The following is a 56,515-nucleotide window of genomic DNA, read 5'->3' on the forward strand; positions in this document are numbered from 1 at the left end:
GAGTGCGGGAGGGTGGCGGACTTCGGTGGTGCCGGGTGGCTGGGAGTGCGGGAGGGTGGCGGACTTCGGTGGTGCCGGGTGGCTGGGAGTGCGGCAGGGTGGCGGACTTCGGTGGTGCCGGGTGGCTGGGAGTGCGGCAGGGTGGCGGACTTCGGTGGTGCCGGGTGGCTGGGAGTGCGGCAGGGTGGCGCACTTCGGGTGGTGCCGGGCGACCGGTCAGGGTGGGGGAAAGGCGTTCTCGGCTGGTGCTGGGTGGTGCGTCGGTGTCATCTCGCAATCGGGCCGGAAAGTCCCCGGGTCCTGTGATGTCGGCACCGAGCATGCCGTCATGGGCCGATCAGCTGTTGGGGTGGTGTTCTCCCGGCTGGGTGCTGGGGGAGTGCGGTGAGTGAGACGCTGCCCTACTGAATGGTGGGGAGCACGGGATGGGCGGTGCGACGGTCCGTGTCGGCCTCACGAATTTTGCGCAGGTGCACTGAATTCTCACGTACACGGGTAACTCGCCGGGGACGGGCTGACGCCACCATGAACGAAAAGGCTTGCCGCGTTCCGGGTCTCCTCGGCCTGAGTCCGGCCCCAAGACGCGGAGTGGCGGAACAGCTACCGTGCTTGTATGACTGGACCGGCGGATCTTGACCTTGCTTCGATTCGACGCGCACCGAAGGCTTTGCTGCACGATCACCTCGATGGTGGTCTGCGGCCGGCGACGGTGCTAGAGCTTGCCGCGGACTGCGGATATGACCAGTTGCCGGCTCACGATGCCGAGAGTTTGGGGGTGTGGTTTCGGGACGCGGCCAACAGTGGGTCGTTGGAGCGGTATCTGGAAACGTTCGCGCACACGGTGGCGGTCATGCAGACGCCGGAGGGGTTGCGGCGGGTGGCGCGTGAGTGCGCCATCGACCTGGCCGCGGACGGGGTGGTGTACGCGGAGGTGCGGTTCGCGCCGGAGCAGCACCTCGAACGGGGGCTCACCCTCGACGAGGTGGTGGAGCACACGCTGGCGGGGTTCCGGGAGGGGGAGGCGATCGCGGCCGAGCAGGGCGATGTCATCCGGGTGACGTGTCTGCTCACGGCGATGCGGCATGCGGCGAGGTCGCGCGAGATCGCCGAGCTCACCGTGCGGTTCCGCGACAGCGGCGTCGGCGGGTTCGACATCGCCGGTGCCGAGGCGGGATTCCCGCCCACCCGGCATCTGGATGCCTTCGAGTACCTGCGAATCAATCACGCGCACTTCACGATTCACGCGGGCGAGGCGTTCGGGTTGCCATCGATCCACGAGGCGCTGGCCTTCTGCGGCTGTGACCGGCTCGGCCACGGTGTGCGTATCACCGACGACATCAGCGTGCCCGGTGCCATCGAGGACGCCCAGCTGGGGATGGTCGCCAACTATGTGCGGGATATGCGGGTGCCGTTGGAGCTGTGTCCGTCGTCGAACGTGCAGACCGGTGCGGTGCCTTCGCTGGACAAGCACCCCTTCGACCTGCTGGCGCGATTGCGCTTCCGGGTCACGGTGAACACCGACAACCGGCTGATGAGTGACACCTCGATGAGCGAGGAGATGCTGAAACTGGTCGACACCTTCGACTACGGCTGGAGTGACCTGGAACGCTTCACCATCAACGCCATGAAGTCGGCGTTCATCCCGTTCCCGGACCGGCTGAAAATCATCGACGAGGTGATCAAGCCCGGTTACGCGGTTCTGCTCGGGTGAGCCGAAACCAGGGGTGGCACCGAATCGGTGCCACCCCTGATCGTCACTCGCTGACGAGTCTGGCTTCGAACACCCGCTGCATCTCGCGGAACTGCTGTGCCTCGGTGGCATACGGCGGGTTGGGCGCCATCCGGTTCGGGTCCGGGTTGAGCAGGTAGGACACGTACCAGCCGAGCGGGTTCGACGCGGCCAGCGCCTGATCCACGCTGTCGTCGTCGGCGTAGTCGGCGGCATCGCTGAACAGTTCGACGGCCAGGTCGAGCTGTTCGACGTCGACGGCTTCGGGGCCTTCGGCCAGGTCGTCGGCCAGGCCGGTGAGCACGTAGACGTTCTCGTCGGTCACCTCGACCTCGAGTGAACCGTCGACCGCGGCGGTCTGCACCTCGGCGAAGGTGGAGACCTTGGCCAGTTCGTGTTCGTGGTCGTCGGCCAGGTAGCGGGCCAGGGCGCGCTCGGAGCCGAAGACGGTGATGGTGCGGCCGTTGCCGAGGAAGATCGGCTCGTCGCCCAGGTAGCAGCGCAGGGTGAAGTGCTCACCGTCGGAGGTGACGATCTTGACCGGGTCGATACCGACCTCGTCCCAGAACGACTCGTCTTCGGCTTCCTCGGCGGTGAGGTCGACCTTCTCGAACTCCTCGTCCTCCTCGGCGACGTCGTCGGCGTCGACCTCGTTCTCCTCGGCGGCGAGCAGTTCGGCTTCGGCGACGGCGAGCGCGGCCGCGTCGACATCGGGTGTGGTGACCACGTTGTCGATCGCGTCGAGCACGTCGTCCCAGCCCTTGACGATCGCGGCGCCGACCTGGTCCCACAGCTCTTCGCCCTCGCGGCCGGCGAAGGTGCTCGCCCCGCTGGCCAGCGTGGCCAGGACCGGGTTCTCCTCGAAGAACGTGGTCACCGGGTCGAGCTCGCACACCTCACCGATGTTGCGCACCATCGCCAGGGTGTCCTCGAGCTCACCGACGACCTCGACGTCGGGGTCGCCCGCGGCCAGCTCGGGCACGGAGACCAGATCGAAGCTGAAGTTGTCCTCCGGCTCCAGCTCGGCGGCCGAAAGACCGGCGATGACCGCCCAGGACGGGTGGTCGACGAGGTCGTTGTCGGTGTCGGTGCGGATGAACGCCGCCAGTTCCGCAACGGACTCGAATCCGTAGAGGTCGTCCTCGTGTCCTAGGAACGCCTCCCACTCGTCGTCACCGTCGCGCCAGCGCGGTGCCCACAGGGTGACGAGATCGCCATCGGTCAGACCGAGCTCGATCGGGACGATGTCTCCAGAAGCCATGACGCGAAGCCTATCGAGCTTCAGCGCTGGACACTATCCGGCCCGGGTGCTAATTCTCCGGAGCCCTGTGCAGCGGAGCCGGTGAGCGAGTCGTTCAGTGTCGCAATGATGTTGGAACGCGCGTCGCCGGCGGCCTCGGTGGCCTGTTTGCAGGCCGACAGAATGAGCTGGGCGGCCTCGGTGGGCGGCAGCGTCGTGATGGCTTCGTCCAGCGACAGGGCCACCAGGGCACCGTCGCTGTTCACCTCGGCGGTGACCAGTCCGTCTTCGGTGGTGAAACGGCCGTTGACCTGCTTCAATCCGTACAGCGCGGCCTCGAGTGCCTCGAGTTTTCCGCTCACGCCCTCGACCAGGGCGTCCATTTCCGCACTCACAGTGGCCTCATCCAACTCGTCTGGCCGGTGTCGGCATCGTCGATGCGGTCGAGCTCGTCGACGGCTTGCCGCCGGGTGGGCAGGTTCATCTTGTCCAGCAGCGCGTCGGGGATGTCGGCCTGTTCGCGGTAGACCTCGCGCAGGCGCGCGGCGGCGGCGATGGTCGAGCGGCGGGTCAGGCGCAGGATCTCATCGGCCAGGGCCTGGGCGCCGTACTGGTACTCGCTGCGTTCGAACTTGAGCGCGATCGGCAGGCCCATGCTGGTCGCGCGGACCGAGATGGTGCCGGCCCGGTTGGTGCTGACCGCGGTTTCCACGTTGGGAACCTCGGGGATCGGCGTGCCGGTCATGAGGTGGGCCTGTAGTAGCCGTAGAACTCCATGCCACTGTTCTCCGTTCGGATGGAACTGATCGAGACCGGGTCGCCGGCCTCGACGAGCTGCCCGTTGCCGACCACCATGGCGACATGGCCGTCCCAGACGGCCAGATCGCCCGGCTTCAGGTCACCGGGTGACACCTGCGGGTGTCCGATGTGTTGTTCCTGCGCGAGGCGGGGCAGTTCGACCCCGGCCTCGCCGTAGGCGTACTTGGTGAGCCCGCTGCAGTCGATACCCGAGCCGGGATCGTTGCCACCCCACACGTACGGGGTGCCGACGGCGCCGATCGCGGAGCGCACCGCGGTCGCGGCCTCCTCGTTGGGCGCTTCGACCGTGCTGCCGTCGGGCAGGGTGATCTTCACGCCGGTGCCGTCCGCCGAGCCGGACTCCGCGGATCCCGTGGCGGGCTGTGGGTTGGCTGAGCCGGTGGCCGCCGCCTTCGAGGTGCCGGTGTCGCTCATCGCCGAGGACACGGCCGAGGACACCGTGCCCAGCAGTGAACTGCCTGCGCTCGCGGCCGTGGACAGCAGGCCCGAGCTCGCCGAGGAGGCGAGGCCGGTGGCGCCGCTGGAGACGCCGGCCAGCGCGGTGCTCGACGGAGCGGGTGTGAGTTCGTGGATGGCCGCGGTCTGGGTGCCCAGCTCGTCCTGCACCCGGCCGACGACGCCCATGCCCTGACCGATGTGGTCGATCGCCGAGGCGACGACCGCGGTGAGCCCGGCGGGCGTGGCCAGGACCGGCGTGAGCGCGGACACGTCGGTGAGGAACGAGTTCACGATCCCGTCGAGTTCCTTCTGCCCGGTCTGCACGTAGGCGGCGGCTTGATCCACCACGGTCGCCATCTCGTTGCCGTTGTCGGACAGGGTGGCCGAGGAGGTCTGCACGCGCAACGCCTTGGCGGTGGCCGCGTCGACGGCGTTGCCGTCCCAGGCGTTGTTCACCGCGTTGATGCCGGTACGACCCAGCTCGTGGATACCGTCGAGTTCCGAGGATGTGGTGCGCAGCCCGTCGGAGGGGCCACCCGCGGCGAGTACCCCGCTGCCGAAACTGGACAGCAGATCATAGAGCGGTTGGACCACTCCGCTGAGGTCGATCATGCGTCGCTGCCGAGGTCGGTGGCAGTGGCGGTGATCGCGGCCGCGTTGTTCGCGTCGGTGTCGACGAGCGTGGTGGCCGCGCTCGCGGTGGCGGTACCCATGCTCGCCATCACCGCCGACAGCTGCGCGATGGAGGCCACGTGACCGGCCTGCGCGGCCGCGTAGGCGGTGACGAAGTCGCCGCCGATGAGCCCCATGACCGGGCCGAGCAGGGTGGGATCGGAGGCCACCGAAGCGGCCGCCGCCGTGGCGAATTCAGCGGACATCACCCCGGCGGTCGCACTGTAGGCGACGATGCCCTCGGCATCGGCCGACATCTTCGGCATAGAACTTCCCCCAATCCTCGAGTTCTCGGGCAGAGTACGTCATTCACTGGTTTCGACGCACCGGCTCCGCATTCGGTTCCCTCGACCGCGAAAAAATTCCCCTGCGATCACACCGGAAGCCCGTGGCGACCCTATCGTTTTTTCATGCGCACCGACACCGTCGACCATCCGCTCGCCGCCACACTGCTGAGCACCATGCGAGACGCCCGCACCGACAACGCCACCTTCCGCAACGCATTGGCCGACCTCACGGGCATTCTGATGTACGAGGCTCTACGCGACGCGCCGGTGGTACGCGAGCCGATCGACACGCCGATCGCGGTCACCGACGGCGTGCGCCTGGCCGCCCCGCCGCTGCTGGTCCCCGTGCTGCGGGCCGGTCTCGGGATGGTCTACGCCGCCGCCGAACTCGTGCCCCAGGCGCGGGTCGGTTTCGTCGGCATCGCCCGCGACGAGCAGACCCACCAGCCGGTGCCCTACCTGGAGTCGCTGCCCGAAGATTTGACCGGCCTGCCGGTGTTCGTCCTGGACCCGATGCTGGCCACCGGCGGCTCCATGATCCACACCCTCGAACTCCTCGTCGCCCGCGGCGCCACCGACATCACCGCGGTGTGCGTGGTATCGGCGCCGGAAGGTGTTGCTGCCCTGGCCGACTCGAAACTACCGGTCCGGCTGGTCACCGCGGCCGTCGACGACGCGCTCGACGAGAACGCCTACATCGTCCCCGGCCTCGGCGACGCGGGCGACCGCCAATTCGGTCCGCGCTGAATCGAATCCCGGTTCAGCCGGCCGGACTGAGCGCTCCACAGAAATCGGCGAGTTCGGCGAGCCGGGCCATGGCGGCGGTGCGGGCCTGCGGTAGGGCCGCGCGGTCGGCCACCGGGGCGAAGACCTCCAGGTAGCACTTCAGTTTCGGTTCGGTGCCCGACGGCCGGATGACGATGCGGAAGTCGTCGGCATCGAAGATCAGTGCGTCGGTGCGCATTCGGCCACGCACCTGCGACTGGTCGGTGAACTTCACCCGGGTACCGGCGATTTCGTCGGGCGGATCCGCGCGCAGGGCGGCGGCGAGGGCGATGGCGGCGGCCTGATCGGGTAGGCGCAACGAAACCTGATCACCGGCATGTAGGCCGAATTCGACTGCGTAGGAGTCGAGTTCGTCGAGCAGGGTGCGACCCTGGGACTTCAGCAGGGCGACCAGGTCGGCGGTGGCGACGGCGGCGGAGATGCCGTCCTTGTCGCGAACCGTCGACGGGTCGACGCAGTGGCCGATGGCTTCCTCATAGGCGTAGACCAACCCGTCACCCGCCCTGGCCAGCCATTTGAAGCCGGTGAGGGTTTCGGCGTAACGCACCGAACGCGCCGCGGCCAGCTTCGAGAGCAGGCGCGACGACACGATCGTGGTGGCGACCAGGGGATCGGCCGGGTCGGTGCGCAGCACGTAATCGGCCAGCAGCACCCCGGTCTCGTCGCCACGCAGCATCCGCCAACCCCGCGGCCCCGGCAGACCGACGGCACAGCGGTCGGCGTCCGGGTCGAGGGCGATCGCCACATCGGCATCCACCCGCTGCGCCAGCGCGAGCAGCAGATCGGTGGCGCCGGGCTCCTCCGGGTTGGGGAAAGCGACGGTGGGGAAGTCGGGATCGGGGGCGAACTGCTCGTCCACCACATGGACATCGTCGAACCCCGCCGCGGCCAGCGCGCGCACCGCGAGCTCACCACCGACACCGTGCAGCGGGGTGAGCGCGATCCGCACGGCCGCCCGCTCACCCGGGCCACCGAGCGCGGCGGGCAGTTCGGCGATCCGAGCGAGATAACGGTCGACCAATTCGGCACCGGAAGGCGAAACCGCCTGCCGGGCGATCGGTTCGAGCACCTGCTCGATGCACTGCTCGATCTCGGTGTCGGCGGGGGCCAGCAGCTGGGAACCACCGTCGAGATACACCTTGTACCCGTTGTCGGCGGGAGGATTGTGCGAGGCCGTGATCTGCACACCGGCCACCGCGCCCAGTTCGCGCACCGCGAAGGCCACCACCGGGGTGGGCACCGGGTCGGGCAGCAACGTCACCGGAAAGCCCGCCGCCGCGCAGATCTCGGCGGTCGCGGTCGCGAACTCGGCCGAACCGTGCCGGGCATCGCGCCCAACCACCACCTGACCGCCACCCAGACAGCGCCCGCGCAACCAGCCGGCCAACCCGGCCGTGGCCCGCGACACCGTGGTCACATTCATGCCGTCCGGGCCATCGCGCAGCGGTCCACGCAGGCCCGCGGTCCCGAAACGCAGCATCTACACGCGCTCCAGAATCCCGCGCAGCAACTTACCCAACCGCGGCGCGGCGGCACGGCCCTCCGCGAGCACCTCCGCGTGCGAGAGAGGCGCACCGGTCACACCGGCGGCCAGATTGGTGACCAGTGAGATCCCGAGGACCTTGGCGCCGAGCGAACGGGCCTCGATCGCCTCGAGCACGGTCGACATACCCACCAGATCAGCGCCGAGCGTGGCCAGCATGCGGATCTCGGCGGGCGTCTCGTACTGCGGTCCGAGCAAGCCCGCGTACACGCCCTCGCCGAGGTCCGGGTCCAGCTCGCGCGCCACCGCACGCAGCTCGGGGTCCCAGGCGTCGACCAGATCGACGAACCGTGCCCCTTCCAGCGGGGTACGCGCGGTGAGGTTGAGATGGTCGGCGATCAACACCGGCTCGCCCACCCGCAAGCCCGCCCTGATCCCGCCCGCGGCATTGGTGAGCAGCACGATCTCCGCGCCCGCCGCGATCGCGGCCGACACCGGATGCACCACCTGCTGGGGCGTGTAACCCTCGTACATGTGCTGGCGGCCCATCAGCAACAGCACGTTGCTGTCGTTCACGGTGACCGAATGCACCATGCCGCCGTGGCCCTGCGCGCTGGGCCGGCCGAAACCCGGTAACTCGGGCATGGCTATCGAGGCGTGCGGGGCCCCGATCTCGGCCGCGGCCTGCTGCCACCCCGATCCCAGCACCACGGCCACGCGATGACGCGGCACCCCTGTACGTTCGGCGATCGCCTGAGCGGCCTGTTCGGCAAGCATGCGAGCGAGCTTAATTGGTTGGCGAGGTGTTTGTCGGAGAGCTGGCGCGCAGCCCGGCCGCGAACCGCCGCTTCTCGGCGGACCGTGGGTCGCGGGGCGGTTCGGGGTTGACGCCTACCCGTGAGTAGGGGGCGTTCGGGCGGGGATTATTCTTCCCGGCATGCCGTATTTGGAGCGCTCTGGTGATGTTTTCGTCCTGTACCTCGGTGACGAGGGGCAGACCGACAACGAGAACCGTTTCTCGCCGGACTGGATCGACGCCTTCCACGCCGAGCTCGACAAGGTCGAGGCGTCGGAGGGGCCCGCGGCGCTGGTCACGGTCGCGACCGGCAAGTTCTACACCAACGGCCTCGACACCGACTTCGTCTTCGCCAACCTGGACAAGGTCCACGGTTACCTGGACCGGGTGCACACCCTCTACTCCCGGCTGCTGACCTTCCCGATGCCGACGGTCGCCGCGATCAACGGTCATGCCTTCGGCGCGGGCGCGATGCTGGCCACGGCCCACGACTTCCGGGTGATGCGCGGCGACCGCGGCTTCTGGTCACTGCCCGAGGTGCATCTCGGGATGCCGTTCACCATCGGCATGAACGGGCTGCTCGCGGGCCGTCTCAGCAACCAGGTGTGCGTGCAGGCCATGACGACTGGTCACCGGTTCGGTGCCGACGAGGCGATCGCCGCGGGCATCGCCGACGCCAAGGCCGACGCCGATCAGGTGCTGCCCACCGCGATCGCGCGCGCCGACGCGCTGACCAGCCTGCGCAAGCCGATCGCCCCGATCATCAAGACCTCGTTGCACGCGGAGACCCTGGCCGCGCTGGCAACCCCGGTCACCCCGGAGAACTTGCCCTTCGGCGGCTGACGGCTCGCCGGTGCGCCCCTGTCCGGCACTGATGCGAGACTGGAGGGTATGGCACACTCGCGCACCGGCGAATTCTCGGCCACCGCATCCGATACCGCGATCCTGGCGGCCTCGGACGAACTGGTCGGGCTGTCCCACGCGATCCACGCCGAACCGGAGCTGGCCTTCGCCGAGACCCGCAGTGTCGCCAAGGTCCTGGCCCCGCTGACCGAACGAGGGTTCGCGGTCACCACCGGCGTCGCCGGGCTGCCCACGGCGTTTCGCGCTGTCTACGGCAGCGGGCCGCTCACGGTGGGATTGTGCGCCGAATACGACGCGCTCCCCGAGATCGGGCACGCCTGCGGACACAACATCATCGCCGCGTCCACGGTCGGCGCCGCGATCGGACTCGCCGAAGTGGCCGATGAGCTGGGGCTCACGGTGGTGGTCCTCGGCACCCCGGCCGAGGAGAGCGGCGGCGGCAAGGTGCTCATGCTCGAGGCGGGCGCCTTCGACGACATCGCGATGGCGATGATGGTGCACCCCGGCCCCACCGACATCGTCGACGCCCGTTCACTGGCCCTGGCCGACGTGGCGATCACCTTCCACGGCCGCGAAGCCCACGCCAGCGCCGCCCCCGAATCGGGCCGCAACGCGGGCGACGCCGTGACGCTCACCCAGGTGGCCGTCGGCCTGCTCCGCCAGCATCTGCGCCCCGGCCAGCAACTGCACGGTATAGTGTCCGACGGTGGCGTAGCCCCCAATATCGTGCCCGGGCGCGCGGAGTTGCTGTACTACCTCCGCGCCGCCGATGCCGCGTCACTCGACGACCTGATGCGCCGAGCGAAGGACTGTTTCGCGGCGGGCGCCCTGGCGACCGGCTGCACCCACGACATACGGACGCTCGCGCCCACCTATACCGAGCTCACGCCCGACCCGGACCTCTCGGCTGCCTACCGCGCGCAGATCACCGGATTGGGCCGGGTGCCGATCGCGCCCGAGCTCGAGGTGCTGCGACCACTCGGCAGCACCGACATGGGCAACGTCACCAACGTGATCCCCGGCATCCACCCGGTGATCGGCATCGACGCCGGCGGCGCGGTGACCCACCAGCCCGACTTCGCCGCCGCGGCGGTGAACGCCTCGGCGGATCGGGCCGTACTCGACGGCGCGCTCGCACTGGCGCGTACCGCTGTCGCGACGGCCCGCGATGAAGTACACAGAGACAGATTGTTGCAACGTCTGGTCGAACGACAGGAGGATATTCGGTGAGTATTTCCGGCCATCCGGGCACCGCACGCGCGGACGCTGACGCTCTATCGATGGGTGTGGCAGCCCACTCGGTGATGCGCGGGACCGCGGCGCGTCCGACCATGCCGGACACCGGACCAACTGTGATGTCGGGAACCGAGATCGTCGACGCCTGGCTGGCCGAACACACCGCCGACCTGGTGCAGTGGCGCAGACACATCCACGCGAACCCGGAGCTGTCGCGCGCGGAGTTCGCCACCACCGAGTTCGTCTCGGGCTGGCTCACCAAAGCCGGGCTGAGCTGGGAGGTGCTGCCCGGCGGCACCGGCCTGATCTGCGATCTCGGACCGGCCGACCGCCCGCGGATCGCCCTGCGCGCCGACATGGACGCGCTGCCGATGCAGGAATTCACCGGCCTCAGCTTCGCCTCCACCGTGCCCGGCGTCTCGCACGCCTGCGGCCACGACGCCCACACCACAGTGCTGCTCGGGACGGCGCTGGCACTGGCCGAGGCCGAGCACACACTGCCCGTCGGCGTGCGCCTGGTGTTCCAGCCCGCCGAGGAAGTGATGCCCGGCGGTGCCCTCGACGTGGTCGCCGCCGGTGGCATGCGCGGCATCGACCGGATCTTCGCGCTGCACTGCGACCCGCGCCTCGAAGTGGGCAAAGTCGGCCTGCGCACCGGCGCGATCACCTCCGCCGCCGATACCGTCGAACTGGTGCTCGACTCGCCCGGCGGCCACACCTCACGCCCGCACCTGACCAGCGACCTGGTCTACGCGATCGGCACGGTCATCACCGGGCTGCCCGGACTGCTGAGCAGGCGCGTCGACCCGCGGACCAGCACGGTGATGGTGTGGGGCGCGGTGAGCGCGGGTAAAGCCCCCAACGCGATACCGCAGACCGGCATGCTCACCGGCACCGTCCGCACCGGCGACCACGCCACCTGGTCGCTACTGGAACCGTTGGTCCGCGAGATCGTCGACAATCTGCTCGCCCCCACCGGGGTGCGGTACCAGCTCAACTACAAGCGCGGTGTGCCGCCGGTGGTCAACGACGCGACCTCGACGGTGATGTTCGAGAACGCGGTGCTCGCCATCGGGCCTGACGCGCTGGCCGACACTCCGCAGTCCGGGGGCGGGGAGGATTTCTCCTGGTACCTGGAGGAGGCGCCGGGGGCGATGGGGCGGCTCGGTGTGTGGTCGGGTGTGGGGGAGCAGTTGGATCTGCATCAGCCGACGTTCGACATCGATGAGCGGGCGCTGGCTGTGGGGGTTCGGACGTTGACGAATATCGTGCTTCAGGGCTGAGCGGGCTGAGCGCTGGAAGGTGCGAGGCGCGCTCGCTCGGGGGCGGGAGGTGCGCTGGAAGGCGGGACGCTTGGCGGCGGTCGCGGCGGTGGTTAGGCGCCGGGGCCTACGTTCTTGCTGTTGCGGGTTCGCAGGGAGTGGACGTATTCCTCGGGAGCGCCTGCTTTTTCGGCGGCGTCGGCGATGACGCCGAGGTAGCGGGCCGACGGCAGGCCGCCTTCGTAGGCGTCCAGGACGTACAGCCAGGCCAGGCGGGATTCGCCTTGGGTTCCGGTGACGCGGATCCGGATCTTCTTGTGGATGCCGAAGTCGGAACCTTCCCAGCGGTCCAGGCTGGCCTCGTCCTCGGGGGAGACGTCGTACAGCACGACGAACACCCGGGAGCCCGGATCTTCGACGATGGTGGCCAACGGCCCTTCCCAGCCGATGTCGTCACCGGCGAAGGTCAGGCGCCAACCCTCCAGCCACCCGGTCCCGGACATGGGCGAATGCGGGCAGCGTTCCAGCATCTGCGTGGAGTCCATGTTGGACCCGTAAGCGGCATAGATCGGCACCTGAGGAACTGTAGCCAATAATCACCGAGGAATTCCCGTCTCCCACCCAGATCGGCTGACTGTCACACTCGCGGCGGCACCGAACACGCCGTATGCCGTTCATCGACGCGGACCGGTAGTGGCGTGGCGCACCTGAAATGATGGGGTGACAGCACGGGCGCAACCCTCACAAGGGGCAGGCCCGATCAGGCGAGCAACAGGAGCGTGACTGGTGGCACGGATTGCGATCATCGGCGGTGGACCGGCCGGATACGAGGCGGCGTTGGTGGCCGCCCAGCACGGGGCCTCGGTGACCCTGGTCGACGCCGACGGCATCGGTGGCGCCTGTGTGCTCTGGGATTGCGTGCCGTCGAAGACTTTCATCGCCTCGACCGGGTTGCGCACCGATCTGCGGCGCGCCCGCGACCTGGGCATCACACTCGACGCGAGTCAGGCGCAGGTACATCTGCCCGAGGTGAACACCCGCGTCAAGGCGCTCGCGTTGGCGCAGTCCTCCGATATTCGCGCGAAGCTGCAGGCCGCCGGTGTGCGGTTGCTGGCGGGGCGCGCTGAATTGGTCGGGCCGGCCACTGGTTTGGCGCACCGGGTGCGGGCCACGCTGGCCGACGGTAGCGCCGAGGACTTCGAGGCCGAGGTGGTGTTGATCGCCACAGGTGCGAGCCCGCGCGTGTTGGCGGGCGCGGAGCCCGACGGTGAGCGCATCCTCAACTGGCGTCAGCTCTACGACTTGCACGAGCTGCCCGAGACCCTGGTGGTGGTCGGCTCCGGTGTCACCGGCGCCGAGTTCGTCTCCGCCTACACCGAGATGGGTGTGCGGGTGAAGCTGGTGTCGAGTCGCGACCGCGTTTTGCCGGGTGAGGACGCCGACGCGGCGCTCGTGCTCGAGGACGCCCTCGCCGAACGCGGTGTGGAACTGGTCAAGCACGCGCGCGCCGACGCCGTGGAGCGCACCGCCGATGGTGTGGTGGTGAAGCTGTCCGACGGTCGCACCGTGACCGGCACGCACGCCCTGATGACCGTCGGGTCCACGCCCAATACCGCCGACCTCGGGCTCGACACCGTCGGTATCGAACTCGATCGCGGCGGTTACCTTCGGGTGGACCGGGTCTCGCGCACCGCGATCCCCGGTATCTACGCCGCGGGCGACTGCACCGGTCTGTTGCCGCTGGCTTCGGTGGCCGCCATGCAGGGCCGGATCGCGATGTATCACGCACTGGGTGAGGGTGTGAGCCCCATCCGGCTCAAGACGGTGGCCTCGGCGGTGTTCACCCGGCCCGAGATCGCGACGGTCGGGGTGAGCCAGACCGCCATCGACAACGGTGAGGTGCCCGCGCGCACGGTGATGTTGCCGTTGAACACCAATCCGCGCGCGAAGATGTCGGGGCTGCGCCGCGGTTTCGTCAAGATCTTCTGCCGTCCCGCGACCGGTGTGGTGATCGGCGGTGTGGTGGTCGCGCCGATCGCCTCGGAACTGATCCTGCCGATCGCGCTGGCGGTGCAGAACAATCTCACGGTGGGCGATCTGGCACAGACCTTCTCGGTGTACCCGTCGCTGACGGGCTCGGTCACCGAAGCCGCTCGTCTGCTGATGCGCCACGACGATCTGGACTGAACCGCGCCGGCGAAAGGTGAGTCGAATCGCCAACATTCGCGGTGCCGGTAATGCTACTGCCGCGTTGCCTGTACCGCGCTCATGTGGTTGACTCACGGCCGAGGCGCGATCGAACTTGATCGCGTGGTGGATTTGTGGGGGATTCCCTCCGGGAAAGGGATTAGCGAAAAGTGAAGCATCGTAAGCCGAGTCGGGCGCAGCGAGCGATGGCAAGCACGTCGTTGCCCCTGGCTGCCGCGGCAGCCGTGGCGACCCTCCTTGCGGCTCCGGCCGGCGCGGTCCCCAGCGACCAGCCGACCACACCCGCCACTCCGGCACCTGCGCAGCCGGGCACCGAGAACGAGGGCCAGCAGCAGCCTGCCGACGAGACGCCGGAGACCGGCGCTCCCGAGCAGACCGAGCAGGAAACCCCGGAGAAGGCCAAGCCGGGCGAGACCACGCCGACCCCGGCCCAGCCGGGCCTCACCACTCCCGCTCCGGACGAGCCGGAGAAGGCCGAGCCGACGCCGAGCCAGCCGGGTCTCACCACTCCGCGTGTGGCGCCGCTGCCGGTGCCCGGCCAGGACAACGAGCCCCAGCCCGCTGTGCACCCGGGGACCGGGGCGCAGGAGGAGACCGCACCCGGCCAGGAGGAAACCGCTCCCGGTCAGGAAGAGTCCGCGCCGGAGCAGGGCAGCACCCCCGGCCAGGATCAGCCCTCGCAGGCCCAGCCCGCACCGTCCGATCAGGGCGCCGGTGACGGCCCCGACACCCTGCTGCAGGAGCCGAAGGCCGCCGAGGAGCCGAGCTGGCAGGCGCCGCGCCTGGCCAACGCCCCGGCCGCGCCGGTGGTCGAGATGGAAGGCCCGCGTCAGGAAGTCGGTGTCACCGTCGACGGTGGCGCACTGCTGCCCGGTGTGCTGGCCAACACCCATCACTACAACAACGAGTCCGGCTACGTCGGCACCATCGGGTACCGGGCGCCGGGCGGCGGCTTCGGTGACGCCGGTGTCTCGGTGGAGTACATCACCGAGAACTCCGTGAAGGTCACCACCTTCAACGGTGGCGACGGCCGCGCCGACAACACCACGGTCACCGTGCTCGACACCACGCAGGCCAACCTGGCCAAGGCGGCGGTCGAGAACTGGATCAAGGCGCAGCCCGGCGGTACCGCCGCGATGGAAGCGGCCGCGAAAGCTACACTGCCCGTGCCGGGGGAGCTGCTGCAGACGATCAACGTCGCAGGTGTCACCACTCAGTGGGGTGGCTCGCTCCAGTACTGACGCGCAGTATGTCGTGTGGGGCGGTCGGCTGACGACCGCCCCACACGTGTGTCCTGGGGAAAGGATTGGACTGTGGGTACCGAGGATGACGAGAACGACCGCGCCGCACGACGGCCGGCCGGTGAATTCGGTCCTCCCCTAGGCGATTTCGGGCCGCCCGTCGATGACGAGCCCACCGGTTTCGGTGGGCCCCTCGCCACACCGCCCCCGCCGCCGCCCGGAGCGCTGCCGGAACGGGGATGGCGACCCGCCGGTCCGCCCGCTGCCGCGCCCGCCGCCGGTCCGTTCGGTGCGCCCGTTGGCGCGCACCCGCCGCTCGCGCCGCCTCCGGGTCCGCCGGTGGGGTCGATGCCGCCGCGTGGGCCCGCGACTGGTTCCGGTACGCCTGTCGGCGCCGTGCCTCCCGCGGGGCCCGGTACGCCCACTGGTTCCGGTGCGCCTGTCGGCTCTGCGTCTCCCACCGGGCCCGGCACACCCACCGGTTCCGGTGCGCCTGTCGGCTCCGTGCCTCCTGGTGGCCCCGCTTCCCCCACTGGGCCCGGTGCGCCTCCAGGCTCCGCGCCTCCGCACGGCCACGGCCCTTCCTCTACGCCGCCCCGCGCGCCCGGGAACGCCGCTCCCACTTCGGTTTTCGGCGACGCCGTGACCACTCCGCCGCCTCGCGTCCCGGCCCCTCGAACGTCCGTCTTCGGTGACGCCGTCGCCACGCCACCCCCTGCCCCACTCGTCGGTGATCCCCGAGGACGTCCCGCGCCGCCCGCCGATCCCACGGTGCGGTTCGGTGCCGAACAACCGACCCGCTCGCCCGAGAAGCCGCGCGGTAGTGGATCCGTGTTCGGTGACGCGGTGTTCGGTGACGCCGTGCCCGTGACCTCCGGCAGTGAGCGCACCGAGGTGATCCGGCGGGGCAGCGAACCCGAGCGTGCTTCGCGGGATGCGCAGTCGCCCGAGATCGCCGCCCCGGAAACGGTGCGGGTGCCCGAGCGAGTGCCGCCCGCCGACGACGACGCCGATGACCGCGCCTGGTGGAACAGTCCCGACGACGACGGCGGCGTCCCCAAACCGCCGGGCGAGGCCGGGCTGTCCTGGGCTGACGACCCGATCGCCCGCAGGCTCGCTCCCAAGACGCCCGTCGCCCCGGTGAGCGAGAAGAAGCAACCCGACCCGCGGATGCGCTGGATCATCGGCGGGGTCGCGGCCGCGGTGCTGCTGGTGGTGGCGTTGGTCCTCACCATCGGCCTGGTCAAGCGTGGGGGCGACGATCCCGGCGTCACCGCAGCGCCGGTCCCGTCGTCGGCGGTGGCCGGAAAGTGTCAGCCGGTCGCCGAGCAAGCCGTCACCGTCGGCGCGGGCCCCGGGGACACCACCTCCGGCGCCAAGGCGATTCTGGGTCTCCAGTACGCCTTCTACGTCGAACGATCCGGTGCGCAGGTGCGCCAGTATGTGGCGCCCGATGCGGAGAACATCTCATCCGCCGAGACGATCCAGGCTGCGATCGACAACGACATCCCTGTCGGTACCCAGCACTGTGTGAAGATGCGCGAGACCAGTGTCGGTCACTTCGACGTGGAACTGCGCGAATGGCATCCCGACGGCACGGAGATGGTCTACAAGCAGGAGATCGTCACCACCAACACCGACGGGAAGTGGCAGGTCAAGTCGGTCATAGCCATACCCAAGTAGTCCATATGGTGGGATTCCAATTTCATATTCTGGTTTGCGCTGTGCGATCGTGGGGCATCGCGTCCCTTGCCGTTCCCGGAGGTATCCATGTCGCTGACCAGTCCAGCATTGGCGGCCAAGCTCGCCGGTCTCCAGAGTTCGGCGATCCGGGACCTGCTGAAACTCACCGCGCGCGCCGACATCATCAGTCTCGCCGGCGGCCTGCCCGACGCGGCGTTGATGCCACGCGAGCGGATCGCGCTGGCCGCCGGCACCGCACTGCGTGACCCCGCCGTGCTGCAGTACACCGAATCGCCCGGCTGGCCCGCGCTGCGCGAGGTGATCGCGGCGCGCGAGTCCACGGTGATCGGCCGAGCGGTGCCGCCCGCGGAAGTGTTCATCACCCATGGCTCCCAGCAGGCGCTGTCGCTGCTGGCCGAGGTACTGCTCGACCCCGGTGCGCTGGTGATCGTGGAAGATCCCGCGTATGTCGGTGCGCTGCAAGTGTTCCGGGCCGCGGGCGCGCGCATCGTCGCCGTCCCGCTCGACCGTGACGGTATGCGCCTCGACGCGCTCGAAGACCTGCTGGCCGCCGGCGAACGCCCGGTCGTGGTGCACACAGTCGCCAGTTTCCACAACCCCGGTGGCGTCACGCTCGCCCACGAACGTCGCCGTCGCCTCGCCGAACTCGCGGAGTCGCACGGCTTCTGGGTCATCGAGGACGACCCCTACGGCGAGCTCTGGTTCGATCGGCCCGCGCCCGCCCCGATCGCGGCGCACTCGTCGCAGGTGATCCGGTTGTCCAGCGTCTCCAAGATCCTCGCCCCCTCCTTGCGTGTCGGCTGGATGATCGCCCCCGACCACGTCTGCCGCGCCGTGGAACTGCTCAAACAGGGCGCCGACCTCTGCGGCTCCGCCCTCACCCACCAGATAGCCGCCGACCTGCTCACCGACACCGCCTGGCTCGCCACCCACGTGGCGTCGGTGCGCGCCGCCTACGGCTCGCGGGCCCGAACTCTGGTCACCGCCCTGCGCACCACCTTCGGCGACCGCGTCCACTGCACCGACGCCACCGGCGGCATGTTCGTCTGGGCCGACTTCACCGACGGCACCGACACCACCGCCCTGCTCCCCACCGCCTTGGCCACCGGCGTCGCCTACGTCCCCGGCGCCGCCTTCGCCGTCTCCGACTCCTACCGCAACTCCATGCGCCTGTGCTTCACCACCTCCGACGAGCCCACCCTCACCGAGGCGATCACCCGCCTGGCCAAGGCCACCGACCCGAGCTGAACGGGTGCCAGCCGGCACCGGCAGTACGTCGATGTATGAAAGGGCTTGCCGACCGTGTCGGAATGACCTCTGCGCGGCAATTCTGGGAGCACGTATCGATGACGCCGGGAGTGCCGCCCGCGGTTGGTTTACCGCCGGTGCTGCGAGGCAAGCGCAATGGCCCGAAGTGGGCCGGGTACTCGCGCACCATTCGCTACGACCAGTTGTAGGTGCGTTCGACGGCCTTGTTCCATTCGGCGAAGCGCTGGGTGCGTTCGGCTTCGGGCATGGTCGGCTGCCAGGTGCGGTCGGCGGCCCAGTGTTCGCGCAGTTCGTCCGGGCCCGACCAGTAGCCCACGGCCAGGCCCGCGGCGTAGGCGGCGCCGAGGGCGGTGGTTTCGCGGACCACCGGGCGCACGACCGGGACGTCGAGGATGTCGGCCTGGAATTGCATGAGCAGTTCGTTGCCGGTCATACCGCCGTCGACCTTCAGGGTGGTCAGTTCCAGGCCGAGGTGCTGGGCGGCGGCGTCGGCGCGCATGGCGTCGACCACTTCGCGGGTTTGGAAGGCGGTGGATTCCAGGGCCGCGCGCGCCAGGTGGGCCTTGGTGACGAACCGGGTGAGACCGGCGATGACACCGCGCGCGTCGGGGCGCCAGCGGGGCGCGAACAGACCGGAGAAGGCGGGGACGAAGTAGGCGCCGCCGTTGTCGTCGACGCTGCGGGCCAGCGGCTCCACCTCCGCCGCCGAGGCGATGATGCCGAGATTGTCACGCAACCACTGCACCAGTGATCCGGTCACCGCGATCGAGCCCTCCAGGGCGTACACGGCGGGCTCGTCACCGAGCTGGTAGCAGGCCGTGGTGAGTAAACCGTGCTTGCTGAACACCGGCGTCGTTCCGGTGTTGAGAAGCATGAAATTGCCGGTGCCGTAAGTGTTCTTGGCCTCGCCGGGCAGCAGGCACGCCTGACCGAACGTGGCCGCCTGCTGATCACCGAGGATGCCGGCCACCGGTGCGCCCGCGAAGGGCCCGGCGGTGATCTGCGCGTAGACCTCCGAGGAGCTGCGGATCTGCGGCAGCAGCGACATCGGGACGTCGAACTCGGCGCAGATCTGCCGATCCCACTGCAGCGTCCGCAGATCCATCAGCATGGTGCGTGAGGCGTTGGTGACGTCGGTGAGGTGCTCACCGGTCAACTTCCACAGCACCCAGGTGTCCATGGTGCCGAAACACAACTCGCCCGCTTCGGCGCGAGCGCGCACGCCGTCCACGTTGTCGAGGATCCAGCGCAGCTTCGGACCGGCGAAGTAGGTCGACAGCGGCAGCCCCGTGCGGTCGGCGTAACGCTGTGAGCCCTGTTCGCCGCCGAGTTCGGTGCACAGCGCGTCGGTGCGGGTGTCCTGCCAGACGATGGCGTTGTACACCGGCTCACCGGTGGCCCGATCCCACACCACGGTGGTCTCGCGCTGATTGGTGATGCCGATCGCGGCCAGATCGCCGGCCGAGCACCCGCTGTTGCCCAGGGCCGCGCCCAGCACCCATTCGGTGTTGCGCCACACCTCGATGGGGTCGTGCTCCACCCACCCGGGCTTGGGGAAGATCTGCCGATGTTCCCGCTGCGCGGTCCCGACGATCCGGCCCTGCCGGTCGAAGACGATGCACCGACTCGAAGTCGTGCCTTGGTCGATGGCGGCCACATAGCGACGCATTGGTGCAGGCTACCCAACCCCACCTCGCCGAGGGGGCCACTGTCGCAAGCTTTGTCGCCGACGCCGAGGACCGGCGCAGGTCGCTGATCGCCCGCGACAGGCCCACCTTGGCGTCGGCGACCAATCCGAGGTCGGCCCGTTCGGCGTGGCGACCATATTTCCGGCGCGCGGCCCGCCGGAGACGTCACTGCGGGTGTGCGGGCACTACGTTTAGCCTGTACACGGCGGCGCCGGTTGCGGCGTGCGCCTCCCACTGTCGGCTGGGACCGGCCGTTCTCGGTCGGCGGCGAGGAGTCGAGCATGTCGCAGACACCGGAGTTTCCGTTCCTCAACCCTGGTGAGTTGGTCGCCGGCGGGAAACGCGACCGGCTCGGACCGGGGCAACTCGGTCCCGAGCACCGGCGCACCGCCTGGGAGCGCCTGGGCAAGGATCAGTTCGATGTGCTGGTCATCGGCGGCGGCGTGGTCGGCGCCGGGATCGCCTTGGACGCGGCCACCCGCGGGCTGTCGGTCGCGCTGGTCGAGGCCCGCGATCTCGCGTCGGGCACCTCGAGCCGGTCGTCGAAGATGTTCCACGGCGGCCTGCGCTACCTGGAGCAGCTCGAGTTCGGGCTGGTCCGGGAGGCGCTGAAGGAGCGGGAACTGGCGTTGTCGACGCTGGCCCCGCACCTGGTGAAGCCGCTGCGCTTCCTGTACCCACTGACCCACCGGCTGTGGGAGCGACCCTACGTCGCGGCGGGGCTCACCCTCTACGACAGCATGGGCGGCGCGAAATCGGTTCCCGGCCAGCATCACCTGACCCGGCACGGCGCCTTGCGGTTGGCGCCCGGTCTGCGCCGGGACGCGCTGATCGGTGGCGTCACCTATTACGACACCGTGGTCGACGACGCCCGCCACACCATGACCGTGGCCCGCACCGCGGCCCACTACGGTGCGGTCATCCGCACCTCCACCCAGGTCGTCGGGTTGCTGCGGGAGGCCGACCGGGTCGTCGGCGTGAAGTTGCGCGACACCGAGGACGGGCGGACCGGTGAGGCGCGCGCGAATGTGGTGATCAACGCGACCGGCGTGTGGACCGACGAAGTACAGAGCTTGTCGCATCAGCGGGGACGCTTCCATGTGCGGGCGTCCAAGGGTGTGCACATCGTGGTGCCGCGCGACCGGATCGTCAGCGACGCCGCGATCATTCTGCGCACCGCCACCTCCGTGCTGTTCGTCATCCCGTGGGGTGCGCACTGGATCGTGGGCACCACCGACACCGATTGGAATCTCGACCTCGCCCACCCCGCGGCCACCAAGGCCGACATCGACTATCTGCTCGCGCGGGTCAACGAGGTGCTGGTCACGCCCCTCACCCACGCCGACATCGACGGCGTGTACGCGGGTCTGCGCCCGTTGCTGGCGGGGGAGAACGACGACACCTCGAAGCTCTCACGCGAGCACGCGGTCGCCCGTGTCGCGCCGGGGCTGGTGAGCATCGCCGGCGGCAAGTACACCACCTACCGGGTGATGGCGGCCGACGCGATGGACGAAGCGGCCCAGGACATTCCGGCCCGGGTATCGCCGTCGATCACCGAGAAGGTGGCGCTGCTCGGCGCCGACGGCTACTTCGCCCTGGTGAACCAGACGGTGCAGTTGGCCGAGCACTACGGCATCCACCCCTACCGCATGACCCACCTGCTCGACCGCTACGGCTCGGTGGTCGACGAGGTGCTTGCCCTGGCGGCGGGCAAACCCGAACTCCTGCAACCGATCACCGAAGCCCCGGCCTACCTGCAGGTGGAGGCGGTGTACGCGGCGGCCGCCGAGGGCGCGCTGCACCTCGACGACATCCTGGCCCGGCGCACCCGCATCTCCATCGAATACCCCGACCGTGGTGCCGACAGCGCCGAGCAGGTCGCCCACTTGGTCGCGCCGGTGCTCGGCTGGGACACCGATGACATCGACCGCGAAGTGGCCACCTACCGGGCCCGGGTGCGCGCGGAGATCGAGTCGCAAACCCAACCCGACGACACCTCGGCCGATGCCCTGCGGGTCGCGGCGCCCGAGCCCCGCCCGCAACTGCTGGAGCCGGTGCCGCAGGACCAGTGAGCCCGGCATGGTCGCGCACTGCTCGGTTCGATCCGCCAGAGTTGTGTCGGTGCGTGTCGGACGCGGTGGAACGTAATGCGTGCCCGGAGAAGAGCGCGGGCGCAGCCACGGCGGTCCCCGATCCGACAGTCGAGCCGGGATCTTCGGGCCGGTCGACTGCGGCACCGAGGGGCTCACCCGCGACGATGCCATCGCCGGTGTCGTCGACCCGGTCCGTGCTGAAATCGTCGCGCTTGTGTCGGGCAGATGCGCAGGGACACGTGGGTGCCCGAAGTGGGGCCGGTGGGTCCGGCGCGCGGGGGCAGTGGGGCCGGTGGGTCCAGTGTGCGGGGTCAGGCGGGGGCCGGTTGGCAGCGGGGGCAGAAGTAGATCCCGCGTTCGCGCTGGGTGATGCGGTCGGCCGGGTCGTCTTCGCCGAGGAGCTGCGAGGCGATGGCCGTGCCGCAGCGGGGGCAAGGGCGGCGGGTGCGGCCGTAGACCATCGGTCGCCACGGCGGTTGGTGGGCGGCCTTGCCGAGGACCCGGTGGGATTCCTCGACCAGGGCCGGTAGGTCGGGGATATCGGCGACCGGGGTTTCCGGATGGACGCGGCGCAGGAAACAGATCTCGCTGCGGTAGATGTTGCCGATACCCGCGAGGTTGCGCTGGTCGAGCAGGGCCAGGCCGATGGCCCGGGCCGGATACCGCTCGAGCCGCCGCAGCGCCTCGGCCGCGTCCCAGTTCGGGCCGAGCAGGTCGGGGCCGAGATGGTCGATGACGGTGTGTTCCTCGGCGCGTGCCAGCAGCTGTACCTTGCCCAGAGCGAAGCCGACCGCTTCGACCTCGTCGGTGGCCAGCACCAGCCGCGCGGTGACCCGCGGTTTGGTCCAGCGCTGACCGCAGGGGAACACCCGCCACTCGCCTTCCATCTTCAGGTGGGTGTGGATGCTCACCCGGCCGGTGCGGATGAACAGGTGCTTGCCGTAACTGCCGACCTCGTCGACCCGTTCGCCCACCAGGTCGGCGGTCGCGTACCTGGGGACGCGGAAATCGCTGCGTGTCAACGTCTTACCGGCCAATACCAGACGCAGCCGTTCGGCGGTGCGGAACACGGTGTCGCCCTCCGGCATTCGCCTACACCTGCCTACGCAGTCGCAGGCCGCGCGGGGTCATCGCGAAGCCGGCCTCGACGAGGACGTCGACGAAAGTGTTGCCGTGCACCGTGTCTCCATTGATCTTGTCGATCACCAGTGATTCGACCCGGCGCTCGCGCACCAGCCCGGCCAGTGCCATCGCGGCCGTTCGTCGCAGGCCGATGTCCTCGGTGAAGCTGAGCAGCGTCTTGCCGCCGCGTTCCAGGTACAGCACCAGCTCGCCACCGACCAGCACCACCAGCGCACCGGCCTTGCGTCCCGGCCGGTGCCCGCCCTCGGCGTCGCCCTTCGGCCAGGCCAGCGCGGCGCCGTAGGGGTTCGCGGGATCACAGGCGGCCAGGGCGAGCGCGGCCCCGGTGCGTGGAGTGTCGCGGTCGGTGTCGAAGGAGCGCAGGCGGTCGACGGTGTCGGTGGTGGAGAACTGCGCCCCGCCGAGCGTGTCGACGAAGTAGCCGCGCCTGCACCGGCCGCGGTCCTCGAACTCGGTGAGCACCCGGTACATCAGGGCGAACCCGCCGGGTACCCCTTCGTTCTGCACCGAGCCGCGGGTGAGGACACCGTAGCGCTCGATGAGCTGGTCGGCGGTGGCATGTGCGCGAACGGTGTTGTCCTGCACGCGTTCGGGCAGGATCGACCACCGGCCGGCCAGCGTGGGCGGGCCCGCGCGGGTGGGCATGGCCGGGCGCGGCAGGTAGGCGCGACCACGCGGGGCGCGGCGCGGAGTGCGGTGCGCGGTGGTGCTGCGCGCGGTTCCGGACAGCAGGGCCCGCACCGGGGCGAAGGTGTCACCGGAGACGTAGCCGGCCCACGCCAGTTGCCACAGCGCGTCGCCGACCGCCTTGTCGTCGAGCAGGCCGGTGGCGTCGGACAGCTGACGGAAGAAGTACGCGCCACCACCGCGGATCGTGGGTGGGAGCTGGGGGAGATCGGTCGTGGTCACCGGTTCGAGGTCGGCGCCGAGGGCGACCAGGAGGTTGAGATGGATGTCGGTGGGGTCGATGTCGTCGGGTGGGGGCAGGGTGAAGGGAGCTTGATCGGTCAGGTGCAGGGCGATCCAGCCGTCGCGGGCGGTGATGGCGCCGTGGCCGGACCAGACCACCTCGCCGGTCGCCATCAGTTCGTCGAGCATGGCCGGGCTGTAGTCACGCACCCGCATCGGCAGGATCAGCGATTCCCATGCCGAGGCCGGAACCGGCACGCCCGCGAGTTGTTCGACGACCGTTGCCACCCCGTCGACCCCGCGCAGTTCACCGGAGCCGACGTGCTGCCAGGCGGGTAGGAACCGGCCGAACGCGGCGGTGGACACCGGTTCGACCTCGTGCCGGGCAGCGGCCAGCGAACGCCGCCGCAACCGGCGCAGCACCTGGGCGTCACACCATTCGGCGCCTGCGGAACCCGGTGTGAATTCCCCTTCGACCACCCGTTTCTCGGCGAGCAACCGGTGCAGCGCGGTGGCGGCGACGGCCGAACCCAAGCCGAATCGCTCGGCCACCGCGGCGGTGGTGAACGGTGCGTGCGTGCGGGCATAGCGGCCCACGAGATCACCCAGTGGGTCGGGAACCGGTTCGATGAACGCCGCGGGCACCCCGATCGGCAACGGCACCCCGAGCGCGTCGCGCAACCGGGCCGCGTCCTCCACCGCCACCCACCAGGTGCGACCGGCGAACGACACCTCCAGTGCCCGCCGCGACTCCCGCAACTCGGCGAACCAAGCGGGGGCGTCGGAATCGGCGAGCACGTCTGGCTCGGCGAAGTCGTGGGCGGCGGTTCCCTCGGTCGGAGCCGGTTCTCCGCCACCGTCGAGTGGTGTGGGGACGCAGCGGGCGGCGGCTTCGGTGGGAGTGAGGGGGCCGAGCAGGCGTAACAGGTCGGCGAGGCCCTCCGCGTCCCGGGCGCGGCGTTCGGGAGTGCGGCGCTGGAGTTCCTGTTCGGTGAGCGTGATGACGGCGGGGTCGAGCAGTTCGCGCAGTTCGACGCGGCCGAGGAGTTCGGCGAGCAGGCTGGAATCCAGGGCCAGCGCGGCGGCGCGGCGTTCGGCCAGGGGGCTGTCGCCGTCGTAGAGGAACTGGCCGATGTAGGAGAACAGCAGGGCGTTGGCGAACGGGGAGGGGCTGGCGGTTTCGACCTCGATCAGCCGGATCTCGCGGCGGGCGACCCGGCTCAGCAGGTCGCGCAGGGCGGGCAGGTCGTAGACGTCGCGCAGGCATTCGCGCACGGTTTCCAGCAGGATCGGGAACTGCGGGAATTTGCGTGCCACGTCCAGCAATTGGGCCGATCGCTGCCGTTGCTGCCACAGCGGTGCCCGCTTGCCGGGGTCGCGGCGGGGCAGCAGCAGGGCGCGGGCGGCGCATTCGCGAAAGCGTGAGGCGAAAAGCGCTGAGCCGCCGACCTGTTCGGTGACGATGTCGTCGATCTCGTCGGGTTCGAAGGCGAACAGTTCGGCGCCGGGCGGCTGATCGGTGGTGTCGGGCAGCCGCACGACGATCCCGTCATCGGAGGCGGCCGGCGCGGCGTCGATGCCGAACTGTTCCTGCAGCCGCGCACCCACCGCCAGTGCCCACGGCGCGTGCACCGGGGTGCCGTAGGGGGAGTGCAGGACCAGGCGCCAGTCACCGAGTTCGTCGCGGAATCGCTCCACCACCAGCATGCGGTCGGTGGGCAATTGCCCGGTCGCACCGCGCTGTTCTGTGAGCAAACCCACCAGATTCGCCGTCGCGTTCTGATCGAGCCCGGCGGTACGCACCAGTTCCTCGAGCCTGGCCGCAGGTTTGCCCAGCCCAGCCGACGTGCACTCCACCTCGGCCCGGGGCGCGGGCGTATTTTGCCCCGCCGACGTGGACTTCACCCCGGAACCCATGTTCGCTACGATCCGCGTGAGTTCGTCGGCTGGCACCTGACCCGCCGTGCGCACGAATTCGCCCAGTGCGGCACCCAATTCAGCGGGCCGGCCCAATCCGTCCCCGTGCCAGAACGGCAGCCTGCCCGGCATCCCGAACGCGGGCGAGACCAGCACTCGGTCGAAGGTGATCTCCTCGATCCGCCAGCTGGTCGCCCCGAGCGCGAACACATCACCCACCCGCGACTCGTAGACCATCTCCTCATCGAGTTCGCCCACGCGGGAGGCTTTCTCACCCACCATGAACACCGCGAACATGCCGCGGTCGGGGATCGCGCCGCCGGAGGTGACCGCCAGGCGTTGCGCGCCGGGACGGCCGGTGAGGGTGCCCGCGTCGCGGTCCCACACCACGCGCGGGCGCAGCTCGGCGAACTCGTCGGAGGGGTAGCGCCCGGCCAGCAGGTCCAGCACCGATTCGTAGGCCGAACGGGGCAGGTCGGCGTAGCTGCCGGTGGCGCGGACGGTGTCGAACCAGGCGTCGACGTCGATCGGTTCCAGCGCGCAGGCGGCCACGGTCTGCTGGGCGAGGATGTCGAGCGGGTGCGCGGGGATCTGCAGCAGCTCGATCTGCCCGGAGAGCATCCGCTGGGCCGCGACCGTGCAGTGGATGACATCGGTGCGGTGCTTGGGGAACAGCACACCCCGCGAGATCTCTCCCACCTGGTGCCCGGCCCGGCCCACCCGTTGCAGTCCGCTGGCCACCGACGGCGGCGCCTCCACCTGCACCACCAGGTCCACCGCGCCCATGTCGATGCCCAGTTCCAGACTGCTGGTGGCCACCACGCACCGCAGCCGACCGGTCTTGAGATCGTCCTCGATGATCGCGCGCTGCTCCTTGCTGACCGACCCGTGATGGGCTCGTGCCAACAGTTGCTCGGCGCCGTGGATCACCTCGGTGGACGGCCCGAGCTGGGCGGGCGGCGCGTGCTCGGTGTCCACCGGCGTGCCCAGTCGCGTCGCGTAGGTCTCGTTGAGCCGGGCGGTGAGCCGTTCGGCGAGCCGCCGTGAATTGGCGAACACGATCGAGGAACGGTGCTCGAGCACCAGGTCCACGATGGCCTCGTCGACATGCGGCCAGATCGAGCCGGGCTGGTCGGAGTCGCCGCCGGGATCGGTCATGTCGGCCACCGGGACGCGCACCGACAGGTCGAAGGTCTTGGGTGCCGGTGGGCGCACGATGGTGATCGGTGCGTTGCCCACCAGGAACCGGCCCACTGCCTCGGGCGGTCGTACCGTCGCCGACAGTCCGATCCGCTGGGCGGGGCGTTCGGTGAGCTGGTCCAGGCGCGCCAGCGACAACGCCAGGTGCGCGCCCCGCTTGGATCCGGCGATCGCGTGCACCTCGTCGACGATCACGGTGTCGACCTGGGCGAGGGTTTCCCGCGCCGCGGAGGTGAGCAGCAGGAACAGCGATTCGGGCGTGGTGATCAGGATGTCGGGTGGGGTGCGCTGCATGGCTCGCCGTTGCGCCGGGGTGGTGTCGCCGGAGCGCACCCCCACCGTGATGCCGGGCGGATCCAGCCCCAGCCGTTTCGCCGTCTGGGTGACACCGACCAGCGGCGCCCGCAGATTGCGCTCCACATCGACGGCCAAGGCCTTCAACGGCGACACGTACAGCACCGAGGTGCCGCGCCGGCTGCCCGGTTCCGGTGGCTCGCGCTGGGCGAGCTGATCGATGGCCCACAGAAACGCCGACAGCGTCTTGCCCGACCCGGTCGGTGCGATGACGAGGGTGTGCTCCCCGGCGGCGATGGCCGCCCACGCGCCGCGCTGGGCCGGCGTCGCTCTGGGGAAGGCGCCGTCGAACCATTGCGCGGTCGCGGGGGAGAACCGGTCCATGTCACCCAGTGTGCACCGGGCCACCGACAATCTTGCCGAGGTCATGCCCGCCGACCTGCGCGGACAGGTGCGCGACGGCGGCCGCGACCCGGCTGGGCCACCTGGAGTGTGGCGTGGATCGCACCCCTGGCTACGCTGGGCACTCGTGCAAACGGTGCTGAGAGTCGACCTGATCGGCCATGGCCTCACCGAGGCGGTACGTAAGGCGCGATTCCCTGTTGACGAACCCCTGGACGAGTCGGGGCTGTCCGCGGTGCGTGCGTGCGCGCCGCTGGCCGACGCCCAGGTGCGCACGGCGCCGGAGCGCCGGACCAGGGAGACCGCGGCGGCATTGGGATTCACCGGTGAGCAGGACGCGCGATTACGGGATCTCGATGCCGGTTCGTGGCGGGGCAGTGAGATGGGGAATCTGGCGCAGGACCAGTTGTTCTCCTGGCTCACCGATCCCGAATTCCGTGGGCACGGTGGCGAATCGGTGACCGATCTGGTGGCGCGGGTGCGGTTCTGGCTGGCCGAGACGGCCTCGGCGGGTCGCGACACCGTGGCGGTGACTCATCCGGCGGTGATCAGGGCGGCGTTGCTGGTGGTGCTCGACGCGCCGCCGAAGTCGTTCTGGCGCATCGACATCGCGCCGGCCAGCGTCACGCGCCTGCACCATCGCGGGAACTGGACGCTGCGATTGGGCCACGGATAACGAAGAAGGCCCCGGAGTCGAAACTCCGGGGCCTTCTTCGTAGTAGCGGGAACAGGATTTGAACCTGCGACCTCTGGGTTATGAGCCCAGCGAGCTACCGAGCTGCTCCATCCCGCGTTGCAAAGACAACATTACACGCCGATGGGCAGAAGGCGAAATCGGTGCTCTGATCAGCCGAAATGGATTCCCTGGGCGAGTGGGAGCTCGGTGGAGTAGTTCACCGTGTTGGTGGCGCGGCGCATGTAGGCCTTCCAGGAATCGGACCCGGATTCGCGGCCGCCACCGGTGTGCTTCTCCCCGCCGAACGCGCCGCCGATCTCCGCACCGGAGGTGCCGATGTTGACATTGGTGATGCCGCAGTCCGACCCGGCGATGAACTGTTCGGCCTCGCGCTGGTCGAGAGTGAAGATCGACGAGGAAAGCCCCTGGGGCACGGCGTTGTTCAGTGCGATCGCCTCGTCGAGGTCGTCATAGGTGAGGATGTACAGGATGGGTGCGAAGGTCTCCTCGCACACCAGATCGCTCTGCCGCGGCATCCGCGCCAGCGCGGGACGCACGTAGAAGGCCTGCTCGCCGATGAGTTCGACTCGTGAACCGCCGCAGACGATCTCACCGCCCTCCTCCTGGGCGCGCAACAGCGCCGCCTGCATCGCGATGTAGGCGCGTTCGTTGATCAGCGGGCCGACCAGCACCCCGTCGTCGAGCGGATTGCCCACGTGCAGTTGGTCGTAGGCGGTGGTGAGTCGCTCGACGAGCTCGTCGACGAGCGAGCGGTGCACGATCAACCGCCGCAGGCTGGTGCACCGCTGCCCGGCCGTGCCCGCCGCCGCGAAGACGATGCCGCGCACCGCCAGTTCCACATCCGCGCTGGGCGCGACGATCGCGGCGTTGTTGCCGCCCAGTTCCAGCAGGCAGCGGCCGAACCTGGCGGCGACCCGCGGCGCGACGGTGGCGCCCATCCGCACCGACCCGGTGGCGCTGACCAACGCGACCCGGGTGTCGCCGACCAGTGCTTCGCCCACCGCCGCGTCACCCTGGACCAGCTGGTGCACTTCGGGGTCGGCGCCTACGTCCAGCGCGGCCCGGCGCAGCAGTGTGTGGCAGGCCAGCCCGGTGAGCGGGGTGGTCTCCGAGGGCTTCCACACCACCGTGTCACCGCAGACCAGCGCGATCGCGGTGTTCCACGACCACACGGCCACCGGGAAGTTGAACGCCGAGATCACCCCGGCCACCCCGAGTGGGTGCCAGGTCTCCATGAGCCGATGGCCTGGCCGTTCCGAGGGCATGGTGACGCCGTAGAGCTGGCGCGACAGCCCGATCGCGAACTCGCAGACGTCGATCATCTCCTGCACTTCACCGAGCGCTTCGGCGCCGATCTTGCCCGCCTCGAGGGTGACCAGCTCGGCCAGTTCGTCCTGGTGCGCCACCAGCAGCTGGGCCAGCCTGCGCACCAGCGCGGCGCGCACGGGGGCGGGCACGGTGCGCCACGACCGGAATGCGGTCGCGGCCCGGCCGATCGCGGCGTCCACGTCGGCGGGGGTGGAAGCGGTCAACGGCAGCAGTACGCCGCCGGAGATCGGGGTGCGCGCCGCCAGCGTGCCGGGCTCGGGCACGGCGGCGCCGAGGCTGCGCAGCAGGGCTCGGGCGCGCAACGACAGCTGCTCGGAGAAGTGCTCGGTCACGGTGTGGGTCATCGCTGTCCACCTTCTGCTGTTGGTACGACTCACGGAAATGTTGTCTGGATTTCGGAGGAGAACAGAAAGAAGTTTCCTCCGCGCAACCCCCGCGCTGGGTTAGCCTTCGCTGATGGCGGATTCACCGGCTAGACCCCAGCTCGACGACATCGACCGACTGCTGATCAAGGAACTGATGGTCGACGGTCGCGCCACGTTGTCGAACCTGGCGGAGAAGGCCAGCCTCTCGGTCTCAGCGGTGCAGTCGCGGGTGCGCAGGCTCGAAGCGCGCGGGGTGATCCGCGGGTACGCCGCGCACGTGGACCCCGAAGCGCTCGGGCATCTGTTGTCGGCATTCGTCGCGATCACTCCTCTCGACCCGTCCCAGCCCGATGACGCGCCCGCATTGTTGCAGCACATCCCCGGTATCGAGGCGTGCCACTCGGTGGCGGGCGAGGAGAGCTACGTCCTGCTGGTGCGAGTGGCCTCACCGCGGCATCTCGAACAGTTGCTCGCCGAGATCAGGTCCACCGCCAACGTACAGACGCGCAGCACCATCATCCTGCAGACATTCTATGACAGGTAACGATTCTTCGTAATTGTTCCGTGCTTCCATAGAGCTGACGAAAATATTTGCGTACTCTCGGGGGCGTGACCATCGAACTGGAGCGCCCCGGCGCGGCGGTCACCCCCGCCAACCGGGTCCACGAAATCCTGTCCTCGCACATCCTCGCGGACGGCTTCGATCTTGTGCTCGACCTACACAAGTCGCACGGCCGCATGCTCGTCGACGAACGCGACGGCACCGCCTACCTCGACCTGTTCGGCTTCTTCGCCTCCAATGCCCTCGGACTGAACCATCCCGCCCTGGCCGCCGACGACCGATTCCGGGCCGAACTGGCCACCGCCGCACTGAACAAGCCGAGCAATTCCGATATCTACACCGTGGAGATGGCTCGTTTCGTCGAGACCTTCGCCCGCGTGCTCGGGGATCCGCGGCTGCCGCACCTGTTCTTCATCGACGGCGGAGCGCTCGCGGTCGAGAACGCGCTGAAGGTCGCTTTCGACTGGAAGAGCAGGCACAACGAAATGCACGGCCGCGACCCCGAACTCGGTACCAAGGTGCTGCACCTGACCGGGGCGTTCCACGGCCGCAGCGGCTACACCATGTCGCTCACCAACACCGACCCGGTCAAGGTCGCGCGCTTCCCGAAATTCGACTGGCCGCGCGTGGACACCCCGCACACCTACGCCGGCCCCGATATCGCCGAACTCGAAGCGCGCGCGCTCGCCCAGGCCGCCGCCGCCTTCGCCGAGTATCCGCACGACATCGCCTGCTTCATCGCCGAACCGATTCAGGGCGAGGGCGGCGACCGCCACCTGCGCGCGGAGTTCCTGCTCGCCATGCAGCAGCTGTGCCACGACAACGACGCCCTGTTCGTCCTCGACGAGGTGCAGACCGGCGCGGGGCTCACCGGAACGGCCTGGGCCTACCAGCATTTCGGGCTCGCCCCCGATGTGGTGGCCTTCGGCAAGAAGACCCAGGTCTGCGGGATCATGGCCGGTGGACGCGTCGACGAGGTGGCCGACAACGTATTCCGGGTGAGTTCACGGCTGAACTCCACCTGGGGCGGCAACCTCACCGACATGGTGCGTGCGCGGCGCATTCTCGAAGTGCTGGAGAAGGACCGGCTGATCCAGCGAGCGGGCCCACTCGGGAAGTTCCTGCTCGACCAGCTGCACCAGCTCGCCGCCGCACATCCGGACAAGGTGAGCGAGGCTCGTGGTCGCGGGCTGATGTGCGCGGTCACGCTGGCCACGCCGCAGCTGCGGGACCAAGTGGTGACGGCGATGCGCGAACGCGAGCATGTGCTGCTGCTCGGCACCGGGGAGCGCGGTATCCGGTTCCGCCCGCCGCTGACCGTCACCGAAGACGAGCTCGTCCGCGCCGTCGACGCGCTCGATGCCGTGCTGACGCGCGAACGTAGCTGACCCGCCCGCCGGACTCCGAAAAGCGGAGTGCGGCGGGCTAGCTCGCATTTTGCCGACCGGGGTCCTAGGGTCGGTGAACATGCCGCGACTGAGTCAGAGAACAGTGCGAATAGGACAAATTGCTGCCGCGTTGCTGCTCGCCGTCACGGCCGGGTGCACCTCCAGCGAAGCGGGTACCGTCGACACCCCTGCTCCGACCCCTGCGCCACCGGAAATGCCCGCGCACATGAGCGACCCGCTGCCGGGGATGCCGCCGCCGCTCTCACCCACCGACATCTATTCCGCCAACCGGGAACTGAGCCCCGCGGTCGCCGACCACCGCCCGCTGGTCTACGTGCCCAACAGCAAATCGAACACCGTGACCGTGATCGACCAGCACACCTTCGAAGTGCTCGACACCTTCTCCGCGGGCGGGCAGGAACCGCAGCACGTGGTGCCGTCCTACGACATGCAGACCCTCTACGCCACCAACGACCTGCCGATCGGCGGCGGCAGCCTGCTCCCCATCGACCCGCGCACCGGAGCGCCCGCGGGTCCGGCCATCCCGGTCCGCGACCCGTACAACATGTATTACACGCCCGACGGTGAATTCGCGCTCGTCGTCGCGGAGGCGGACAAATCGCTGGACTTCTACGACCCGGTGAGCTGGCAGAAGCTGCACGCCCTGCCGGTGCCCGACTGCGCCGGTGTCGACCACATGGACTTCACCGCCGACGGGCGATTCGCCCTGGCCAGTTGCGAATTCATCGGGCGCATGGCGGTGATCGACATCGCGCAGCGCACCCTCGTCGAGATGATCGACCTGCCCGGCGGCCGCGACGGGATGCCCCAGGACGTGAAGCTCTCGCCCGACGGGCACGTGTTCTACGTCGCCGACATGACCGCCGACGGCATCTACACCTTCGACGCGCACACCTTCGACAACACCGGCTTCATCCCCACCGGCAAAGGCACGCACGGCCTCTACATCACCCGCGACTCCAACCGGATGCTGATCACCAACCGGCAGGAGGGCAGCATCTCGGTGTGGGACTTCGCCGCGAACGCCCTGGTACACAAGTGGTTCCTGCCCGGCGGCGGCAGCCCCGACATGGGCAACCTCTCGGCGGACGGGAAGGTGTTCTGGGTGTCGGGCCGACACGACGCCGAGGTGTACGCGATCGACATCGTGAACTGGAATCTGCTGGCGCGCATCCCGGTGGAGCAAGGCCCGCACGGGCTGACGGTGTGGCCGCAGCCGGGGCGCTACTCCACCGGGCACACCGGTGTCATGCGATAGGGGCCTGTCAGGCAGGTACCGGAGTCAGCCCGAGTGCGCCGGCGACGAAGCGGTGGACCGAAGCCAGACCGGCCGAGAGCGCCTCGTCCTCGCCGGGGCGCGCCCAGCCGGTGACGGTGGCGGTGTCACCGTCACCCGGGGTCACGCCGATCTCGGCGACCAGCTCGGCGGTCGTCGGCACGCAGACCGCCCAGGAGAAGTGGGATTCGTCGGCCCACTGGGCGCTGCGAGTGGGGACGTAGTCGGGATCGGTGATACCGCCGTCAGCGAGCGCCGGGCGGTCGTCGATGCGTTCGTCGGCGCGCAGCGCACGCAGATACCAGGACCCGGCGTTGATCTCGATAGGTTCCACGGCCTCAGCTTAGAGGTCGGCTCTGGGGCGGTCTCCGGCGCTCGGCGAAGGCTCAGGGGATCGCGTGCCCGGAACTCGGCGAGGATCAGGGACGTGGAGGTGGCGCTGAGGCCGGGGCGCCAGCCGGGGCAGCTCACCGGGCAGGTCGTCATGGGAGCGCCCGGTGCGCCCCACGGGTCGGCGACGAACCAGGTCGCGGTGGAACGCCCGGATCCCGCTTGCGCCAAATGCTGACCGGGCTGTGCAGCTCGACACGGGTCGTCCTCGCCGGCTACAGCCAGGGTGCCGACGGCATCGGTGGGGAGGTAGTCCAGGACTTGGCGAACGCCGCGAGGTCAGGGGCCGGCAGGTGGTGACCATCCGGGTCGTTTCAGGCAGGGTGCACGATGTCGTCGAGGGTGGTGTGGGCAGCGGCTCGGCCGATATCCAGCGCTCGGGTGAGCAGATCGGTGTCGCGGGCGGCGCTCTCGACAGCGGGGGAGCCGGTGGGTGGGTGGATCTGGAGCACCTTGTCGCCGAGGTCGGTGAGGGCCCGGTCCTCCAGGGCTTGCTGTCCGGGGCGCTGGGTCCAGGCGCGGTAGGCGCCGTGCGCGATCGTGCGCATGTAGCCGCCGCCGACCACGCGGTGCAGCAGGGAGGCCGGTGGCCGCAGCTCGTCGGTGCGGCGCGTGCGCAACACCAGGGCGTGGGTGACGCCCGCGCGCACCGCCATGCGGATCGGGACGGATTCGGCGAGCCCGCCGTCGAGGTAGCCCGCGCCGGCGAGCACGACGGGCGGCCCGGCCAGCAGCGGCAGACCCGCCGAGGCCCGTAACGCGGTGAGCAGGGTGGCCTTGTCGACGATGTGCGGCGCGAGGTCCACCGCCTGCCCGGTCCGGATGTCGGTGGCCACCGGGTGGAAGCTGGTCGGGTTGGCCAGGATCGCCGGGAAGTCCATCGGTTCCACCCCGTCGTAGACCCCGTGCACGAGGTAGTGCAGGTCGAAGACCGGTCGTCCGCGCACGATCCGCACCGGGTCGACCACGCGGCGCATGATCGTGGGATCGGTCCACGAGCGCATCCCGGTCGCGGCGCGCCCGCACAGCAGCCACGCGCCGTTGAGCGCACCCGCGGAGGTGCCGTAGACGGCGTCGAAGATCGTCGACAGGCCGAGCTCCTCGAGCGCCTGCACCATGCCGCTGGAATACACCCCGCGGCTGCCGCCGCCCTCGATCACCAGGGCCAGCCTGTTCCCGTCGGCGCGGTGCCCGGACAGGTGGCGCGCCCGGATCACCTCGGCCGCCGTGGCGGAATCCGGCGCCGAAAGCGGGCCCTTGGCGGCGGTCGCAGTACTGGTCATCTGCTCCACAATACGACGATCCGCGACGGCCGAAACGGCTCGAGCAGTGATCTTCACCGCTCGTTCACCCCGGCGAACGCCGACCCGATGAACGACAAAAGCGGCCCGATCGCAAAGATCGGGCCGCTTGTTGTCGAGTACTTCTTACTTGATCTCCGCCAGGACCGTGCCCTGAGTGATCGCTGAACCCGCCGCGACAGTCAGCCCGGTGACCACACCGGCCTTGTGCGCGTTGACCGGGTTCTCCATCTTCATGGCCTCGAGCACCACGATCAGGTCGCCTGCCTCGACGGTCTGGCCCTCTTCGACGGCCACCTTCACGACGGTGCCCTGCATGGGCGCGGTGATCGCGTCACCGGAGGCCGCACCGGCACCGGCGCCACCGCGCTTGCGCGGCTTCGGCTTCTTGCGGACCACACCGTTGCCTGCCGAACCGGCCGCACCGCCACCGAGGGTGAACTGCCCGGGCAGCGACACCTCGACCCGGCGTCCGCCGACCTCGACGACGACCTTCTGGCGCGGCAGCTCCTCGTCGTCATCGGCCGCGGCGCCACCGGCGGTGTAGGGCTCGACGGTGTTCTTCCACTCGTTCTCGATCCACTTGGTGTAGACGTCGAAGCTCTGGCCGTCACCGATGAAGGCCGGGTCGTCGATGACCGCGCGGTGGAACGGGATGACCGTGGCCAGCCCCTCGACCTCGAACTCGGCCAGCGCGCGACGCGCCCGCTGCAGTGCCTGCTCGCGGTTCTCGCCGGTGACGATCAGCTTGGCCAGCATCGAGTCGAACTGACCGCCGATGACGCTGCCCTGCACCACACCGGAATCCACGCGCACGCCGGGGCCCGAGGGCTCGCGGTAGACGGTGACCGGACCGGGGGCGGGCAGGAAGCCGCGACCGGCGTCCTCACCGTTGATCCGGAACTCGAAGGAGTGACCACGCGGGGTGGGGTCCTCGGTGATGGTGAGTTCCTCGCCGTTGGCGATGCGGAACTGCTGGCGCACCAGGTCGATGCCCGCGGTCTCCTCGGTGACCGGGTGCTCCACCTGCAGGCGGGTGTTCACCTCGAGGAACGACACGGTATCGCCCTGCACCAGGTACTCCACGGTGCCCGCGCCGTAGTAGCCGGCCTCGCGGCAGATGCGCTTGGCCGACTCGTGGATGGCCGCGCGGACCTCGTCGGTGAGGAACGGCGCGGGCGCCTCCTCGACCAGCTTCTGGAACCGGCGCTGCAGCGAGCAGTCGCGGGTACCGGCGACGACCACGTTGCCGTGCTGGTCGGCGATCACCTGGGCCTCGACGTGGCGGGCCTTGTCGAGGTACTGCTCGACGAAGCATTCGCCGCGGCCGAAGGCGGCGACGGCCTCACGGGTCGCGGACTCGAACAGCTCGGGGATCTCCTCGATGGTGTGGGCCACCTTCATGCCGCGGCCACCACCGCCGAACGCCGCCTTGATGGCGACGGGCACGCCGTACTCCTTGGCGAACGCGACGACCTCGTCGGCGTTCTTGACCGGGTCCTTGGTGCCGGCGGCCATCGGCGCCTTCGCCTTCTCGGCGATGTGGCGCGCGGTGACCTTGTCACCGAGGTCGCGGATGGACTGCGGGGAGGGGCCGATCCAGATGAGCCCGGCGTCGATCACGGCCTGGGCGAAGTCGGCGTTCTCGGAGAGGAAGCCGTAACCGGGATGGATCGCGTCGGCACCGGACTTGGCGGCGGCGTCGAGAATCTTGTCGAACACGAGGTACGACTCGGCCGAGGTCTGACCGCCGAGGGCGAATGCCTCGTCGGCGAGCTTCACGAAGGGAGCATCGGCATCGGGCTCGGCATACACCGCGACGCTGGTGATCCCAGCGTCCTTGGCAGCCCGGATCACGCGGACCGCGATCTCGCCGCGGTTAGCTACGAGTACCTTCGTGATCCGTGCGCTGGCATGGCTGGGCACTGAGCCTCCTGTGTGCAATATCTGGTCGCGTCGGGGAACGGTCGCCGGTCAGGCCCCGTGCCCGGTATCGACAACTTTCGTCTCGGGCGAGTGTAGGCAGTGTGCCAATACTGCTCGAACTCGGCTAGCCCTACTGTCGAGTAGGTCGCAGGTCACATTACGCGGGCGTAGGTGATGTGAACCCGTTTCAATTCATCCGGTCGACGGTGCCCGGCTCGGTTCCCCGCGCGATCGGCAGCCGCACCGAGTTGCCCCATTCGATCCAGGAACCGTCGTAATTGCGCACCGACCTGCGACCGAGCAGGAACGTGAGCACGAACCAGGTGTGGCTCGAGCGCTCGCCCACCCCGCTGTAGACGACCAGGTCATCGGCCGGAAGGGCGCCGTAGACCGCGTCGAGCTCGGCGCGCGAACGGAACCGGCCGTCGACGGTGCAAGCCTGGGTCCAGGGGATGTTCACCGCGGTGGGGACGTGCCCGCCACGCTGGGTCGCCGACGGCGGACCGGCCGCGGCGGCCGATCGCAACCACGCCTGCCCGCGCGGGGAGGCCGCGACCTCGGCGTCTGCGGGGCTGGACGGCATGTCCCCGTCTCGGCCGGAGTACTCCGCGGCCGAGCGCACGTCCACCAGCGGGGCGCCGAGCCGGCCCAGCACGTCCTCCCGGAACGCGCGCGCGGTGCTGTCGTCGCGCACGACCTCGGGATAATCGCTCGCGGCGGGGACTGGCAGGTCGAAGGTGGTGTCGCGTTCCTCGGAGATCCAGGCGTCGCGGCCGCCGTCGAGCAGGCGCACGTCCTCGTGCCCGAACAGGGTGAAGATCCACGCGGTGTGCGCGGCTTGGGCATTGCCGCGATCGCCGTAGATCACCACGGTGTCCTCGCGCCGGATACCCTTGGCGCGCATCAGTGCGGTGAAACGCGGACCATCGATGTAATCGCGGGTCACCGGGTCGCTCAGATCGCCACGCCAGTCGATTTTGACCGCACCCGGGACATGGCCGATGTCGTAGAGCAGGATGTCATCGTTGGACTCGACAATCTTCACACCGGGCACGCCAATGTTTGCCGACAGCCATTCGGTGGTTACCAATCGATGTGGGACTGCGTAGGAACCGAAGGCGGGGTGCGGATCCGGGGCGACGGGCACGGTGTGTTCCTTCACGCGGGGAGTAGGGCGGGTGCGACAGTGTGGGTCGCACCCGATGGTATGTCGGTGGTGGCACTTCACTAATCGACGCAATGGACGAATAATGCGCAGGGCCGTCCGATAAAGTCTCTGGAGAGGAGGGGTGAGCTATGTCCGATTCTTGGCCGCGGCGCCGACTGCTCGCGATCCTACGTGGCGCCACCGAGCCTCTCGATGCCCAGGAACTGGCCAGGATCACCGGACAGCACGTCACCACCGTTCGTTTCCACCTCGACGTTCTCACCCGGGAATCGCTGGTTCGCCAGTTCCAGCAACCTCCGCGCGGCCGCGGACGACCGCGCATCGGCTACCGGGCCGTGCAGCGCTCGGTGGGCTATCAGGAACTCGCGCAGGTACTGGCCGACCATCTGGGCCCCGACCCGGTCAGCCGCTCGGCCGCGGCCGTCGCCGCGGGGCGGGCCTGGGGCGCGCGGATGGACGTCGGCGCGCAACCGGTGGAGACGCTGGCCGACGCCCGCGACATCACCATGACGCTGATGTCGGAACTCGGCTTCGCCCCGGAGAAGGACCCGGTCGGCGAAACCCCCGAACACGTGCAGATCAATCTCACCGCCTGCCCGCTGCGGGAACTGGCCCGTTCGCACTCCGAGGTGGTGTGCGGGGTCCATATGGGCCTGATGCGGGAGGTACTCGAACGCCACGGTGCCCGCGGACGCGTCGACGTGCAGTTGCACCCGTTCGCGGAGCCGGATCTGTGCACCGCCCGGCTCGAACTCACTCTCGGTGCGGAGAATCCCGCGCACGCCGCCGTGGCCACGGAGGCCGGCGAGGAACGGGTGATCACACCCTCAGGCCCGCGGGTCCCGCCACAACTGCGTGACACCGACACCGACGTCTTCGAGCAGCCTGCGCAACAGCGGTAGCCCGATCCCGATGACGCTGGACGGGTCGCCTTCGATCCGGTCGACGAACCAGCCGCCCAGCCCGTCGAGGGTGAACGCGCCCGCCACCTGCAGCGGTTCCCCCGAAGCGATGTAGGCGTCGAGTTCGCCGGGATCCGGCTTGGCGAAATGCACCGTGGTGCTGCTGCACTCGGCCGACTCGGCCACGACCTGCCCCTCGCGCAACCGCAGCACACAGTGCCCGGTGATCAGATCGGCGCTGCGCCCGGCCATGGTCGCCCAGCGCTCTCGCGCCACCTCGGGGGTGTGCGGTTTGCCTTGTAACCGCCCGTCCACGAGCAGCATGGAATCGCAGCCGACGACGACACAGTCGGCGGCCAGTTCCGGAATCGACGCCGCGACATCGACGGCCTTGGCGCGAGCCAGGGCGACGACGATGTCGGGCGAGGAGGTGTCAGGGGGTAGCGCGGCCGCGACGGCGTCCTCATCCACACCGGACACGCGCACCACGGGATCGATGCCCGCGGTGCGCAGAATGCCCAGCCGGGCCGGTGATGCCGAGGCCAATACCAGCCTGGTCACCCGGTCAGCGCAGATGCGACAGCAGCGGGTACACGTACGGCGAGAACGGGGAGTTGCCCCGGTGCATCAGCGTCGCCTGACCCCAGCTGTCGACCGGACCGGACCGCACCCCGGCGGGCGCACTGGCGGCCGCCGCGCTCAGCACCGCCACCAGCGCCGCGAGGTCCTGATCGGTGGGTGCGCCCTTGAGCACGCGGAACATCGGTTCACCGACCGGTTCGGCGGGGACCTCGGCCACCGCGTCCGCGGACAGTTCAGCTTCTTCGACGAGCGGTTCGACGACGAGCTCGAGCTCGGCGGCTGTCAACACGTCTTCTTCTGCCACAGTTGTCACAGTGCCAGATCCTTCCTGCACTCACATCGCTTCACAGCGCGGTTGACGCGATCATTCCCGGTGCAACCGCGCTGATCAATAGTTGCTTCCCACAACCAGTGTGCGCGGCCTACCGGGGATATCGCGTTTTCAGAGCGGAATGTTGCCGTGTTTCTTCGGCGGCAGGGTCACCATCTTGCGCTCGAGCAACCGCAGCGCCGACACGATCTGGCCGCGGGTGTGCGAGGGCGGGATGACCGCGTCGACGTAGCCACGCTCGGCCGCGACGTAGGGGTTCACGAGGGTGTCCTCGTACTCGTTCTGCAGCTCGAGGCGCAAAGCGTCGACGTCCTCGCCGTTCTTGGCCGCTTCGAGCAACTGCTTGCGGTAGACGAAACCGACAGCGCCCGAGGCGCCCATCACGGCGATCTGCGCGGTCGGCCATGCCAGGTTCACATCGGCACCCATGTGCTTGGAACCCATCACGTCGTAAGCGCCGCCATAAGCCTTGCGGGTGATGATCGTGATCTTGCCCACAGTGGCCTCGCCGTAGGCATAGAGCAGCTTCGCGCCGCGCCGGATGATGCCGTTGTACTCCTGGCCGGTACCGGGCAGGAAGCCGGGCACATCCACCAGCGTGATGATCGGGACGTTGAACGCGTCGCAGGTGCGCACGAAGCGCGCGGCCTTCTCCGAGGCGTCGATGTCGAGGCAGCCGGCGAACTGGGTGGGCTGGTTGGCCACGATGCCCACGCTGCGCCCGTCGACCCGGCCGAAGCCGACGATGATGTTCATCGCGCGCTCGGCCTGCACCTCGAGGAACTCGTCGTCGTCGAGCAGCCGGCGGATCACCTCGTGCATGTCGTAGGGCTGGTTCGGCGAGTCCGGGATGATCGTGTCGAGCTCGATGTCCTCGTCGGTGAGCGAGTCCTCGAGCGCGCCCATGATCGGGTCGGTGGGCTCGTGCCGCGGCGCCTCGGCGCGGTTGTTGCTGGGCAGGTAACCGAGCAGGTCCTTGACGTAGTCGAGGGCGTCCTGCTCGCCGGAGGCCACGTAGTGGGCCACGCCGGACTTGACCATGTGGGTGTGCGCGCCACCCAGATCCTCCATGGTGACCTCTTCACCGGTGACGGTCTTGATCACGTCGGGGCCGGTGACGAACATCTGCGAGGTCTGATCGACCATCACCACGAAGTCGGTGAGCGCGGGGGAGTACACGTGCCCACCGGCGGCGGCGCCCATGATCAGCGAGATCTGCGGGATCACGCCGGAAGCCTGCACGTTGCGGTGGAAGATCTCGCCGTAGAGGCCCAGGGAGACGACGCCCTCCTGGATGCGCGCGCCCGCGCCCTCGTTGATGCCGACCAGCGGGCGACCGGTCTTGATCGCCAGGTCCATCACCTTGACGATCTTCTCGCCGTAGACCTCGCCGAGGGAACCACCGAACACGGTGACGTCCTGGGAGAAGATGCACACGTCGCGACCGTCGATGGTGCCGTAACCGGTGACGACGCCGTCACCGAGCGGGCGGTTGCTCTCCAGGCCGAAATTCACGCTGCGGTGCTTGGCGAGGGCGTCGAGTTCGACGAAGGAACCCTCGTCGACCAGAGCGAGGATGCGCTCACGCGCGGTCATCTTGCCCTTGGCGTGCACCTTGTCGACCGCGGCCTCACCCATCGGGTGTTGCGCTTCTTCCAGCCGATTCCGCAGATCAGCCAGCTTCCCGGCGGTGGTGTGGATATCGGGGGCGCCCGCCGATTCCGAGGCGGGCTGCTGCTGGACACTCGTCATGGGTTGCGAGTGTAACCAGTGACACCGTCGCGCACCACGGCAGTTCCCCTACCGGCCAGTACAGAAACCGCAGCTAGGCGTACCCGGGAATTCGCTCCCGCGGGCCCGCTGTGTGGTGCCGATCGTTGCCCGGGGCGGCGGGTAGCGTGCCAGGGATGAACAGGGAACCGATCGATGCGCAGCGGCTGCGCGGCTCACTCGTCTCCCCGGCGCCGGTGTTCTTCGACCGCATCGATGTGGTCGAGTCGACCGGGTCGACCAACGCCGATCTGGTCGCCCGGGCCACCGACCCGAACGTCGATCGCCAGGCGCTGCTGGCCGAGGAACAGGTCAGCGGCCGGGGCAGACACGCCCGTTCATGGGTGAGCCCGCCACACGCGCAGATCTCGCTGTCGATTCTGGTGCGCCTGCCCGGCATCGATCCGGCCGCCCTCGGCTGGCTGCCGTTGCTCACCGGCATCGCGGTGGTCGACGCGCTGCGCGGCACCGCCGGTCTGGCCCCGGAACTGAAGTGGCCCAACGACGTGCTGCTCGACAACCGCAAACTCGCCGGCATCCTGGCCGAGGTCGCCGCCACCGGTGTCGCGCCCGCCGTGGTGGTCGGGGTGGGCCTCAACGTCGACCTCGACGAGTCGGAGCTGCCGGTGCCGCACGCCACCTCGCTCGCATTGGCCGGAGCGCAGACCACCGACCGCACCGACTTGGCGGCGGCGATCCTCACCGAGTTCGCGCGCCGGTTCACCGACTGGGAGCGGGCGGGCTGGGCGACGGCCGAGCTCGCCACGGCCTACCGGGAGCGCTGCGCCACCATCGGGATGGATGTACGCGCCGAACTGCCCGGCGGCAAGATCGTCACCGGCGTGGCCACCGGGGTGGACGACACCGGCAGACTGCTGATCGGCGACGAAGCGGTGTCCGCGGGCGATGTGACCCACCTGCGCGGGCAGTATTGATGGCTGTGTTTATGGCGGCTGGTGCCGCGTGTTCGCGGCCCCCTGGTGGCCCGTCGGTCAGGCACTGTGGCTTGCTCCTTCGTCGCCTACGCCACGGCACCTGACCGACGGGCCGGGCCGCGAACGCTCCTTGTCCTGACCGACTGTTGGGTAGCGAACGCTCGCCGTCGCCTGACTGACTGTTGGGTAGCGAACGCTCCCTGTCCTGGCCAACGGTCGGCTGGCGAACGCTCCCGTGGCATGGGCCAACGCTCGGGCAGCGATCGCTCCCGGTGGTGACCGACTGGCCGGGCCGCGAACGCTCCCTATGGTCGGTTGTCAGCGTGAGGCGGCCCCGGCTCAGTTGCGTTCGGCGACCTCGCGCTCGCGGGCCAGCAGCCGGTCGCGCTGCTCTTCGAACTTCAGCACGTCCTTTTCCAGCTGTGCCAGGAACTGCCCGAGTTCCTCGCGTGCCGCTTCGCCCTGTGGGCCGAAATCGTTGCGGCCGAAGATGTTCCACTGCTTGAGTACCGGCAGGACTACCTCGTCGAGGTGCTGGCGCAGGTCGTAGATGCCGTGCTTGGCCATCAGCACGCCGTTGCGCCGCCAGTTCGGCATACCCGCGCCGGGCATCTGAAAGTTGGTGAGCACTTTGGTGATCGCGGGCATCGCCTGATCGGGCACCAGGTCCAGCGCCGCCGCGCACAGGTTGCGGTAGAAGATCATGTGCAGGTTCTCGTCGGTGGCCACGCGCGCCAGCATGCGGTCGGCGATCGGGTCGTCGCAGACGCGGCCGGTGTTGCGGTGGCTCACGCGGGTGGCCAGCTCCTGGAAGGTCACGTACGCGACGTTGACCAGGAAGCCGCCCCAGTTGGCCGGTGCGTGCGCGCCCTGGGTCATGTGCACCATCCGCGCGTTCTCCAGCGCCACCGGGTCCACGCCGCGGGTCACGACCAGATAGTCGCGGATGACGATTCCGTGCCGGTTCTCCTCGGCGGTCCAGCGGCCCACCCAGGTGCCCCAGGCGCCGTCCTGGGAGAAGTTCTCGGCGATCTCGCGGTGGTAGGAGGGCAGATTGTCCTCGGTGAGCAGGTTGGTGATCATTGCCGCCTTGGCGACATCGGTGAGCTTGGATTGACCTGGCTCCCAATCGATTCCGCCCATCGCGGCGAAATTGCGACCTTCGTCCCACGGCACGTAGTCGTGTGGATTCCAGTCCCTGGCGATGGTCAGGTGCCGATTGAGATTGTCCGCGGCCACCGGTTCGAGGGCGGTGAGGATTTCGAGCTGAGTCAGAGCTTTGGTCACGCGTGCCTCCACTGTCGGTGTCGAGCAAGCAGATATGGGCAAAACCTGGCTTCTAGCGCGGAAGCCACAGTATCGCCTCGGCCGTGGCATCGAGAAATGCGGTGTGCCAGCGCGGTACTGTGCGGATATGGGTTACCCGGAGGATGTTCTCGCGCCCGACGAGCAGCTGATCCTGCACCGCCACCCGCATTGGAAGATGCTGGTGTGGCCGGTCGTCACCCTCATCGTGGCCACCGCGCTGGCCGGTTTCCTCGGTGGCCTCGTCTGGCGCAACACCACCGGCAACGTGCGCACCGTGCTGCTGCTGCTGATCGGGCTGGTGTGGACCGGGCTGCTGGTGTGGCGGGTGATCGCGCAGGTGATCGCCTGGAAGTCGACGCATTTCATCGTCACCGAACGGCGGGTGCTGGTGCGCCAGGGCGTGATCACCCACACCGGGATCGACATCCCGCTCAGCCGCATCTCCAGTGTGCAGTTCAGCCACGGCGTCTTCGACCGGCTGCTGGGCACCGGCACGCTGATCATCGGTTCCTCGTCGGAGGAGCCGCTCGAATACGACGACATCCCCCAGGTGCAGCAGGTGCATTCGCTGCTCTACCACCAGGTTTTCGAAGCGGGCCGCTCCACCAGCGAGCAGCACTGGGGCGGCGGCTATCAGTGAGCTGCCCGAGCACTCTGTCGAGAGCACTTAACCTGTGCACATGACCGCAGTACTGCTGGCCGAAGACGACGAGGCGATCGCCGCACCCCTGTCGCGGGCGCTGGGGCGCGAGGGCTACACCGTGACCGTCGAGAGCTTCGGCCCCGCGGTGCTGCGCCGCGCCCTCGAAGGCGGCCACGACCTGCTGATCCTCGATCTCGGCCTGCCCGGCATGGACGGGCTGGAGGTGTGCAGGCAGGTCCGGGCCAGCGGCGCCGACCTGGCGGTGCTGATGCTCACCGCGCGCACCGACGAAGTCGACTTCGTGGTGGGCCTCGATGCCGGCGCCGACGACTACGTCGGTAAACCGTTCCGGCTGGCCGAACTGCTGGCCCGGGTGCGGGCCCTGTTGCGGCGCAGCGGGATCGGTGACGACGCGGTGGAGGTCGGCGGCATCCGGCTGGAACCGGCCGCGCGCCGCGTGCTGGTCAACGGCTCCGAGGTGAACCTGGCCAACAAGGAGTACGAGCTGCTCAAGGTGCTCATCGACCGCGCCGGTCAGGTCGTGGGGCGCGAGACCATTCTGCGCGAGGTGTGGGGCGACGCCGATCTGCGCGGCTCCAAGACCCTCGACATGCACATGTCCTGGTTGCGTCGCAAGATCGGCGACGAGGGGCCGATGGCCGAGCGGCGCATCGTCACCGTGCGTGGTGTCGGGTTCCGGTTGAACACCGACGGACCGTCGGCGCACCGAGGCTGAGGGTCGTGCGCCGCCGCATCCTGCGTTCGATCCTCACCGTGCTCACCATCACCACGGTGGTGCTCGGCGTGCCGCTGATCTACACCGCCTGGCTGTGGGTCGAGGACATCACCCGCAACGACCTGCAGAGCCGCCTGGAACGCGTCGCCGCCGAGGTGATCGACCAGGAACGCCTCGACGGTCTCGTCCACGACGGACTCGACGTGCGGGCCATCCGCGCACTGGTCCCGGCCGGTGGGAAGCTGACCATCGTCTATCCCACTCCCACCGACAACGCCGCGCGCACCGACATCGGCGTCGCCCGGGTCGACGATCCGCTGATCGAATCGCTGTCGATGGGCACCTCCGGTTCGCTGCGGCTGGAAGTGCCCGCCGGACCGATGCACGCCCGCCAGGAGCAGGCGGTGGCCGCGGTGGCGCTGGCCGTGCTCGCCTCGCTCGGGGCCGCGTTCTCGGTGGCGGTGGTCACCGCGCGCCGGGTCGCCGACCCGCTGCGCGATGTCGCCGCTCGCGCCGCCCGCCTGGCGATGGGCGACTTCCGTCCCGACCCGCGCCGCCACGGCATCGCCGAACTCGATCGCGTCTCCGATGTGCTCGATTCGGCCACCGTCGAGATCGCGGGCCGGCTGCAACGCGAGCACGCCCTGGTCGCCGACGTCTCCCATCAGTTGCGCAGCCGCCTGACCGCGGTGCGCCTGCGCCTGGACGAGCTGTCCACCCACGCCGACCCGGAGGTGGTGCACGAGGCCGAAGAGGCGATGGCCCAGGTCGACCGGCTCACCGAGGCCATCGACGACCTGGTGCGCGCCTCCCGCGACGAGGACGCCACCGACCGCGACCCTGTCCCGGTGATGGCGGAACTGCGCGGCGTGGTGGCCGAATGGACCCACCCGTTCACCGAGGCGGGCCGCGAACTGAGCCTGATCGGCGACGAATCCCTGCGGGCGCCCATCACCGGTTCCCGGCTGCGCGAGGCCGTGGCGGTGCTGGTCGACAACGCCCTGTGGCACGGCGCGGGCACCTGCACGGTCTCGGTGCGCACCGTGTCCAGCATGAGCTCGCGCGACCCGCTGATCTGCGTGGAGGTCGCCGACGAGGGCGAAGGTATCCGCGACGAACTGGCACCGCACGTCTTCGACCGCGGTTTCTCGGCCGGTGGTTCCACCGGTGTGGGCCTGGCGCTGGCCCGCGCACTGGTGGAGGCCGACGGTGGCCGGTTGGAGCTGCAGCGGCGGCGTCCGGCGCTGTTCGCGGTGTTCCTCGGGTCCAAACCCAACCGCGGCCAGACCGCCACGCTCACCGAGCCGCGCTGACTAGCTGTGGCCGAGGTGTTCTTCCTCGATGAGCTCTTCGAGCTCGGCGACGATCTCGTCCATCTCGTCGGGGAACACCCAGCGCCGCATCGCCCAGAACCGGAACGCCATCTGCAGCAGGTTGCCGATCACGAAAGCGCTCACGAAGTCGGCGACGTTCTCGGCCAGGAAACTCACATTCGGCTGCCGCAGATCGAAGACGTAACTCGAGATCCACAGCGGGATGTTGCTCAGCACCACGCCGATCCCGCTGACGCCGAAGAACAGCAGTGCCTCGTGATGTTTCTCGCGTCCGCCGCGATTCTTGAACGACCATTCCCGGTTGAGCACATAGGACGCGATCACCGCGACCACCCCGGAAATGATCTTGGCGGTGACCGGTTTCTCCGAAAGAACGGTCCATTTCAGGAGGTAGAACAGGCCGCTGTCGATCACGAACGTCGTCGCGCCGACGATGGCGAACTTGATCAGCTCTTTATGCCGGAGTGCGCTCTCGCGCAGGCGCGGGGGAAGGACGCTGACCACGTCGTCGACGATTGACACGAGTTCTGAGTGTACCGGTAGTGGAGATTCGCATTCGACATGACAACATTGCACGACGTGAGTGCACGTTCGTTCGATACCTCAGCCATGCCCACCGTCACGATGGTCGGTGGGGGCCAGCTCGCGCGCATGACGCACCAGGCCGCGATCGCCCTCGGCCAGCGTCTACGGGTGCTCGCCGAGCGCCCCGGTGACCCGGCCGCACAGGTCACCCCCGATGTGGTGTTCGGCAGCCACGACGACCTGTCCGCGCTGCGTGCGGCCGCCCAGGGCTCGCACGCGCTGACCTTCGACCACGAGCACGTGCCGACCGAGCACCTCGAGGTGCTCGTCGCCGAGGGGGTGAACGTCGCGCCGCCGCCGCAGGCGCTGATCTTCGCCCAGGACAAGCTGGCCATGCGCACCAAGCTGTCCGCGCTGGGTCTGCCGGTGCCCGCCTTCGTCGAGGTCACCTCGCCGGCCGACGCCATCGCCTTCGGCGACGCGCACGGCTGGCCGTTCGTGCTCAAGGCCGTGCGCGGCGGGTACGACGGTCGCGGGGTCTGGATGCCCGCCGACGCCGACGAGGCCGCGCGCCTGGTCACCGACCAGCTCGCCCACGGGGTGCAGCTGCTGGCCGAGGCGAAGGTGGATCTGCGCCGTGAGCTGTCGGCGATGGTGGCGCGCTCGCCGTTCGGGCAGGCCGCGACCTGGCCCGTCGTCGAGACCGTGCAGCGCAACGGGCAGTGCGCCGTGGTGCTCGCCCCCGCCCCCGACCTGCACGAAGACGTCGCCGCCCGCGCGGAGACGATGGCGCTGGAGCTGGCGGCCGGGCTCGGAGTGGTGGGCGTGATGGCTGTCGAACTGTTCGAAACCCACGACGGCGAACTATTGGTGAACGAGCTCGCCATGCGCCCGCACAACTCCGGGCACTGGGGCATGGACGGCGCCCGCACCGGCCAGTTCGAACAGCACCTGCGTGCCGTGCTCGACTACCCGCTCGGCGACACCACCCCGCTGGCCCCGGTGACGGTGATGGCCAACATTCTCGGTGCGCCCGAGGCGCCCGCGATGTCGATGGACGAACGCCTGCACCACCTGTTCGCCCGCCTGCCCGAAGCCAAGGTCCATCTCTACGGCAAGGGTGAACGCCCGGATCGCAAGATCGGCCACATCAACATCCTCGGCGACGAGGTGACCGAGGTGCGCGAGCGAGCCGAGCGGGCGGCGCACTGGATGTCGCACGCGGTCTGGACCGACGGTTGGGACCCGCACGGCGAGTGACCGGCGAGCACACCGACCGTCCGGGCGAGCGGACCACAACGGTGTGCGCTCGCCGTCCCGCTCACCCGCTACGACAGCCCAGCGCACCGCACACCCGCCGAAAGGAACGCAGATGAGCACCCCCGGACCACAGGTCGGCCTGATCATGGGCAGCGACTCCGACTGGCCCACCATGGAAGCCGCCGCCGAGGCCCTGGCCGAATTCGGCATCCGCTTCGAGGTCGGCGTCGTCTCGGCGCACCGCACCCCCCAGCGCATGCTCGACTACGCCCGTGAAGCAGCCGGTCGCGGCCTCCAGGTCGTCATCGCCGGCGCGGGCGGCGCCGCCCACCTGCCCGGCATGGTCGCCTCCGCCACCCCCTTGCCGGTCATCGGCGTCCCCGTCCCCCTGAAATACCTCGACGGCATGGATTCCCTGCTCTCCATCGTCCAGATGCCCGCAGGCGTCCCGGTAGCCACCGTCTCCATCGGCGGCGCCCGCAACGCCGGCCTCCTCGCCGTCCGCATCCTCGCCGCCCACGACCCGGCCCTGCGCACCCGCATGGAAAATTTCCAGGCCGGACTGGAAAAGATGGTCCTCGCCAAAGATGAAGCCCTGCGCACCAAACTCCTCGGCTGATCGGCCCGCCGGTCGCCCGCCGCGCGACCGGTCTGCCCGACTTGCCGAATTGTGATGACCCCGCCGTGTTTTCGGACGTAGACCTGGAGGAAGTACATGGCAGTCGATCTCTCGTTCTTCCGTTCCGAATCCGCACAGAAGCTCCGGGCGCAAGGACGGGCTCAGGGGCGTGCGGAGGGGCGTGTCGAAGACGTGCTGATGATTCTGGGGCACCGCGGCGTTGTCGTCAGCGACGAGGCGGCGGAGCGGATCCGGGATTGTGATGACGATGCCCAGTTGGACACGTGGCTGCGCCGGTCTTTGGATGTCTCCTCGGTGGATCAATTGTTCGGAGAGTGAACCTCCTCGGGTGAGATGGCTGTACGTCGGTGACTACGGTTGACGTCCGTGGCACACGATGATGCGGCGCAGTTTCGGCTTACCGTGGTTGATCAGGCGTTGCGGTTGTTCGCCGAGCGGGGGTACGAGGCGACCACGGTGGACGAGATCGCGGTGGCGGCGGGGATTTCGCGGCGGACGTTCTTTCGGCAGTTCCGGTCCAAAGAGGATGTGATCTTCGCCGATCACGAATTCCAGCTGGTTTCGGCGCAGGAGTTTCTCGAGCAGGTCACCGGTGATCCGTGGGATGCGGTGTGCGAGGCCGTGCTCGGGGTGTTCGAGCGGTTCACGCAGTGGCGTGACATCGCCGCGCGCCGGTATCAGGTGGTGCGGCGGGTGCCCGCGTTGCGGGAGCGCGAGATCGTCACGGTGTTCCGGTACGAGCGGTTGTTCACCGAGTTCCTGCGCGAACGGCTGCCGGACACACCGGACCTGGCGCGGGTGCAGTTCACGGCCGCGGTGACGGCCACGCACAACTATCTGCTGCGCCGCATGGTGCGCGGGGAGTCCGGTGCCGCGGTGGGTGACCTGCGGGCCGAACTGGCGTTGATCCCGCGCGGCAGGCGCGAGCGGTCCGCCACCGACGACATGGTGGTCGCGGTGTTTCCCCGCGACATGCCGCCTCGCCGGGTGGCCGATCTGCTCGCCACCCGGCTCGATAGCCTGTGACCGCCGCCCAGGCCGCAGCAGTCCAGTGTGACACTGAGTGCCATCGGTATATCCCCATGTAATGGCAGAGTGCCGCGCGTATAATCCTCAATGGACTGGCACTGCGTGCCGAAGCAGAACGCTGTGAGACCGCAGCGATCACCACCACGACCAGGAGTGTGCCCCCGATGGCTGGAAACCCCGATTTCGACCTGTTCAAGCTCGAGGACTTCCACGACGAGCTTCGTCAGGCCATCCGCGGCCTGGCCGAGAAGGAGATCGCGCCCTACGCCAAGGACGTCGACGGTGACGCCCGGTTCCCTGAGGAGGCGCTGACCGCCCTCAACGCCGCCGGCTTCAACGCCGTGCACGTGCCCGAGGCCTACGGCGGCCAGGGCGCCGACTCGGTCGCCACCTGCATCGTGATCGAGGAAGTCGCGCGCGTCTGCGGTTCCTCGTCGCTGATCCCGGCCGTGAACAAGCTCGGCACCATGGGCCTGATCCTCAACGGTTCCGAAGAGCTGAAGCAGAAGGTGCTCGGCGACCTCGTCGAGGGCAAGATGGCCTCCTACTGTCTGTCCGAGCGTGAGGCCGGCTCCGACGCCGCCGCCATGCGCACCCGCGCCAAGGCCGACGGCGACGACTGGGTACTCAACGGCTCCAAGTGCTGGATCACCAACGGCGGCAAGTCCGAGTGGTACACCGTGATGGCGGTGACCGACGCCGACAAGGGCGCCAACGGCATCTCCGCGTTCATGGTCCACAAGGACGACGAGGGCTTCGTCGTCGGCCCGCTCGAGCACAAGCTGGGCATCAAGGGTTCGCCGACGGCCGAGCTGTACTTCGAGAACTGCCGCATCCCCGGCGACCGCATCATCGGCGAGCCCGGCACCGGCTTCAAGACCGCACTGCAGACCCTCGACCACACCCGCCCGACCATCGGCGCGCAGGCCGTCGGCCTGGCCCAGGGTGCGCTCGACGCCGCGATCGCCTACACCAAGGACCGCAAGCAGTTCGGCAAGGCCATCGCCGACTTCCAGAACACCCAGTTCATGATCGCCGACATGGCGATGAAGGTCGAGGCCGCCCGCCTCATGGTCTACACCTCCGCGGCCCGCGCCGAGCGCGGCGAGAAGAACCTCGGCTTCATCTCCGCCGCCGCCAAGTGCTTCGCCTCCGATGTGGCCATGGAAGTCACCACCAACGCCGTCCAGCTCTTCGGTGGCGCCGGCTACACCACCGACTTCCCGGTCGAGCGCATGATGCGCGACGCCAAGATCACCCAGATCTACGAGGGCACCAACCAGATCCAGCGCCTGGTGATGAGCCGCCAGCTCCTGCGCTGATCCCTCGCCGACGCGAAACCTTTGGCCCCCGGCAGGATTCCTGCCGGGGGCTTTTGCCTTCATTTGCGCCCGAACAGCTTTCGCCAGCGGCAACTGCGCGGCGCGAAGCCATTGGTTGATGGCGGCATCTGAGATCCCGGCACGGCCGCAACGGTTCGAGTTGTAGCAGGTCCGGCGGGAGTGAGCCGGGGTCGAGGGCGCTGTTGTCGACGACGTGATGACCGGTGGTGTCGGTCTGTCGCTACGGCGGTGTTCTGATTGGCAGTGAGCATCCAGGCGCCGTCTTCTTGCGTCATCACATACATCGGCGTCCCCTGGCCCCACAGCTCGCCGTCGAGGGTGAAACCGCGTTGCCAGACCTTCACCACCTCGACTTCACTTCAGGTCAACGACCGGTGATGCACGACACGCGCGGCGATATCGACTGGCGGGTGAGTGTCGATTCGACGGGAACGATCGTTTCGGCGGTGGGACCTCCGCCCAATTCGGGCTAGGCGTCACTGGCCGGGCCATGAGGACAGCGGCGAGTGGACGGCTGTGATCGAGTCGGCGCGCTGATCAGCCGACGAGGTCGGCGTATTCGGGGTGTTCGGCGATGTACTTTTCGACGTACCAGCAGGTGGGGATGACCTGGTAGCCGTTGGTGCGGGAGTCGTCGAGGCCGTATTTCACGACGTCGGCGGCGACCCCGCGGCCCCGGAACTCCGGGAAGGTCATGGTGTGGTGGAAGTCGCGGACTTTGGTGTCTTCGCGTTCGGCGTAGTCGGCGTAGCCCGCGAGGACGTCGTCGTGGTAGATCTCGTAGCGGGTGTCGGCGACGTTGTGTTCGAGCCTGGTGGTCATACCGGATGCTAACCCGGGGCCGTGCCGTGATGTTCCTACAGGACCGCGCCGGGGTTGAGAATGCCTTCCGGGTCCAGCGCGTCCTTGATGCGTCGGGTCAGGGCCATCACCTCGGGGCCGACCTGGTTCGGTAGCCACGCCTTCTTCAGCCGGCCGACTCCGTGTTCGCCCGTGATCGTGCCGCCGAGGGTGATGGCGAGGTCCATGATCTCGCCGAAGGCACGGTGGGCGCGGGCGGTGTTGTCGGGGTCGGTGGGGTCGTGCACGATCAGCGGGTGGGTGTTGCCGTCGCCGGCGTGGGCGATGATCGAGACCAGCACGTCGTTGCGTTCGCCGATGGCGGTGACGCCGGCGATCAGTTCGCCGAGCCGGGGCAGCGGTACACCGACGTCCTCGAGCAGCAGCGGACCGATTCTCTCCACCGCGGGGATGGCGAAACGTCTTGCCGCGGTGAAGGCTTCGCCCTCGGCGGGGTCTTCGGTCCGGAAGACCTCGGTGGTCCCGGCCTGTTCGCACAGTTCGGCCATCGTCCGCGCTTCGTGGGCGGCGAATTCGCCCGGCGCATCCGAGCGGGCGACGAGCAGCGCGGCCGCGGTGCGGTCCAATCCCATCCGCATCTCGTCTTCGACGGCGTTGATCGCCACGGTGTCCATGAACTCGAGCATGGCGGGCCGCAGCGCCGAGGTGATGGCCAGGATGGCGTCGGTGGCGGCGCCGAGCGTGGCGAAACTCGCGACGACGGTGGCCTGCGGCGGTTGGGCCGGCAGCAGTCGCAGGGTGAGTTCGGTGATCACCCCCAGCGTGCCTTCGCTGCCGACGAAAAGTTTGGTCAGCGACAACCCGGCCGAGTCCTTCAGTCGTGCCCCGCCGAGCCGCACCACCGTCCCGTCCGCGAGCACCACTTCCATGCCGAGTACGTAGTCGGTGGTCACGCCGTATTTCACGCAGCACAGGCCACCGGCGTTGGTGGCCGCGTTGCCGCCGATCGTGCATATCTCGAACGAGGACGGGTCCGGCGGATACCAGAGTCCCTCGGCGGCGACGGCCCGTTTCACCTCGGCGTTGAGCAGCCCCGGTTGCACCACGGCGGTCCGTGTCACCGCGTCGACGCGGATGTCGCGCATCAACTCGGTACTGAGCACGATCCCCCCGTCCACCGCGGTGGCCCCGCCGGAAAGCCCCGATCCGGCACCACGCGGCACCACCGGCACCCGGTTCGCGTGCGCCCACCGCAGCGTGGCGGCCACATCAGCGGTACTACGCGCCCGCACCACCGCCACCGGCGTCCCCGCCCCGGGATCCCGAGCCCAATCCTGCCGATACCCCGCCAAAACATCGGGATCGACCACCACAGCCCCCGCCGATACCTCCGAAACCAACGACCCGACACCCACCCTGCGCCCGTCCATCCCCCAACGCTAACCCCACCACCCCCTCACGCGGCCGACTTCGGCACTGGTCGCTTGACCATCAGGCTTTCACGTAAGCATCTGTCGAGAAGGAAAATCCACTGGAGCCTGGTGGTCGCTCGTCCAGATTCGGTGTGCGAGGGGACAAGTGAATATGTGCATGACTGTGATCCGGCGCGCCCCGTTGGTGTATACGGCGTCCGAGCGGTCACAATGCTGGGGGAGGCGTGTTCGCGTCACGTCGGGCGTGATTTCTTGTTCCGTTGCCTGCGCATCACTGCACGCGAAGCCGTTGTGTCGGACCATTTTTCGCAGGGAGGAATCGGATCATGAGGGAACCGCGGGATCGGGCCGAGCTGGTCGAGGGGCTGTTGGCCGCAGAGTTCGCCGACATCGACGCCGACGCGATGCGGCGCGTCCATGCCGGCGAACACGACGAATGGCTCTCGGCGCTGGAGGCGACCGGACTGTTCGGTCGCACGACCCTTGCCGACATCGCCGACTGCTGGACGGCTGAGCCCCGGCTGCTGCGCGACGCGCTCCTCGCCGAGGCCGACGAGTTCACCCGCCGCCGCTGCCTCGCGGCCTGGGCAACCCTGGAAGCGGGTCCGGCCGCGGCCGTCGGCGGTTGACGGCTGGGAATGCGAGACGCCGAACCGGTCGAGATCAACGGAGCCTGAAGTTCGGCGGGCAGTTCCCTGTCGTGGTGATCCGTGGATGGCCGGGCCGTCGATTTCCTGTCATGCCGTCGCCTCGGGCACCGGGCGCCCGTGAAGGGCGTGCAGACCCCGCGTGACGTGCCTGTTTGCCAACCGCTCACCCGCACGTCACCTGCCGCTGGCACGCTGAGGCGGGTGGAGCAGCAGGGGAGTGTCACCGAGTCGGTGGCCGACCGGTTCGCCCGCTGGTGTGAGGGGGTGGTGGCGCGGCTGCCGTGGGGTCTGCACCGGTACGTTCCGGCGACTTTTCTCGGGTTCGCGCTGATCAACAGCTTCACTTTCGCTGTCGACCTGCTGTTGCTCACCCTGCTGCACGGCGGGTTCGGTCTGCCGGTGTGGCTGGCGGTCACCCTGGCCTACATCGTGGCGTTCGGATTGAGTTTCTGGCTCAACCGCACCTTCAACTTCCACTCCCACGCGCCGATGGGCAGGCAGGCCGCGGTGTACGTGTGCGTGGTGGCGGTGAACTATCTGGCGTTCATCCTCGGCGTCTCCTCGGTGCTCACCGCATTCGGCGTGGACTACCACCTGGCGCGGGTGCTGGCCGGCGGTTGTGAGGCGGTGTACATGTACTGCGCGATGCGCTGGGTGGTGTTCCGGGTCCGGCCGGTCGCCGCATCGGTGCCCGCGGAGCCGCTGGCGGGATCGGCTGCCGACGTGAGCCGTCGATCGGGACCGCGCAGCCGAATCGGTCCGGGCTCCGCCTGATCGCTACCTCGCGCCTCGCGGTCGAACCGCTACCGCTACCGGTTCGGTCGGGCAGAAGCAACGCGGTGTTTGGTCGGCTGAAGTGCTGGTCGACACGATCAGCCGCGCAGGACCTCGGTGCTGTCGCCGTCGACCAGGACTACGTCGTCGTCGGTGAGTGCCCAGTGCGCGACGTCGGCAGCCTGGTAGCGGGCCAGCATTTCGGCCGATTCCCCGTCGGGGTCGGTGGCCGAGTCGAGGTGGACGACGAGTTGTCGATCCACCAATCCCAGTCCGTCCCATTGCACTTCGACGCCGGTCGCCGGCGGCACCTCGGCGGGGTCGTCCATCGTCTCCAGCCCGTGCAGGTCGGGGCTGAGCAGGCAAGCGCCCGCGCTGTAACCCGCGTAGGCCAGCGCATCCGCGCGCAACAGCGCGGTGAGTACGGAATCGGCGCCGCTGCGGGCGAATTGGGCGCGCAGGACGAAGGTGTTGCCGCCGCGCACCCAGACCAGCGGGAACTCCCGCAGGTGTCGTTCCAGCCGTCCGGCCTGGTCGACGTAGTCGCGCAAATCGAGGACTTCGGGTGAATAGCCTTGTTGCTGCAACGGTTTCACGTCGCTGGCCACCGCTGAGTCCCAGGCGGCGGGCCAGGCGTCGCACGCGTTCGGGATCACCGCGACCCGTCCGGGTGTTCCGACGAGCCCGGCCAGCCGGTCGGCGAATGCACCGAATCGGTAGGACGCCAGGAACAACCGCATCAGATGGTGAAGGCCAGGTTCTGGACGAGTCGTTCGCCGAGCGCTCGGTCGCCCTCGAAGGTCACCTCGCCGAGGTGGTCGGCGGCGGTCCGGCGGCCACCACGCAACCGGGCGAAGAGCCCGGAGTCCATACGGATCACCGCGGTCGGATCCTCGTCGGCCTCGTCGAGTACCGAACCGCGCCCGCCCGCCACGGCCAGGTGTACCTGCCGGGTGACGGGGCCGGTCAGGTCGAGGGTGATGCGGGCACCGTCGGGTGCCTTGGCGCCCTTCACCACGGCGCGGCCCAGACCGAGGGTGAGTTCGGTGAACGCGGTTTCCGCACGGGCGCCGCCCTCGTTCACACTGCGGCCGATACCGTCGGCGAGGTCGAGTTCGTGCATCCAGCAGTCGAACAACCGGACGCGCATGAAGCGCCCGTAGGCCACCTGACCGACCGGTGAGACCGTCGGCGCTTCCCATGCCTCGTCGTCCATCGCGGCCAGTGCGGCGCGGCGGGCCTCGGTCACCTCGTCGAAGAGCGCGAGCAGTCGTTTGCCCGGCAGAGGGCGTAGTCGATCGACCCAGATCTCGTTGAGCACGGCGACTTCGTTGCGCACGTGCGGCAGCGTGCGCACATCGGTCTTGGGGCGCAACGGGTCGTGCGGCGGTGGGGTCTGGCCGAGCAGCCAGGATT

The 56,515-nt window shown here is 69.0% G+C and carries 51 protein-coding genes and 1 tRNA gene (1 of these 52 cut by a window edge); 26 read left to right on the forward strand and 26 right to left on the reverse strand.

The window, feature by feature from the left end:
• The first annotated feature begins 613 nt into the window (after positions 1-613).
• A complete protein-coding gene (locus ACFO5K_RS26095) occupies positions 614-1,711 on the forward strand; it encodes an adenosine deaminase (protein WP_378568358.1) in 1,098 nt (365 codons plus the stop codon).
• 43 nt (positions 1,712-1,754) lie between these two features.
• On the opposite strand, the gene ACFO5K_RS26100 is transcribed toward ACFO5K_RS26095, so the two are convergent.
• Genes ACFO5K_RS26100 through ACFO5K_RS26120 form a run of 5 tightly spaced genes read right to left on the reverse strand, consistent with a single transcriptional unit; the run spans position 1,755 to position 5,164 of the window.
• The gene (locus tag ACFO5K_RS26100; RefSeq protein ID WP_378568360.1) at positions 1,755-2,990 is read right to left on the reverse strand and encodes a primosomal protein; all 1,236 of its coding nucleotides are present in this window, start codon (positions 2,988-2,990) and stop codon (positions 1,755-1,757) included.
• A 20-nt stretch (positions 2,991-3,010) separates the two neighbouring features.
• On the reverse strand, positions 3,011-3,352 hold the full coding sequence (locus tag ACFO5K_RS26105) for a YbaB/EbfC family nucleoid-associated protein (RefSeq protein ID WP_378568362.1): 342 nt from the start codon (positions 3,350-3,352) through the stop codon (positions 3,011-3,013).
• An 8-nt stretch (positions 3,353-3,360) separates the two neighbouring features.
• Positions 3,361-3,714 carry a hypothetical protein gene (locus ACFO5K_RS26110; RefSeq protein WP_378568364.1) on the reverse strand — a complete coding sequence of 118 codons (354 nt, stop codon included), beginning with the start codon at positions 3,712-3,714 and terminating at the stop codon, positions 3,361-3,363.
• Complete coding sequence (locus ACFO5K_RS26115) at positions 3,711-4,838, reverse strand: C40 family peptidase (RefSeq protein ID WP_378568366.1); 1,128 nt, start codon at positions 4,836-4,838, stop codon at positions 3,711-3,713. The genes ACFO5K_RS26110 and ACFO5K_RS26115 overlap by 4 nt, the downstream gene beginning before the upstream one ends.
• On the reverse strand, positions 4,835-5,164 hold the full coding sequence (locus ACFO5K_RS26120) for a hypothetical protein (protein WP_378568368.1): 330 nt from the start codon (positions 5,162-5,164) through the stop codon (positions 4,835-4,837). Before ACFO5K_RS26120 ends, ACFO5K_RS26115 begins: the two co-directional genes overlap by 4 nt.
• A 144-nt stretch (positions 5,165-5,308) precedes the next feature.
• On the opposite strand from ACFO5K_RS26120, the gene upp reads away from it, so the two are divergent.
• A complete protein-coding gene (upp, locus tag ACFO5K_RS26125; RefSeq protein WP_378568370.1) occupies positions 5,309-5,932 on the forward strand; it encodes a uracil phosphoribosyltransferase in 624 nt (207 codons plus the stop codon).
• Between the two features lie 13 nt (positions 5,933-5,945).
• Here the strand turns inward: upp and ACFO5K_RS26130 are convergent, their stop codons facing one another.
• Both ACFO5K_RS26130 and ACFO5K_RS26135 read right to left on the reverse strand, forming a co-directional pair.
• Positions 5,946-7,451 carry a phospho-sugar mutase gene (locus tag ACFO5K_RS26130; RefSeq protein ID WP_378568372.1) on the reverse strand — a complete coding sequence of 502 codons (1,506 nt, stop codon included), beginning with the start codon at positions 7,449-7,451 and terminating at the stop codon, positions 5,946-5,948.
• The gene (locus tag ACFO5K_RS26135; protein WP_378568374.1) at positions 7,452-8,231 is read right to left on the reverse strand and encodes a purine-nucleoside phosphorylase; all 780 of its coding nucleotides are present in this window, start codon (positions 8,229-8,231) and stop codon (positions 7,452-7,454) included.
• A gap of 160 nt (positions 8,232-8,391) precedes the next feature.
• Between ACFO5K_RS26135 and ACFO5K_RS26140 the strand changes: the two genes are divergently transcribed.
• The 3 genes from ACFO5K_RS26140 (at position 8,392) to ACFO5K_RS26150 (ending at position 11,633) form a co-directional block, all read left to right on the forward strand.
• A complete protein-coding gene (locus tag ACFO5K_RS26140) occupies positions 8,392-9,093 on the forward strand; it encodes an enoyl-CoA hydratase-related protein (RefSeq protein WP_378568376.1) in 702 nt (233 codons plus the stop codon).
• Positions 9,094-9,141: 48 nt separating this feature from the next.
• Complete coding sequence (locus ACFO5K_RS26145; protein WP_378568378.1) at positions 9,142-10,344, forward strand: M20 family metallopeptidase; 1,203 nt, start codon at positions 9,142-9,144, stop codon at positions 10,342-10,344.
• 125 nt (positions 10,345-10,469) lie between these two features.
• Positions 10,470-11,633: a M20 family metallopeptidase gene (locus ACFO5K_RS26150; RefSeq protein ID WP_378568584.1), complete on the forward strand. Its 1,164-nt coding sequence runs from the start codon at positions 10,470-10,472 to the stop codon at positions 11,631-11,633.
• A gap of 92 nt (positions 11,634-11,725) precedes the next feature.
• Here ACFO5K_RS26150 and ACFO5K_RS26155 read toward each other — a convergent pair whose 3' ends face one another.
• Positions 11,726-12,187: a gamma-glutamylcyclotransferase gene (locus ACFO5K_RS26155; protein ID WP_378568380.1), complete on the reverse strand. Its 462-nt coding sequence runs from the start codon at positions 12,185-12,187 to the stop codon at positions 11,726-11,728.
• A 211-nt stretch (positions 12,188-12,398) separates the two neighbouring features.
• Between ACFO5K_RS26155 and ACFO5K_RS26160 the strand changes: the two genes are divergently transcribed.
• The 4 genes from ACFO5K_RS26160 to ACFO5K_RS26175 all read left to right on the forward strand — a co-directional run bounded on the left by ACFO5K_RS26160 (position 12,399) and on the right by ACFO5K_RS26175 (position 18,013).
• Positions 12,399-13,799 (forward strand): NAD(P)H-quinone dehydrogenase, encoded by a 1,401-nt coding sequence (locus tag ACFO5K_RS26160; protein ID WP_378568382.1) that lies wholly within the window; start codon positions 12,399-12,401, stop codon positions 13,797-13,799.
• Positions 13,800-14,005: 206 nt separating this feature from the next.
• The gene (locus tag ACFO5K_RS26165; protein WP_378568384.1) at positions 14,006-15,061 is read left to right on the forward strand and encodes a hypothetical protein; all 1,056 of its coding nucleotides are present in this window, start codon (positions 14,006-14,008) and stop codon (positions 15,059-15,061) included.
• A 771-nt stretch (positions 15,062-15,832) separates the two neighbouring features.
• Complete coding sequence (locus ACFO5K_RS26170) at positions 15,833-16,744, forward strand: hypothetical protein (RefSeq protein WP_378568386.1); 912 nt, start codon at positions 15,833-15,835, stop codon at positions 16,742-16,744.
• 87 nt (positions 16,745-16,831) lie between these two features.
• The gene (locus ACFO5K_RS26175) at positions 16,832-18,013 is read left to right on the forward strand and encodes an aminotransferase-like domain-containing protein (protein WP_378568388.1); all 1,182 of its coding nucleotides are present in this window, start codon (positions 16,832-16,834) and stop codon (positions 18,011-18,013) included.
• 193 nt (positions 18,014-18,206) lie between these two features.
• Here ACFO5K_RS26175 and glpK read toward each other — a convergent pair whose 3' ends face one another.
• The gene (gene glpK, locus ACFO5K_RS26180) at positions 18,207-19,703 is read right to left on the reverse strand and encodes a glycerol kinase GlpK (protein ID WP_378568390.1); all 1,497 of its coding nucleotides are present in this window, start codon (positions 19,701-19,703) and stop codon (positions 18,207-18,209) included.
• 300 nt (positions 19,704-20,003) lie between these two features.
• On the opposite strand from glpK, the gene glpD reads away from it, so the two are divergent.
• Complete coding sequence (glpD, locus tag ACFO5K_RS26185; protein WP_378568392.1) at positions 20,004-21,794, forward strand: glycerol-3-phosphate dehydrogenase; 1,791 nt, start codon at positions 20,004-20,006, stop codon at positions 21,792-21,794.
• A 332-nt stretch (positions 21,795-22,126) separates the two neighbouring features.
• Here glpD and ACFO5K_RS26190 read toward each other — a convergent pair whose 3' ends face one another.
• Together ACFO5K_RS26190 and ACFO5K_RS26195 are read right to left on the reverse strand one after the other, a co-directional pair.
• A complete protein-coding gene (locus ACFO5K_RS26190) occupies positions 22,127-22,903 on the reverse strand; it encodes an Fpg/Nei family DNA glycosylase (RefSeq protein ID WP_378568394.1) in 777 nt (258 codons plus the stop codon).
• Positions 22,904-22,907: 4 nt separating this feature from the next.
• A complete protein-coding gene (locus ACFO5K_RS26195) occupies positions 22,908-27,662 on the reverse strand; it encodes an Lhr family ATP-dependent helicase (protein ID WP_378568396.1) in 4,755 nt (1,584 codons plus the stop codon).
• On the opposite strand from ACFO5K_RS26195, the gene ACFO5K_RS26200 reads away from it, so the two are divergent.
• Entirely contained in the window at positions 27,661-28,356 is a 696-nt protein-coding gene (locus ACFO5K_RS26200) for a histidine phosphatase family protein (protein ID WP_378568398.1), read from the forward strand. The genes ACFO5K_RS26195 and ACFO5K_RS26200 overlap by 2 nt on opposite strands.
• 43 nt (positions 28,357-28,399) lie before the next feature.
• Here ACFO5K_RS26200 and ACFO5K_RS26205 read toward each other — a convergent pair.
• Positions 28,400-28,473, reverse strand: a tRNA-Met gene (locus tag ACFO5K_RS26205).
• A 53-nt stretch (positions 28,474-28,526) separates the two neighbouring features.
• A complete protein-coding gene (gene amaB / locus ACFO5K_RS26210) occupies positions 28,527-30,050 on the reverse strand; it encodes an L-piperidine-6-carboxylate dehydrogenase (RefSeq protein WP_378568400.1) in 1,524 nt (507 codons plus the stop codon).
• A 112-nt stretch (positions 30,051-30,162) separates the two neighbouring features.
• On the opposite strand from amaB, the gene ACFO5K_RS26215 reads away from it, so the two are divergent.
• The 3 genes from ACFO5K_RS26215 to ACFO5K_RS26225 all read left to right on the forward strand — a co-directional run bounded on the left by ACFO5K_RS26215 (position 30,163) and on the right by ACFO5K_RS26225 (position 33,300).
• Positions 30,163-30,615 (forward strand): Lrp/AsnC family transcriptional regulator, encoded by a 453-nt coding sequence (locus tag ACFO5K_RS26215; RefSeq protein WP_378568402.1) that lies wholly within the window; start codon positions 30,163-30,165, stop codon positions 30,613-30,615.
• A gap of 65 nt (positions 30,616-30,680) precedes the next feature.
• Positions 30,681-32,021 (forward strand): L-lysine 6-transaminase, encoded by a 1,341-nt coding sequence (gene lat / locus ACFO5K_RS26220; protein ID WP_378568404.1) that lies wholly within the window; start codon positions 30,681-30,683, stop codon positions 32,019-32,021.
• 226 nt (positions 32,022-32,247) lie between these two features.
• Complete coding sequence (locus ACFO5K_RS26225) at positions 32,248-33,300, forward strand: YVTN family beta-propeller repeat protein (RefSeq protein ID WP_378568406.1); 1,053 nt, start codon at positions 32,248-32,250, stop codon at positions 33,298-33,300.
• A 7-nt stretch (positions 33,301-33,307) separates the two neighbouring features.
• On the opposite strand, the gene ACFO5K_RS26230 is transcribed toward ACFO5K_RS26225, so the two are convergent.
• The 4 genes from ACFO5K_RS26230 to ACFO5K_RS26245 all read right to left on the reverse strand — a co-directional run bounded on the left by ACFO5K_RS26230 (position 33,308) and on the right by ACFO5K_RS26245 (position 38,082).
• A complete protein-coding gene (locus tag ACFO5K_RS26230) occupies positions 33,308-33,652 on the reverse strand; it encodes a hypothetical protein (protein ID WP_378568408.1) in 345 nt (114 codons plus the stop codon).
• A 370-nt stretch (positions 33,653-34,022) separates the two neighbouring features.
• Positions 34,023-34,991 (reverse strand): patatin-like phospholipase family protein, encoded by a 969-nt coding sequence (locus ACFO5K_RS26235; protein ID WP_378568410.1) that lies wholly within the window; start codon positions 34,989-34,991, stop codon positions 34,023-34,025.
• A gap of 144 nt (positions 34,992-35,135) precedes the next feature.
• Positions 35,136-36,935: an acetyl/propionyl/methylcrotonyl-CoA carboxylase subunit alpha gene (locus ACFO5K_RS26240; protein ID WP_378568412.1), complete on the reverse strand. Its 1,800-nt coding sequence runs from the start codon at positions 36,933-36,935 to the stop codon at positions 35,136-35,138.
• A 187-nt stretch (positions 36,936-37,122) separates the two neighbouring features.
• Positions 37,123-38,082 (reverse strand): sulfurtransferase, encoded by a 960-nt coding sequence (locus tag ACFO5K_RS26245; RefSeq protein ID WP_378568586.1) that lies wholly within the window; start codon positions 38,080-38,082, stop codon positions 37,123-37,125.
• A 149-nt stretch (positions 38,083-38,231) separates the two neighbouring features.
• Between ACFO5K_RS26245 and ACFO5K_RS26250 the strand changes: the two genes are divergently transcribed.
• Positions 38,232-39,005 carry a helix-turn-helix transcriptional regulator gene (locus tag ACFO5K_RS26250; RefSeq protein ID WP_378568414.1) on the forward strand — a complete coding sequence of 258 codons (774 nt, stop codon included), beginning with the start codon at positions 38,232-38,234 and terminating at the stop codon, positions 39,003-39,005.
• Here the strand turns inward: ACFO5K_RS26250 and ACFO5K_RS26255 are convergent.
• From ACFO5K_RS26255 to ACFO5K_RS26265, 3 genes are all read right to left on the reverse strand, one after another.
• Entirely contained in the window at positions 38,931-39,566 is a 636-nt protein-coding gene (locus tag ACFO5K_RS26255; RefSeq protein ID WP_378568416.1) for a Maf family protein, read from the reverse strand. The two genes, ACFO5K_RS26250 and ACFO5K_RS26255, sit on opposite strands and share 75 nt — an antisense overlap.
• A gap of 4 nt (positions 39,567-39,570) precedes the next feature.
• Positions 39,571-39,900, reverse strand: a complete 330-nt coding sequence (locus ACFO5K_RS26260) for an acyl-CoA carboxylase epsilon subunit (protein ID WP_378568418.1) — start codon at positions 39,898-39,900, stop codon at positions 39,571-39,573.
• A 129-nt stretch (positions 39,901-40,029) separates the two neighbouring features.
• Positions 40,030-41,670: an acyl-CoA carboxylase subunit beta gene (locus ACFO5K_RS26265; protein WP_378568420.1), complete on the reverse strand. Its 1,641-nt coding sequence runs from the start codon at positions 41,668-41,670 to the stop codon at positions 40,030-40,032.
• A gap of 155 nt (positions 41,671-41,825) precedes the next feature.
• Between ACFO5K_RS26265 and ACFO5K_RS26270 the strand changes: the two genes are divergently transcribed.
• Positions 41,826-42,623: a biotin--[acetyl-CoA-carboxylase] ligase gene (locus ACFO5K_RS26270; protein WP_378568422.1), complete on the forward strand. Its 798-nt coding sequence runs from the start codon at positions 41,826-41,828 to the stop codon at positions 42,621-42,623.
• Positions 42,624-42,962: 339 nt separating this feature from the next.
• On the opposite strand, the gene ACFO5K_RS26275 is transcribed toward ACFO5K_RS26270, so the two are convergent.
• Positions 42,963-43,910, reverse strand: a complete 948-nt coding sequence (locus ACFO5K_RS26275; RefSeq protein WP_378568424.1) for an acyl-ACP desaturase — start codon at positions 43,908-43,910, stop codon at positions 42,963-42,965.
• 127 nt (positions 43,911-44,037) lie between these two features.
• On the opposite strand from ACFO5K_RS26275, the gene ACFO5K_RS26280 reads away from it, so the two are divergent.
• Genes ACFO5K_RS26280 through ACFO5K_RS26290 form a run of 3 tightly spaced genes read left to right on the forward strand, consistent with a single transcriptional unit; the run spans position 44,038 to position 46,623 of the window.
• Positions 44,038-44,571 carry a PH domain-containing protein gene (locus ACFO5K_RS26280; RefSeq protein ID WP_378568426.1) on the forward strand — a complete coding sequence of 178 codons (534 nt, stop codon included), beginning with the start codon at positions 44,038-44,040 and terminating at the stop codon, positions 44,569-44,571.
• 40 nt (positions 44,572-44,611) lie between these two features.
• Positions 44,612-45,310 carry a response regulator transcription factor gene (locus ACFO5K_RS26285; protein WP_378568428.1) on the forward strand — a complete coding sequence of 233 codons (699 nt, stop codon included), beginning with the start codon at positions 44,612-44,614 and terminating at the stop codon, positions 45,308-45,310.
• Positions 45,311-45,315: 5 nt separating this feature from the next.
• Positions 45,316-46,623 carry a sensor histidine kinase gene (locus ACFO5K_RS26290; RefSeq protein ID WP_378568430.1) on the forward strand — a complete coding sequence of 436 codons (1,308 nt, stop codon included), beginning with the start codon at positions 45,316-45,318 and terminating at the stop codon, positions 46,621-46,623.
• Here the strand turns inward: ACFO5K_RS26290 and ACFO5K_RS26295 are convergent, their stop codons facing one another.
• The gene (locus ACFO5K_RS26295) at positions 46,624-47,166 is read right to left on the reverse strand and encodes a GtrA family protein (protein WP_378568432.1); all 543 of its coding nucleotides are present in this window, start codon (positions 47,164-47,166) and stop codon (positions 46,624-46,626) included.
• A gap of 39 nt (positions 47,167-47,205) precedes the next feature.
• Here ACFO5K_RS26295 and ACFO5K_RS26300 point away from each other — a divergent pair, with 39 nt between their 5' ends.
• The 5 genes from ACFO5K_RS26300 (at position 47,206) to ACFO5K_RS26320 (ending at position 51,420) form a co-directional block, all read left to right on the forward strand.
• The gene (locus ACFO5K_RS26300) at positions 47,206-48,429 is read left to right on the forward strand and encodes a 5-(carboxyamino)imidazole ribonucleotide synthase (RefSeq protein ID WP_378568434.1); all 1,224 of its coding nucleotides are present in this window, start codon (positions 47,206-47,208) and stop codon (positions 48,427-48,429) included.
• Between the two features lie 112 nt (positions 48,430-48,541).
• A complete protein-coding gene (gene purE, locus ACFO5K_RS26305) occupies positions 48,542-49,048 on the forward strand; it encodes a 5-(carboxyamino)imidazole ribonucleotide mutase (protein ID WP_378568436.1) in 507 nt (168 codons plus the stop codon).
• A gap of 96 nt (positions 49,049-49,144) precedes the next feature.
• Complete coding sequence (locus ACFO5K_RS26310) at positions 49,145-49,387, forward strand: hypothetical protein (RefSeq protein WP_378568438.1); 243 nt, start codon at positions 49,145-49,147, stop codon at positions 49,385-49,387.
• Positions 49,388-49,435: 48 nt separating this feature from the next.
• Entirely contained in the window at positions 49,436-50,095 is a 660-nt protein-coding gene (locus ACFO5K_RS26315) for a TetR family transcriptional regulator (protein WP_378568440.1), read from the forward strand.
• 167 nt (positions 50,096-50,262) lie between these two features.
• Positions 50,263-51,420 carry an acyl-CoA dehydrogenase gene (locus tag ACFO5K_RS26320; RefSeq protein WP_378568442.1) on the forward strand — a complete coding sequence of 386 codons (1,158 nt, stop codon included), beginning with the start codon at positions 50,263-50,265 and terminating at the stop codon, positions 51,418-51,420.
• Between the two features lie 558 nt (positions 51,421-51,978).
• Here ACFO5K_RS26320 and ACFO5K_RS26325 read toward each other — a convergent pair.
• Both ACFO5K_RS26325 and ACFO5K_RS26330 read right to left on the reverse strand, forming a co-directional pair.
• Positions 51,979-52,263 carry a GNAT family N-acetyltransferase gene (locus ACFO5K_RS26325; RefSeq protein WP_378568444.1) on the reverse strand — a complete coding sequence of 95 codons (285 nt, stop codon included), beginning with the start codon at positions 52,261-52,263 and terminating at the stop codon, positions 51,979-51,981.
• Between the two features lie 35 nt (positions 52,264-52,298).
• Positions 52,299-53,672 carry an FAD-binding oxidoreductase gene (locus tag ACFO5K_RS26330; RefSeq protein WP_378568446.1) on the reverse strand — a complete coding sequence of 458 codons (1,374 nt, stop codon included), beginning with the start codon at positions 53,670-53,672 and terminating at the stop codon, positions 52,299-52,301.
• Between the two features lie 329 nt (positions 53,673-54,001).
• Here ACFO5K_RS26330 and ACFO5K_RS26335 point away from each other — a divergent pair, with 329 nt between their 5' ends.
• Together ACFO5K_RS26335 and ACFO5K_RS26340 are read left to right on the forward strand one after the other, a co-directional pair.
• On the forward strand, positions 54,002-54,304 hold the full coding sequence (locus tag ACFO5K_RS26335; protein WP_378568448.1) for a hypothetical protein: 303 nt from the start codon (positions 54,002-54,004) through the stop codon (positions 54,302-54,304).
• A gap of 222 nt (positions 54,305-54,526) precedes the next feature.
• The gene (locus tag ACFO5K_RS26340; protein ID WP_378568450.1) at positions 54,527-55,099 is read left to right on the forward strand and encodes a GtrA family protein; all 573 of its coding nucleotides are present in this window, start codon (positions 54,527-54,529) and stop codon (positions 55,097-55,099) included.
• 98 nt (positions 55,100-55,197) lie between these two features.
• On the opposite strand, the gene ACFO5K_RS26345 is transcribed toward ACFO5K_RS26340, so the two are convergent.
• Both ACFO5K_RS26345 and ACFO5K_RS26350 read right to left on the reverse strand, forming a co-directional pair.
• Positions 55,198-55,839: a Type 1 glutamine amidotransferase-like domain-containing protein gene (locus tag ACFO5K_RS26345; RefSeq protein WP_378568452.1), complete on the reverse strand. Its 642-nt coding sequence runs from the start codon at positions 55,837-55,839 to the stop codon at positions 55,198-55,200.
• Positions 55,839-56,515 carry the 3' portion of a maleylpyruvate isomerase family mycothiol-dependent enzyme gene (locus ACFO5K_RS26350; protein WP_378568454.1) on the reverse strand. 166 nt of this gene lie beyond the right edge of the window, so 677 of the gene's 843 nt are visible here — the last part of the coding sequence; the start codon falls outside the window, past its right edge; it ends in the stop codon at positions 55,839-55,841. The genes ACFO5K_RS26345 and ACFO5K_RS26350 overlap by 1 nt, the downstream gene beginning before the upstream one ends.

It is taken from the genome of Nocardia halotolerans (assembly GCF_042650145.1).
Taxonomy (GTDB): Bacteria; Actinomycetota; Actinomycetes; order Mycobacteriales; family Mycobacteriaceae; genus Nocardia; species Nocardia halotolerans.

Bases quoted from the DNA above. Each gene is read 5' to 3' on its own strand.
- ACFO5K_RS26300 (WP_378568434.1), top strand. From the start codon at position 47,206: ATGACAACATTGCACGACGTGAGTGCACGTTCGTTCGATACCTCAGCC.
- ACFO5K_RS26200 (WP_378568398.1), top strand. From the start codon at position 27,661: ATGTCACCCAGTGTGCACCGGGCCACCGACAATCTTGCCGAGGTCATG.
- ACFO5K_RS26140 (WP_378568376.1), top strand. From the start codon at position 8,392: ATGCCGTATTTGGAGCGCTCTGGTGATGTTTTCGTCCTGTACCTCGGT.
- ACFO5K_RS26110 (WP_378568364.1), bottom strand. From the start codon at position 3,714: ATGACCGGCACGCCGATCCCCGAGGTTCCCAACGTGGAAACCGCGGTC.
- ACFO5K_RS26235 (WP_378568410.1), bottom strand. From the start codon at position 34,991: ATGACCAGTACTGCGACCGCCGCCAAGGGCCCGCTTTCGGCGCCGGAT.
- ACFO5K_RS26195 (WP_378568396.1), bottom strand. From the start codon at position 27,662: ATGGACCGGTTCTCCCCCGCGACCGCGCAATGGTTCGACGGCGCCTTC.
- ACFO5K_RS26280 (WP_378568426.1), top strand. From the start codon at position 44,038: ATGGGTTACCCGGAGGATGTTCTCGCGCCCGACGAGCAGCTGATCCTG.
- ACFO5K_RS26310 (WP_378568438.1), top strand. From the start codon at position 49,145: ATGGCAGTCGATCTCTCGTTCTTCCGTTCCGAATCCGCACAGAAGCTC.
- ACFO5K_RS26105 (WP_378568362.1), bottom strand. From the start codon at position 3,352: ATGGACGCCCTGGTCGAGGGCGTGAGCGGAAAACTCGAGGCACTCGAG.
- ACFO5K_RS26095 (WP_378568358.1), top strand. From the start codon at position 614: ATGACTGGACCGGCGGATCTTGACCTTGCTTCGATTCGACGCGCACCG.
- ACFO5K_RS26345 (WP_378568452.1), bottom strand. From the start codon at position 55,839: ATGCGGTTGTTCCTGGCGTCCTACCGATTCGGTGCATTCGCCGACCGG.
- purE (WP_378568436.1), top strand. From the start codon at position 48,542: ATGAGCACCCCCGGACCACAGGTCGGCCTGATCATGGGCAGCGACTCC.
- amaB (WP_378568400.1), bottom strand. From the start codon at position 30,050: ATGACCCACACCGTGACCGAGCACTTCTCCGAGCAGCTGTCGTTGCGC.
- ACFO5K_RS26120 (WP_378568368.1), bottom strand. From the start codon at position 5,164: ATGCCGAAGATGTCGGCCGATGCCGAGGGCATCGTCGCCTACAGTGCG.
- ACFO5K_RS26265 (WP_378568420.1), bottom strand. From the start codon at position 41,670: ATGACGAGTGTCCAGCAGCAGCCCGCCTCGGAATCGGCGGGCGCCCCC.
- ACFO5K_RS26135 (WP_378568374.1), bottom strand. From the start codon at position 8,231: ATGCTTGCCGAACAGGCCGCTCAGGCGATCGCCGAACGTACAGGGGTG.
- ACFO5K_RS26115 (WP_378568366.1), bottom strand. From the start codon at position 4,838: ATGATCGACCTCAGCGGAGTGGTCCAACCGCTCTATGATCTGCTGTCC.
- ACFO5K_RS26145 (WP_378568378.1), top strand. From the start codon at position 9,142: ATGGCACACTCGCGCACCGGCGAATTCTCGGCCACCGCATCCGATACC.
- glpD (WP_378568392.1), top strand. From the start codon at position 20,004: ATGTCGCAGACACCGGAGTTTCCGTTCCTCAACCCTGGTGAGTTGGTC.
- ACFO5K_RS26150 (WP_378568584.1), top strand. From the start codon at position 10,470: ATGTCGGGAACCGAGATCGTCGACGCCTGGCTGGCCGAACACACCGCC.
- ACFO5K_RS26165 (WP_378568384.1), top strand. From the start codon at position 14,006: ATGGCAAGCACGTCGTTGCCCCTGGCTGCCGCGGCAGCCGTGGCGACC.
- ACFO5K_RS26325 (WP_378568444.1), bottom strand. From the start codon at position 52,263: ATGACCACCAGGCTCGAACACAACGTCGCCGACACCCGCTACGAGATC.
- ACFO5K_RS26190 (WP_378568394.1), bottom strand. From the start codon at position 22,903: ATGCCGGAGGGCGACACCGTGTTCCGCACCGCCGAACGGCTGCGTCTG.
- ACFO5K_RS26250 (WP_378568414.1), top strand. From the start codon at position 38,232: ATGTCCGATTCTTGGCCGCGGCGCCGACTGCTCGCGATCCTACGTGGC.
- ACFO5K_RS26330 (WP_378568446.1), bottom strand. From the start codon at position 53,672: ATGGACGGGCGCAGGGTGGGTGTCGGGTCGTTGGTTTCGGAGGTATCG.
- glpK (WP_378568390.1), bottom strand. From the start codon at position 19,703: ATGCGTCGCTATGTGGCCGCCATCGACCAAGGCACGACTTCGAGTCGG.
- ACFO5K_RS26285 (WP_378568428.1), top strand. From the start codon at position 44,612: ATGACCGCAGTACTGCTGGCCGAAGACGACGAGGCGATCGCCGCACCC.
- ACFO5K_RS26270 (WP_378568422.1), top strand. From the start codon at position 41,826: ATGAACAGGGAACCGATCGATGCGCAGCGGCTGCGCGGCTCACTCGTC.
- ACFO5K_RS26320 (WP_378568442.1), top strand. From the start codon at position 50,263: ATGGCTGGAAACCCCGATTTCGACCTGTTCAAGCTCGAGGACTTCCAC.
- ACFO5K_RS26215 (WP_378568402.1), top strand. From the start codon at position 30,163: ATGGCGGATTCACCGGCTAGACCCCAGCTCGACGACATCGACCGACTG.
- upp (WP_378568370.1), top strand. From the start codon at position 5,309: ATGCGCACCGACACCGTCGACCATCCGCTCGCCGCCACACTGCTGAGC.
- ACFO5K_RS26335 (WP_378568448.1), top strand. From the start codon at position 54,002: ATGAGGGAACCGCGGGATCGGGCCGAGCTGGTCGAGGGGCTGTTGGCC.
- ACFO5K_RS26100 (WP_378568360.1), bottom strand. From the start codon at position 2,990: ATGGCTTCTGGAGACATCGTCCCGATCGAGCTCGGTCTGACCGATGGC.
- ACFO5K_RS26130 (WP_378568372.1), bottom strand. From the start codon at position 7,451: ATGCTGCGTTTCGGGACCGCGGGCCTGCGTGGACCGCTGCGCGATGGC.
- ACFO5K_RS26175 (WP_378568388.1), top strand. From the start codon at position 16,832: ATGTCGCTGACCAGTCCAGCATTGGCGGCCAAGCTCGCCGGTCTCCAG.
- ACFO5K_RS26225 (WP_378568406.1), top strand. From the start codon at position 32,248: ATGAGCGACCCGCTGCCGGGGATGCCGCCGCCGCTCTCACCCACCGAC.